Below are 56,741 nucleotides of genomic sequence, written 5' to 3' on the forward strand. Positions count from 1 at the left end.
TGGTGCATGCGCGCATACCAGAACCAGCGATCCTCGGCGATGCGCAGCATGGCGATGCGGACCAATCGGTCGCGCATCACGTCCAATGGCGCGGTGTACTCGGTGCGCATCCACGCGTGCGCGGCCGCTTCCGGATCCGGGTGCTCGCGCAGATCCAGTTCGACGATGTTGTCGTCGAGCGTCAGGTCGACGAGCTGATGGGGTCGGCCGTCGATATCGACCAGCCGCAGGTAGCCGGTGCCGAACTCGCGACCGGTTCGCCGGACCGCGTCGGTCAGCAGCGAGAGGTCGATCGCGCCGACCAGTTCGACGTACTGGGCGATGGAGACAGGAGTGTCGCCGGCGATGTGCTGGGCGAACCAGATACCACGCTGAGCGGCGGACAACGGAAAAGGGCCTTCGGGTGCGACGACAGTCGACACGTGCGAAGCGGGCTGGATCATGAGCGGTCCTGTGTTCTCATGTCTGGAGCTGGGCGTTCACCGTTTCTCCCCGACCATCGGGTAGCTACCTGGTGGGTAGTACCCGCCGTTGCGTACTGCGCTCTATGTTCATTCTGAACCTGTGCGGACCACATCGGAATGGGTTCAGGAGACTGCGCGCAGTTCGGTGCTCGCCAGCGGCGCGTCGGAACTGACCAGATAACGCTGCAGCGTCGAGCGGTCGTCGAGCACCAGCCAGTCGACGGTGTCGGTGAGCTCGGCCCGGCGGGCCTTGGTGGTGATCCCGAATCCGGTCGCGGCACCGTCGGCCGACGACACCGGGATCGCGCCGATCTTGCGCACCGCGGCCTCGGCGACGACCGCCTCGATCCGGGGATCGACCACGACGGCGATCCGGTCGCCCGCCTCGGCACCGCGACCGAGCAGCACGCGGGCCAGGCGGTTCGCCCAACGATCCAGATCGGCGTCGGCGAGCTGCCCCGCGGCGATCGGCGCGTCGGAACGGCGACGCATCTGGATGACATTGTCGGCGGGTGCGGTGACCACGGTGCTCATCGGATTCCCCTTGAAGGCTTGTCGGCGGGTGTTTCTGCTACACCTCTAATCTCGTCCTCGGGAGGGGGGTCCGACAGCAACCCCAGCGTTGGTGCACCGACTCCAAGGGGGATCGAATACCACCCCTAGGTGGGCGAACCTCGGCGGCGGGCGCGGTCAGCGGGCGTTTCCACCGATGCTGGAACGCGCGCCGGCCATCGGCTCGACGATCACCTTGCCGCCCCCGCCGCCCGCCGCGCCCGCCTCGGCCGTCGTCGCGAGGGGCGCGATGGAGACGCCGGCACGCTCGTGTGTCGGTATCGAACATGACGCGCCGACCGCCGAAAAGTCGTCGCCGACAACCGTTGCACCCACGCGACCTGCGGAGGAAGATCGGGAACGCGAACTACGGCGCGCCGAATACGACACAGAGTAGGACCCGCGCGGAATGCTGCGGCAGCACGGTTTACGATTCACTCCAACGCATGTCTGCTGCTGTCCGTCTTTCAGGCGCGGCCGACGCTGCGAGTGACGTACAGGCATCTTCAGGAGGATCAGTGACTGCGGTAGAGCCCAGGCCAGTCCCTCAGTTGGAAGCGACTCGACCGTATCCGGCCCGAACCGGGCCGAAGGGCTCGTTCCTCTACAAGGCGGTCACCACCACCGACCCCAAGGTGCTCGGCACCATGTACCTGGTGACGGCGATCAGCTTCTTCATGATCGGCGGCCTCATGGCGCTGCTCATGCGTGGCGAGCTCGCACGTCCGGGTCTGCAGTTCCTCTCGCCGGAACAGTTCAACCAGCTGTTCACCATGCACGGCACGATCATGCTGCTGTTCTACGCGACGGCGATCGTGTTCGGCTTCGCCAACATCGTCCTGCCGCTGCAGATCGGCGCGCCCGACGTCGCCTTCCCGCGACTGAACGCGTTCAGCTACTGGCTGTACCTGTTCGGCGCCTCCATGGCGACCGCGGGCTTCGTGACCCCCGGCGGCGCGGCGGACTTCGGCTGGACGGCGTACGTACCGCTCACCGACATCCTGCACTCGCCCGGTGTCGGCACCGACCTGTGGATCCTGGGTCTGGCCGTGTCGGGTCTGGGCACCATCCTCGGTGGCGTCAACATGCTCACCACCGTGGTCTGCCTGCGCGCTCCCGGTATGACCATGTTCCGCATGCCGATCTTCACCTGGAACATCGCGGTCACCTCGGTTCTGGTGCTGCTGGCGTTCCCGCTGCTCACCGCGGCGCTGTTCGGCCTGGCCTACGACCGCCACCTGGGTGGTCACATCTACGACCCGGCCACCGGCGGCATCCTGCTCTACCAGCACCTGTTCTGGTTCTTCGGCCACCCCGAGGTCTACATCATCGCGCTGCCGTTCTTCGGCATCGTGTCGGAGATCTTCCCGGTGTTCAGCCGTAAGCCGATCTTCGGTTACACCACCCTGGTCTACGCGACGCTGGGCATCGCGGCGCTGTCGATCGCGGTGTGGGCGCACCACATGTACGCCACCGGCGCGGTGCTGCTGCCGTACTTCTCGTTCATGACCTTCCTCATCGCGGTCCCGACCGGTGTGAAGTTCTTCAACTGGATCGGCACCATGTGGAAGGGGCAGTTGACCTTCGAGACACCGATGCTGTGGTCGATCGGCTTCTTGGTCACCTTCCTCTTCGGTGGTCTGTCGGGTGTCATCCTGGCCTCGCCGCCGCTGGACTTCCACGTCACCGACTCGTACTTCGTCGTCGCGCACTTCCACTACGTGCTCTTCGGCACCATCGTGTTCGCGACCTTCGCCGGCATCTACTTCTGGTTCCCGAAGATCACCGGTCGCATGATGGACGAGCGCCTGGGCAAGTGGCACTTCTGGACCACCTTCGTCGGCTTCCACACCACCTTCCTGGTGCAGCACTGGCTGGGCGCCGAGGGCATGCCGCGTCGCTACGCCGACTACCTGCCGTCGGACGGCTTCACCACGCTGAACACGATCTCCACGATCGGTGCGTTCATCCTCGGCTCGTCGATGCTGCCGTTCATCTGGAACGTCTTCAAGAGCTTCCGCTACGGCGAGGTCGTCACGGTCGACGACCCGTGGGGTTACGGCAACTCGCTGGAATGGGCCACCACCTGCCCGCCGCCGCGCCACAACTTCTACGAGCTGCCGCGGATCCGGTCCGAGCGCCCCGCGTTCGAGCTGCACTACCCGCACATGGTCGACCGCATGAAGGCCGAAGCGCACGTCGGCTGGGGTTCGGGCAAGCACAGCACGCACGTCTCCGAAGACGCGCTCGCGAAGAAGTAAGTAGGACACCACCGAACGACAGGGTGTGCACCTGCTGGGTGACCAGCAGGTGCACACTCTTTTTGTGGGTAATCGAACGGAGCAGATCGACTTGGCCGACACCACAGTTCTCGTGACCGTCACGGGCCCCGACCGACCCGGCGTCACCTCCGTGCTGCTGGCGGCACTCTCGCGGCACCAGGTGAGCCTGCTGGACGTGGAACAGGTCGTGATCAGGGGCAGGCTCACCCTCGGTGTGCTGGTGTCGTGCCCCAGCGACGCCGAGGCCCTGCAGGACGACCTCGAAGAGGCCATGAACACCGTCGGCATGCAGGTCGACGTGTCGGTCGACGCGCAGATCGGCAAGCCGCCGATGTCCACGCACGCCGTGGTGGTGCTCGGCGCCCCGGTCACCGCACGGGCGTTCAGCGCGATCTCGCGTGAGCTCGCCGCGGGCGGCGCCAATATCGACTCCATCCGCGGTATCGCCGACTACCCGGTGACCGGCATGGAACTGATGGTCACCGCGACCGACACCAGCGATGCGGGCGACGCGCGGTTGCGCACCGCGCTCGCCGAGGTGGCCGTCGCCGAACGGGTCGACATCGCGGTGGAACGCGCCGGGCTGGCACGCCGTGCCAAGCGGCTCATCGTGTTCGACGTCGACTCCACGCTGATCACGGGCGAAGTGATCGAGATGCTGGCCGCGCACGCCGGTGTCGAAGACCAGGTTCGCGAGGTCACCGAGGCGGCGATGCGCGGCGAGCTCGACTTCGCCGAATCGCTGCGTCAGCGGGTGGCCACCCTCGAAGGGCTCGACGAGTCGGTGATCGAGGAGGTCGCCGACCGGATCGAGCTGACCCCGGGCGCGCGCACCACGATTCGCACCCTGCGCAGGCTCGGTTTCCGCTGCGGTGTCGTCTCCGGAGGGTTCCGCCAGGTGATCGAGCCACTCGCACACGAACTGGAACTCGACTTCGTGCAGGCCAACACCCTCGAGATCGTCGACGGCAAGCTCACCGGCCGGGTCGTCGGCGAGATCGTCGACCGGGCCTTCAAGGCCACCGCGCTGCGCAAGTTCGCGGCCGAGGCGGGCGTGCCGATGGAGCAGACCGTCGCGGTCGGTGACGGCGCCAACGACATCGACATGCTCAACGCGGCCGGACTGGGTGTTGCGTTCAATGCCAAGCCCGCGCTGCGCGAGGTGGCCGACACGGCGCTGTCGCATCCCTACCTGGACGCGGTGCTGTTCATCCTCGGCGTCACCCGCGACGAGGTGGAAGCGGCCGACGCCCGCGACGGTGGCGTACGACGGGTTCCGCTACTCGGCCGGTAACGGACGAGGCCATCCACCCGAAATCTCGACCTCCACGACGTAGAGTGACCCACCGCGGCTCCAGCCGCGAACAACGGAGCACGTCGTCACCGCTCGTCACCGGGAGGTTGTTGTGCGCAGGTCCCTTCTCGTCCTGGTCGCCCTGGCGGGTCTCGGCGGGCTGACCGCCGGATGCGGCGACGACAAGGCCGAACCCTACGACGTGACCCTGCAACCCACCGCCGTGCCGACGGCCACGGTTGCCCCGTTGACGATCGAGCAGGCCGCCAACGGCACGACGGTCGAGGCGACGGTGGGCCAGCGCGTGCTGGTGCGGCTGACGCAGAACCCTGCGTCGACCGGCGAGTGGACGATGATCAACGACGACGAGGGCATCCTGATCGCCGACGGTGGCCCGACCAGCGAGGGCAACGCGACCGTGTGGGCGTTCCGTGCGACCGACCGCGGCGAGACCTCGCTCGAGTTCGTGCACGGGCCGTCCAGCGAACCTCCGATCGACCCCGAGCCGACCTTCATGGTGAATGTCCGGGTGAACTGAGCCCTGAATCTGCGCGAGTGCCGTGCGAGACCGTACACGCCAGACGATTGCCCGAAGGCCGAGCAGGGCCGCGCACGTGCGCCGTTAGGCTGGCGGACGGACCGGTGTCGATCGAATGGGTGTTGTGGGATGGGTAGTGAGGTGGAAACCGAGGCCTCCGCCTCGGCAGCGGTCGCTGACGAAGCGGCCGCATTCGCCGCTCGGCACGCGGAATTGGCGCGGGGTTACGGCGGCAACGGCGACCCCGACGACCCGGCGATGGTGCAGGCGATGCAGATGGTGCTGCACATCCCCAAGACGGATCCACCCGCCCGCAGCGCCGTGCTGGAAGCCGCGGCCGCCGCGGCGGTCGCGGTGTGCCTCGATCCGCGTTCCGGGCCGGGCGGGGAGTGGGAGCCCCGGTATCTCGCGTGGAAGCGGTCGCGGATCAGGAAGGTTGCCCGGCGCGCCCGTGGCGCGCAGTGGGTGGCCGCGGGCGACGTCGACGGGGTGACGGTCGACGTCGACGGCGCGCAGGCGCGTGCGTTCGTCCCCGGCCCGGTCGGGGAGATCGATCAGCGCGTACGCAAACTCCAGATCGGCGGTACCGATCTCGACCACGACGAGCCCGGCCCGGCGGATCCGACGCTGCCGATGCTGTGGGTGAACGCGGCGTTGGAGATGTCGGTGGGTAAAGCGGCCGCGCAGGTCGGGCATGCGAGCATGCTGCTGGCGGGCGCGCTGCCCGTGGACGCGGCGGCCGCCTGGGCAGATCGCGGGTTCCGGTGCGCGGTGCGCGACGCGGACGAACGGCAGTGGGCGGGCCTGGTGGCCGAGGTGACGGCAGGTCGTGCGGTGGCGGTGCGCGATGCCGGTTTCACCGAGGTGGCGCCGGGCTCGATGACGGTGATCGCGGTGCCGCCGCGGAGGTGAGCGCTTCGACACGGGCGCACAGGATTCGACTGTCGGGTTGCGGTTTTCGCGACTCGCCGCGTCGGCGCGGTGTGGCGCGGGTGTGGCGAGGGTATACGTAATCGACAGCCCAGCACATCGAGGTACAGGGAGGTTCCGCGATGATGACGACGATTGTGGTGATCCTGCTCGTCTGGATAGCGCTGGCGGTGCCCGTCTCCTTTGTCGCCGCGCGGATGTTGCGCAGCGAAGTTCGCAGTGCGGGTGACCCGTCCACGACCAGGACCGACGAATCCCACACGAGCCGGTCGTTCCACTGAGAGCCCGCGTGGGCCAAGATGGAGCGCGTGTCGCAACCCGATCCCGATCTGCTCATCGACTTCTCCGACGTGACCATCCGCCGCTCGGGCCGAACCCTGGTCGGCCCTGTCTCTTGGCAAGTAGAGCTCGACGAACGCTGGGTGGTGCTCGGCCCGAACGGCGCGGGCAAGACCTCGCTGTTGAGAATGGCCGCCGCCGAACTCCACCCGACCTCCGGTAACGCGAACCTGTTGGGGGAGACGCTCGGTCGCGTCGACGTCAGCGAACTACGACCACGCATCGGCTTGTCCTCGGCGGCGGTGGCCAGCCGGATCCCGGTGGACGAGAAGGTCAGCGACCTGGTGGTCTCGGCCGGCTACGCGGTACTGGGCCGCTGGCGCGAGCGCTACGAGGACATCGACACCGAACGCGCTGTCGATATGCTGGAAACCCTTGGCGCCGAACATCTCTCCGACCGCACCTACGGCACGCTGTCCGAAGGCGAGCGCAAACGAGTGTTGATCGCGCGTGCCCTGATGACCGATCCGGAACTGCTGCTGCTCGACGAACCGGCCGCGGGCCTCGACCTGGGTGGGCGCGAGGAACTCGTCGAGCGCCTTGGCGATCTCGCCGCCGACCCGGACGCGCCCGCGATGGTGCTGGTGACCCATCACGTGGAGGAGATCCCGCCCGGCTTCACCCACGCGATGCTGCTCAAAGAGGGTGCGGTGGTCAGCCAAGGGCTCTTGGGCGACGTGGTCACCGCCGAGAACCTGAGCAAGGCCTTCAGCCAGTCGATCGCGCTGGACAGGATCGACGGGCGCTGGTTCGCGCGCCGGGCTCGTCGTTCCGGCGGGCATCGCCGCCGGAACTGACACGCGGCCTCCGAGGATGCGGCTGCCCGACCCGGCAGCCGCCGATCCGCGCGGGGACCTCGGCTCACCGTCGACCAAGCGGGCGTTAGGGTGCTGAAAGGTCGGCTGCGTTCGCAGTCGGGTAGCCGGGTCCGAGCGGTAGGCCGGGTGCGGTGTCGGTCGCCGGACGGTCGGTTCGGTGGTGGAGAGGAACGATATGAGTGAGTCCGGGGTCCCCGCGCGGGATGCGTCGACGGTGATGCTGGTGCGCGACGGCGAAGCGGGTATCGAGGTGTTCCTGCAGCGCCGCGTCAGCGGAATGGCGTTCGCGGCGGGGATGACGGTGTTCCCCGGCGGTGGTGTCGACGCTGCCGACGGTACCGCCGACATCGCCTGGACAGGCCCCGAACCTGCCTGGTGGGCAGAGCGTTTCGCGACCGACGAGCAGACCGCGCAGGCGCTCGTCGCCGCCGCCGTGCGGGAAACCTTCGAGGAGTGCGGCGTGCTGCTGGCCGGACCGACGCCGGATTCGGTCGTCGACGACTCGGCGCGTTATCGCCAGGCGCGCGGCATGCTGGAGCGCCGCGAGTTGTCGCTGGCCGAGTTCCTCGCCGCCGAGGGCTTGGTGTTGCGCGCCGATCTGTTGCGTCCGTGGTCGAACTGGATCACCCCCGAGACCGAGCCCCGACGCTACGACACCCGATTCTTCGTCGCGGTGCTCCCGCGGGGCCAGAACGCCGACGGCGCCACCTCCGAGGCCGCCCAGGTGATCTGGCGGACACCACAGGACGCCCTGGCGAGCTGGCGCCGGGGCGAGCACGTGCTGATGCCACCGACATGGTCGCAGCTCGACGCGCTGTGCGGGTTCGCCGACACCATGGCTGTGCTCGCCGCCGACCGGGTCGTCGAGCCGATCATGCCGAAGTATTCGCCGGGCGCAGGCGGCCGGCCGCTGTCGGACTTCCCCGACAACCAACGGTATTTCGACGAGCTACCGCAATCGAGCGCACTCGGCGGCCGGTAGGTTTCTCCCATGGCCGAATTCGTGACCCTCGAGCTGCCCGCCGAGCCGACCACCCGTGGCGTCGCGCTGCTGCGCATCGATCGTCCGCCGCTGAACCTCGTCGACGCCCAGCTGGCCCGTGAGGTGGCGGCCGCGGCGGCCACGGTGGCCCAGCATCCCGGGGTCTCGGCCCTGATCGTCTACGGCGACGAGCGGGTGTTCAGCGCGGGCGACGAGATGTCGGAACTGGCCCGACTCGACGCGGGGCAGGCCGCCGCCATGGCCGTCGATCTGCAGGCCGCGCTCGGCTGCCTGACCCGGGTTCCGCAGCCGACGGTCGCCGCGATCACCGGCTACTGCCTCGGCGCGGGCCTCGAACTCGCCCTCGGCGCCGACCACCGGATCGTCGGCGACAACGTGAAACTCGGTCTGCCCCAGATCAAGGCCGGCCTGATCCCGCTCTCGGGCATTCGCCGGCTCTCCCTGTTGATCGGCGCGAGCCGAGCCAAGGACCTCGTCTACACCGGCCGTTTCGTCGGTGCCGAGGAAGCCGCGAAACTCGGCCTGGTCGACGAGGTGGTCGCCCCCGACGATGTGCTCACCGCCGCCCGCGCCTGGACCGCCCAGTTCGTCACCGCCGCGCCCCGTGCCCTCGCCGCCGCCAAGGCGGTTTTCGAAGCCGGCCCGCACGGCCACTCCACCGCCGTCACCGAATGGTCGGCCCTGTTCGACACCGACGACGCCCGCACCGGCACCCGCGCCTTCGCGGCAGAGGGCCCCAACGCCGCCACCTTCACCGGGCGATAGCTGAACCCCCTCGGCGCGTTCTCGGCCGTGGCCCTGGAGGGGGCGGTGGTGCACCGGGCATGCGGGTTCGCGTCCTACCCATGGAAGTGGCTGGGGAGTTACCCACGTCCGCGCGAGATCGGTGTGCGCGAAGTTAACAACCGTTCCAGGCGTACCCGGCTAGCCGGTCGCGCGTGATCGAACGGGCCATCGCTTGTCCCAGCAGAAGCGTGCCCGCGCGCACATATTAGGCTGGCCTGTATGACGGTCCATCCCGACGACCCGGCGCCGAACCCCCACGCCACCGAGGCCCAGGTCGAAGCAGCGCGCAAAGACACCAAACTCGCCCAGGTCCTGTACCACGACTGGGAAGCGGAGACCTACGACGACAAGTGGTCGATCTCCTACGACGAGCGCTGTATCGCCTATGCCCGCGGCCGGTTCGACCTCGCCGTCGGCCCTGCCCCGCTGCCGTACGAGCGTGCACTCGAGCTGGGCTGTGGCACGGGATTCTTCCTGCTGAACCTGATGCAGGGTGGGGTCGCCAAGTCCGGTTCGGTCACCGACCTCTCGCCCGGCATGGTGAAGGTCGCGCTGCGCAACGCCGAGCACCTCGGCCTGGATGTCGACGGTCGCGTCGCCGACGCCGAGACCATCCCGTACGACGACGACACCTTCGATCTGGTGTGCGGCCATGCCGTGCTGCACCACATCCCCGACGTGGAGCTGGCGCTCAAGGAGTGCCTGCGTGTGCTCAAGCCGGGTGGGCGCTTCGTGTTCGCCGGTGAGCCGACCACCATCGGCAACATCTACGCCCGCCGCCTCGGCCAGGCCACCTGGAAGGTGACCACCGAGATCACCAAGCTGCCGTTCCTGGCCGGCTGGCGTCGTCCGCAGACCGAGTTGGACGAGTCCTCCCGCGCCGCCGCCCTCGAGGCCGTCGTCGACCTGCACACCTTCGACCCGAGCGATCTCGAGAAGATGGCGAAGTCCGCCGGTGCCGTCGACGTGAAGGCCACCACCGAGGAACTCGCCGCCGCGCTGTGGGGCTGGCCGGTGCGCACCTTCGAGGCCGCCGTCCCCGACGAGAAGCTGACCATGCCGTACCGCTTGGCGCAGTACCGCGCGTGGCTGGGTCTGAGCTGGCTGGACGAGAACGTGTTGCGCAAGGTCGTGCCGCGCGAGTTCTTCTACAACGCCATGATCACCGGCGTGAAGCCGGGCACGGCGCAGAAGTAGGTGGGCTATCGCTTCAGCCGCGACGACGTCGCCTATCTGGGCAGCGCGGCAGGCTGTGCCGCGCTCGCCGAGGTCGACCGGCTGGAGCTGACCCCCGCGACGCACCTGCGCGATATCGAGCAGGTGCGTCGTGCGCACGGCGACCGCACCGCCGCGCTGATCGAGACCGTGCGGTTGCGTCGCAAGGCCGTGGTGAAACTGCCCGCGGCGCGACAGTGGTTGTTCACCGACGACGCGTTGCAGCAGGCGACGCCCGCGCTCGTCGCCCGGCACCGAGCCGCCCGGTTGGCCGGTCGCGCGGTGCATGATGTGACCTGTTCGATCGGTGCGGAGCTGTCCGAGTTGGCCGAGGTCTGTCCGGCGGTGATCGGTAGCGATCTCGACGATGTGCGCCTGGCGATGGCCGCCCACAACCTGGCGAGTCCGGACGAGCCGAACCGGGCTCGAGCCCCGCGCGGGCGAAACATCGTGTTGGCCAAGGCGGATGCGCTTACCTCGACAACGCGCGACACGGTGATCGTCGCCGATCCGGCACGCAGGGCCGACGGCAGGCGCACCTACGACCCCGCGAAACTCCAGCCCCCACTGCCCGACCTCCTCGCTGCCTACGCGGGCCGTGACATCGCCGTGAAATCCGCTCCCGGCCTGGATTTCGACCGCCTCGCCTGGGACGGCGAAGTGGAAATCGTCTCCCTCGACGGCGCCGTCCGCGAAGCGTGCCTGTGGTCGCCCGGTCTCACCGAACCCGGTGTCACCCGCCGCGCGACGGTTCTCGATTCCCGCGGCGATACAACGACTCTCACCGATGCCGCCCCTGACGACATCCCCGATCGCGCCCCTGGCGACTGGATCGTCGACCCCGACGGCGCCGTCGTTCGCGCGGGCCTGGTTCGCCACTACGCCGCGAAACACGGCCTGTGGCAGCTGGACCCGCAGATCGCCTACCTCACCGGCGACACGGTCCCCGCGGGCATGCGCGGCTTTCGCGTCGAGGACCGCTTCGAACTCCGCGAGAAGACCTTGCGCCGAGAGCTGTCCCGCCGCGACTGCGGCTCCCTGGAAATCCTCGTCCGCGGTGTCGACATCGACCCCGACGCGCTCCGCAAGAAACTCAAGCAGCGGGGCTCGACCCCGTACACCCTGGTGATCACCCGCGTCGGTCGGGCCGGGGTGGTCTTCCTCTGCCGAGCGGTCGCGCCCCACTGATCGAGCACTTGTCGGTGCGCGCGCCTAGGGTGGCCACACAGACCTGACCCGAGAGGTGCGCACGATGGCGGACGCGGCAGTCGACACGGAATACCCCCGAGGGATCGGCAAGGTGGCGACGCGCGCGCTCGCCGCTCACGGCTACACCACCTACGCCCAACTGACCGAAGTCAGCGCGAAAGAACTGCTCGCCATCCACGGCATCGGCGCCAAGTCGATCCGCATCCTCGGCGAGGAGTTGGCCACCCGGGGGCTGGCCTTCCCCGACTGAGGTCGCTCAGGCTTCCATCTTCTTCACCACGCGCTGCACCGTCAGCCACGTACGAGTGGTGATGTCCTTGCCGTAGGTCTTTTCCAGGCGGGCCATGAAGTCGGGCGTCTTGTTGGTGCTGTTGTCGACGACGGTGAGGAAGGCGCGGGAGTCGCGGTCGTAGCCGATGACGCGGGTGAGGGCGTCGTCGTCGAAGGCCTTGGTGTCGGCTTCGCGCATCGTCGATTTGAAGAAGGTGACGGTGAGGTAGGAGCCGCGTTCGTGGGGGAGACCTTCGAACGGGTCACGGTCGAGCAGCGCGCGCAGTTCGGGACCGGTGCGGATGATGGTGCCGCCGGGGATGCCGAGCTCGGCATTGAGCGCCCGCTGGATGCGGTCCTCCAGATCGGCGGGGTCGTCGGCGGTGCGGAAGACGACATTGCCGCTCGTGAGCACCGACGCGACCTTCTCGAACCCGAGCCCCTCGAAGACCCCGCGCAATTTCTCGTTGCGCATGTTCGGGTTGGTCGGCATGATCCCGCGCAGCAGCGCCGCATAGCTCTCCACGCCGCTGACCGTACCGACCGCCACCGACAGAAACCACCGCATCCGGCGGCCGTGTCAGCCCGACTCGGCCGTACCGGTCGGCCGAGTCGCGCGAACCGGCCGAATCGCATAGGAATCAGGCCTGAGCGGCGGCGTTCTTCTTACGCTCGATGTCGGCCAGCGCCGCCATGTACGCCTCGCGCTCTTCGGCACTGGCATCCCACGCGACCTTGCGGTTCTTCACGACCTTGGCGGGTGCGCCGACCGCGATGCTGTAATCGGGGACATCCCCGCGCACCACCGCGTGCGCGCCCAGCACACAACCACGGCCGACTCGGGTGTCGCGCAGGACGGTCACCTTCGCCGCGATCCACGTGTCGGGGCCGATCCGCACGGGACTCTTCACGATGCCCTGATCCTTGATGGGCATGTTGATGTCGTCCATGCGATGGTCGAAGTCGCAGATGTAGCACCAGTCGGCGACCAGCGTCGACTCACCGATCTCGATGTCGAGGTAGGTGTTGACCACGTTGTCCTTGCCGAACACGACCTTGTCGCCGATGCGCAGCGAACCCTCGTGGCAGCGCAGGGCGTTGCCGTCGCCGATGTGTACCCAGCGGCCGATCTCCATGCGCGCGAATTCCGGGGTCGCGTGGATCTCCACATTGCGGCCGAGGAACACCATTCCGCGCAGCACGATATGCGGGTTGGCCAGGCGGAACTTGGCGAGACGGTAGTAACGCACCAGGTACCAGGGCGTGTAGGCGCGGTTGGCGAGCACCCAGCGCAGCGAATCCCTGGTCAAGAATCGGGCCTGCTGCGGATCGCGGCGGCGTGATCCACGCCAGCGCGCGCTCAGCGGTGCGCCCCACATGCTCGTCACGAACTGGTCTCCCGTCATGATCCGCCGGGCCTGCCCCGGGGATTCGGTCATCGGGTACACAGAGTACTTTCGCAGGGCACACTTACCGTGCCATACCCCGATAACACAGGGAGATCAGCAGGTGCGAACTCGGACTCGCGTCGTTGCCTCGCTCGCTGCCGCCGGTGTGGTGGCGCTGGCCGGGTGCGGCACCGATGTGGACGACATCACGGTCGGCGCCGGAAAAGGTTGGCCCGCAACGCATCACGACAGCACCAACGCGAGCAGCAGCCCGGTCTCGGGTGCGGACTCGATGTCGCTGAGCTGGTCGCGTCCGGTGGGTGGCCCGATCGCCCAGCCGTTGACGATCGGTGCCGAAGGCCAGATGTTCGTCACCACGAGCACCGGCAACTGCGCGATCTTCTCCTTCCAGATGCGCACCGGTCGCAAACGCTTCTGCAACCCCCTCGGACCGTCGACGATCGAAGCGCCGACCGTGCTCGACGGGGTGAGCAATGTCTATGTCGGTGACGACGGCGCGGTGAACTCGTTCAACTACCTGGGTCAGCCGCGGTGGCGCACCCCGGTGGCGGGCGTGCCGGTGGCGATCCAGTTCACCGGCGACGGCAACGTGCTGACGGTGACCCAGTCCGGTCAGGTCGACGTGCTCAGCCGTCAGACCGGCGAGCGTGAGGTGCCCACGGTGCAGTTGCTCGGCGAACCCGACTTCCTGAAATACCCCGGTCTCACCCGTCCCGCCTCCGGCGACGGCCTCGACGACTGCCAGTCCGGTGGTCCGCGCTGCGCCGTCGCCAACACCACCGCCGTCGACCCGTCGACCGGCCGGTTCTTCGTCACGGTCTGGGAGCCGGGCAAGCCGGCCGCCGCCCTGCGCGCGATGCGCTACGCCGAGGGCACCGTGACGCAGGAGTGGAGCGCCGAGATCCTCACCGGGGGAAGCGCGACGAGCCCCACCCTCTCCGCTGACGGCGACACCGTCTACATCGGCGACAACAGCAAGCGCCTCATCGCCCTGAACGCCGACGACGGCGCCACCCGCTGGACCCAGCCTCTGCCCTGGGCGCCCCGCGGCGGCATCGCGGTCGCCGACGATCTGATCATCCCCGCGGGCGACGACGGCTACCTCACAGCCCTGCGTGACACCGACGACAGGGCCGAGATCGTCTGGGAGCGCAAGGACCTCACCCTGCGCGGCACCCCGGCCCACACCGCGGGCGGGATCGGCTACACCGTCGCCGCCATCGGCGCGGGCCTCAGCCTCATCACCTTCGACACCACCAACGGCAACACCATCGACTCCGATCCGCTCCCTTCCGCCACCGGCACCACCACGGGCACCTCGATCGGCCCCGAAGGGGAAGTCGTCGTCGCCACCCGTCTCGGTGAGATTTTCGCGTTCACCCCGGACGCCTGAGCGGCCACCGACTCAGTACGGGTTGGCCCGGTCCGCGAAGCGGTCGGCGAGCGCCGCCGTGAGATGCCGGGGGTAGGACACGCGCGCCGGGTCGCCGTCGGCGGTGTAGCGCTCGTCCGGGTGGGCGGCCAGCCAGTCCAGCCAATGGGCCGAGTCGAACGGGACCGCCCCCAGGCCCGACCGGATGCGCGGCACGCCGCCGGGATCCACCTCGCCGTGCGGTGAGGGGGCCGGGTTCGAGCCGACCAGCATCACGGCGTCGAACGCGTAGGTGGTGCCGTCCCAGCTGCCGGTGGCGGCCAGGGTGCGATCGCTGGGATAGATGCCGAGCGGCAGCGCCATGGTGCGCACGGTGGCCCCTGGCGCGGCCGCTGTCACCGCGCGCACGTTCTGCACCAGCTCACGCTGCACGCTGTCGGCGTCGAGGCCGGCGAGATTGGGGTGGCTCGCCGTGTGCGCGCCGATGTCGTGACCGTGGGCGGTCAGCCAGGGCAGGGCGCGGGGGTCGCCGTCGAAGGGCTCGTTGTTGACGTAGAACGTGGCCACGGGTCGGAAGTCCGGATAGCGGTCGCCGAACTCGGTGAGGATGGCGGCGGCAGTGTCCGCGGCCACGGCGCCGGTCTCGGTGAAGGCGAGCTGGCTCGATGTGGAGTCGTCGAAGGTGAGTACCACCGGATGGGTTCCCGCGGGCAGGTCGAGGTCGCCGGAGATGTACTCGGCGGCCGTGACCGGGCGATAGCCCTCGCGGTACAGGCGTTCGAGTTCGTCGCGGAATTCCGCCGGGGTCTGGTCGTATTCGCCGACGGGGTTCGGCGTGATCTGGTGATACATCAGCACCGGGACGAGGCCGAGTTCGTTGGCGGCGATCTCGGCCGGATTCGGCGGCGCCGGCGTCGCGGTCGTCACCTGCTCCGCCGGGGGACGCGCCGAAGCCGCCTCGTTGTCCACTGTGGCACAGGCCGTGAGCGCAGCCGCGAGAGCTGTCGCCGACGCGAGCCGAAACATTGTGTTCGAACCGCCCATCATCAATGCGATATTACGCGGCGGCGACGGATTACAGTCGATCTATCGATACCGGGTACGCCGTGTCGGAACTGCGAAATAGTTGGCGTGTCAATGGTTTTGGAAGGCGGTGTTGACGTTGGGATTACAGCTCCGATCGGCCGATCGACGGCGATGGACGACTCCTGTGATCGGTGCGGCCCTGGCGTCGCTGGTCGTCACGCTGGTGGCCGGATTCGCGCTGAGTAGATCCGGCGAGCAACCGTTGGCGGACACCGTGCCGCCGACCCTGCTGATGACGCAGACCGATCCGGTGAGTTCCTACCGCGCGCCGGTCGTGGTGCGCGGCACCGCCGTCGACGCGGTTCGCGTGTCCATCGGCCCGGATTCGGTGGAACCCGCCGCGGACGGGACGTTCGAGCTCTCGGTGCGATGGGCCCCCGCCTTCGAGGTCGTCGCGGTGGACGCGGCGGGCAATCAGGCCGCGGGCACCGTGATCACGGCGCCCACCCTGCCGCGAATGCGCGCGGTACACGTCACCGCACACGCCTGGTCGCATCAGGGACTGCGCGAAGCGGTCCTCGATCTCGCTCGCGAAGGCCGTATCGACACCGTGCAGCTCGATATCAAGGACGAGGACGGGGTGGTCGGCTACGACTCCCAGGTGCCGCTGGCCCGCGAATCCGGTGCTACCGAGGCGATCTACGATGCTCCGGCCGCCCTGCGGCAACTGCACGACATGGGCCTGCAGGTGGTCGGCCGTATCGTCGCGTTCCGCGATCCGACACTCGCGGACTGGGCCTGGCACAACGGCCGACCCGACTGGGTGGTCCAGAATCCGTCCGGGCAGCCCTATTCCAGCCACTACGGCCCGATCGCGTTCACCAACTTCGCCAACACCGACGTACGCCGGTACAACATCGCGCTGGCGGTCGAAGCCGCCGAGCTCGGTTTCGACGGCATCATGTACGACTACGTCCGTCGCCCGGACGGCAGCCTGACCAGCATGAATTTCGCCGGACTCACCAGCACCCCCGCCATCGCGGTCGCGGACTTCCTCGGCGAGAGTCGCTATCCGGTGCACCTGGCCGGCGCGCACCTGAGCGCCGCGGTGTACGGAATCGCGTCCACCCGCCCCGACGAGATCGCCCAGGACATTCCGCTCATTTCCCGCAATGTCGACTTCGTCGCGCCCATGATCTACCCGTCGCACTGGGGTCCCGGCGAATACGGCGTCGCGCACCCCAACGCCCAGCCCTACGACATCGTCTTCCGCTCACTGCAGGACTTCAAGGCGGCCACCGCGGGCACCGGTGCGAAACTGGCACCGTGGCTGCAGGACTTCAGTCTCGGTGTGAGCTACGGCGACGCCGAACTTCGCGCCCAGATCGACGCCACCCGAGACGCGGGCATCGACAGCTTCTTCCTGTGGAACGCCGCCACCCGCTACCACGGCGGCGGCATCCACCCGGCCTGACCCGAACTACTAGACCGGCTCCACGGTGACGTCGGCCTGTCTCGGGGCCGCGGGCACCCACTCGCGCAGCGGTTGCACCACCGCGCCGTAGAACGCGTCGGTGGCGGCGGTGACACTGGCGATGAAGCTGGCCGCGGTGCCGGAACGCTTGTTGCCCATCGGGAAAGTCTGTTCGAGGGTGAACGAGACGATCGGGCTGGTACGGCCGTCGATGAGCGACTTGGGAGTGGCGCGGACGGTGTCGAGGAACTCGCAGGTCTCGTTGCCACGCTCGGCGAACACGGCCTCGACCTGAACCCGCCCGGGCGCATCGGTGAGCTGCTTGGTCAACCAGGACACCCGGCGGGTCTGGGTGCCCTCGTCGGGCGCGGCGATGGTGGTGCGACAGCGCACCTTGTTGGTGCGCACATCGGCGACGACGGTGAGGTCGCCCGCGGTGTCGGGGATGCGCAGAACGGCTTCGAACGAGCCGTCGGTGGCCAACCGCTCGGCGACCGCGGCGGCGCGCACCGCCGGATCGGCCTGGAACTTGCGGGCGAGGACGTGTTTGACCTCGACGCCGAGTTCGGCGGTGAGCCGCAGCGCGAGATGTCTGCCCAGTGACACCCACGTGTCGGCGACGGTCAGAGCTTTCGCGTCGCCCGCCCGCAGCGTCCCTTGTGTGACGGCATCACGCACGGTCACCCAGTGCCTGCCCATGTCGACGAATTCGGCCGCGCCCGAGCGGGGATGGTCGAGGAAGCGCAGGAACTCCGCGAGAATCCAGGCCTGCAGTGCGTCGTCGATACCGCCGTGGGTGGCGAGCATGCGCGCCTCGTGGGCCACTTCGGCCCACGACAGATGGCGCAGGGCGACCTTGGTCAGCTTGCGGCGGTCCACCTGGACGGGCAACTCGCCCGGCCCGGCGGGGATGTCGTTGGACAGGCTGACGACTGCGTCGTACTTCTTGCGCCGCGCGACGTCGAGGTAGCTCTCCAATTGGTCCCGCCGGAGCTTGCCGTTGCCGGTCTTCACCTCCAACAGGCCGGTCCACTGCTTGGCACCGCGACTCACCTTCAACACCGCGTCCGGGATGACCTTGGTGTCGCCGGATTCGTACTGCACCTCGAAGTAGCCCTCGAAAGCCCCCGCGGGCGCGCCCATCCTGGCGCAGATGGCGCGGGCGAAGGGGCGCACGGCCTGCATGGTGGCGATGAGCGCGGAGGTGGTGCGTCGTTCCTGTTCCTCGCCCGCACCCACTCCGACGACCGAGAACAAGCGTGCGGGTTGCCAGGCGTCGGATTCGGCCTGCCGGAATTCGATCGGTTTGGTTTTGCGCACCACGCGTCGGGTGGTCGCCACGCCACGAGTCGGCGCCTGCGCCGGTGGAGCTTCGGAGACAACGACCTCCGGCTCCACTGTCTCGACGGCCGCGGGTTCGGAGTTCTCGACCGCGACACCGAAATCGGTCGCGAGCCCGCACAATCCCGAGTCCCATCCCTGCCCGACGGCCCGCACTTTCCAGGTGCCGTCACGTCGGTACACCTCGCCGAACACGAACGCCGACTCCGTGTCCGCGTCGGCGGTGAGATATTCGGCCAGCGAGTGCCCGGCGGGATCGATCACGTGGAAGGCGAGTTTGCCCAGCGCTGCGAAGGTGCCCTCGCCGACGCTGCCCGCCAGCGCGATGGTGTGCACGTGTGCGGGAACGGCTGACAGGTCGATCGAGATCCTGGCCTGCTTGCCTTCCTCGGTGGCGCTCGTTCCGAGGAATCGCACCGAGCCGTCGGCTGATTCGGTCTGGTTGTAGAAGACGAAATCGGCATCGGAACCGACCCGGCGGTCGGCACCGAGGAGCAGTGCGGAGGCGTCGACCTCGAGGTCGGGTTCCGGCCAGCCGATCACGATGTCGACGCGGTCGACATCCTCGGGAAGCGGAATGTTCTGGCCCTTGGACAGCAGTGGAGACGACACAGTGGCGATTCACCCTTCGAAGGTCGGCGATCAGTCGCAAGGCCGATGCAGCCGACCCACTCGCTGACCCCCCTTGCCGCACACCGCGATTGCGTGACGGTGCCGAGGGGTGTCGATGGTGGGGTCCACTCTGTTACACAGATCACGTTCGAGCGGGAGGGCGAATGGTAAAGAAACCTACTTCGGATCGCGTTCCGGCAGAGGTCTTTCCACGATGTCCGGGCGGCCGAGGGAGGTGCGGACTCGGCGTTTGGCGGCGGAGTAGACCTGGGCGGTCTCGGCGGCCACCACGTCCCAGGCGAAGTCGGCGGTGAGGCGTTCTCGGGCGGTGTGGGCACGCGCCTGGGCGGTGGCGGGGTCGTCGAGGACCGCGCGGGTGGCGTCCACCAGGCCGTCGATGTCGGCGGGGTCGAAGGAGGCGCCGGTGACGCCGTCGATCACGGCCTCGCCCAAACCGCCTGCGGTGGAGGCGATCAGGGGCACGCCCGCGGCGGCGGCTTCGAGGGCGACGATGCCGAAGGGTTCGTAGCGGCTGGGCAGGACGATGGCGTCGGCGCCGTGCAGCCAGCCGAGGAGTTCGGCGTGGGCGAGGCTGCCGACGAAGTGGACGGCGCGGGCGACGCGGTGCACGCGGGCGCGCTCGCGCAACCACTCGAACTGAGTGCCGACACCGGCGATGGTCAGGGTGGTGCCGGGGTGGGCTCGGCGAATGCGGGGCAGGGCGGCGATCGCGTCCTGCACGCCCTTCTCGTATTCGAGGCGGCCGACGTAGAGCAGTCGCGGCGGGCCGGAGCGGGGCGCACGGGGCCGGAAGGCCCACGAGCCGACGTCGATGCCGTTGCGGATCACGGTGATCGGGGCCAGCTCGGGGCCGTAGAGCCGCTCGACCTCGTCCTGCATGGACGTCGAGCAGGTGATCAGCTGATCGGATTCGTTGGTCAGCCACCACTCCACCGAGTGGACCTGCTTGTTGACCCGGCCCGATACCCAGCCGCTGTGGCGACCGGCCTCGGTGGCGTGGATCGTCGACACGAGCGGCACGTCGTAGAACTCCGCCAGTGCGATCGAGGGATGGGCGACCAGCCAGTCGTGGGCGTGCACCACATCGGGCGTCCAACCCTCGCCGACGCCGGGCTTGCCGAGCGCCACCCCGGCCCGGACCATCGCATGGCCCATGGCCAGCGTCCAGGCCAGCATGTCCTCACCGAAGTCGAAGCACGGCGGGTCCTCGGCCACCGCGACGACGAGCACGCCGTCGGCGATGGAGGAGTGCGTGGGGTGGGTGAGCGAATCGGTGCCCGTCGGACGGCGCGCCAGGACGACGACCTCGTGCCCGGCCGCGGCCAACTCGACGGCCAGGTGATGCACATGTCGACCGAGCCCGCCGACCACAACCGGCGGGTACTCCCACGACACCATCAAAATCTTCATGCGGATCCTTCAACGGCGGCCGACGGGACAGCGCTCGGCAACCGCCGCGCGTCCAGACCAGGGAAGAATCCGTCGGCCATGGCCCATCCTGCCGCGAGACGGGTCGCTTTGGCGAACTGACCGGCCCCGATCGCCTCGGCGAGCTCACGCACGGCGTGGGCGTGTTCGTGGGCGCGGTCGCGGGCGTACCCGGCGGCGGAGTCCTTGCTGACCATGAACGCCCAGTCGCTGGACACGGTGAGGATCGCCTCACGGAGCAACTGATCGGCGACCGGGTCGCGCAGGGATCCGTCGCGACGCACCTTGTCGAGGGTGTCCAGCGCGAGGCCAACGATGTCGGCGTTGAGCTCGACGAGGTCGGCGACCTGGTCGCCCGCCCACACCCGCCAGTCCTTGCCCGAACCCCACGACGAGTCGTTGAGCTGCACGGGTTCGCCGACGAACCCCTTGTCGCGGGCGTCGGCGAGGGTGCCGATGTTCACGCCCGCTTCGGGCAGCGCGCGCAGTACCTGTTCGAGCCACTGCGGCCCTTCGTGCCACCAGTGCCCGAACAGTTCGGTGTCGAACGCGGCGACTACGAGGGCGGGCCTGCCGATGCGCGCCGACTCCTCGATCAGCCGGGCGCGGACGGTCTCGACGAAGTCGGCGACGTCGCGGGTGACCGCTTCGGCCGCCAGCGCGGGATCGTAAGGGGCCTTGTCAGGACCGTCGACGGTCTTGCCGGTGACGCGGGAGGGCTTGAGGCCGGTCGCGTGGTCGTAGTGGTGGAAATCACGATAGGCGCTCTGGCCGGGGTAGCCCTGCTTCGGCGACCAGACCCGGTAACTCACGGCCAGGTCGCGGCCGAAGGCGAGGACCTCGGACTCGCGCACCGGCCTGCCGAGCGAAGTGTCGCCGCGCAGCGAGGGGCCGTCGACCATGAAGTGGGTAATGCCCGCGGCGTCGTAACCGCGTTCCATGCCGGGTGTGTAGCCGCATTCGGGGGCCCAGATACCTGTCGGCGTGGTGCCCCAGCGTTGGCGCGCGTCGGCCAGGCCCTCGGTGAGCTGGAACTGGCGCAGGCGCGGGTCGAGCAGCGGCTGGAACGGGTGCGCGAGGGGTCCGCCCAGCAGCTCGATCGCGTCGGCGTCGAGCAGCGCACGCCACACCGGCGAACCGCCGTGCTGCCAGTTCTGCTCGAAATCGGCCAGAGCTGTTGCGGCGAGCCGATGTTCGTGACGGCCCAGCGCCACGTTGCCCGACATCGATGCCTCGTCGGCGCGCAACTGCCAGTTGCCCAGCCAGTGATGCATGCCCGCGAGGCAGTGCGGATCGTCGAGCTGCGCGGCGAGCACGGGCGTGATGCCGAGGCTGAGCAGATGTGAACGCCCTTCGGCGGCAAGATTTTTCAGCACCCGAACCAGCGGAAGGTACGACGCCGCCCAGGACTGGTAGAGCCATTCCTCGCCGACCGGCCAGCGCCCGTGATGGGCGAGCCAGGGCAGGTGGGAGTGCAGGACCAGCGTGAACTGGCCCGGCACGGCGGAGCGGGTATCGGTCAATTTCTTGCCTTCTCGGCATCTGCCTTTGCGGCGATCGCGACGAGGTCGAGGCTCGCATCGATATCGCCCTCGCGCAGGTCGAAATCGTCGATGGTGACGGCGGCGACGTCGGCGGTGAGGTCGGCGGGCCACGGCTCACCGGCGAGCGCGCGCTCGATCTGGGCGTCGATGAACGATCCACCGTGCTTGGCGTCCAACGCTTTCAAGCTCGCGCCGTGGTGCACGCCCAGCATCTGCGAGACGGTGAACCCGGCATCGACGAGCAGTTCGGTCAGCTCGGCCGCGTTGAGTTCGCGGGTGTGGAACGGATTGAGGGGGGTGTCGCGACCGGGGGAGAAGGTGATCCGGTTCGGGGTGCTGATCAGCAGCACGCCGCCCGGGCGAAGCACCCGCAGGCATTCGCGCAGGAACTGCCCTTGGTCCCACAGGTGTTCGATGACTTGGAAATTCACCACGACATCGACGGATTCGTCGTCGAGGGGCAGTGCGGCCAGGTTGCCCTGGATCATCTGCACGCGGGGATAGCGCGCGCGGACGTGCGCGACAGCGCTCTCGTCGTAGTCCAGGCCGGTGACGCGCTCGGCCACGCCGGCGATCATGTCGGCGCCGTAGCCCTCACCCGAGCCCGCCTCGAGCACGATCTTGTCGGTGCAGCGGTCGAGCAGGCGGGCATAGGCGATCTCGTGCCGACGGAACCAATAATTCTCTTCGGCGATGCCGGGCACCGTCCGCTCGCCGGTCAACGGCAGTGGTTCATGTGTGGCGGCCGCGGGTGCGGCAGGGATCACAGCCTCGCTCATTGGTCCGAGGTTACTGGTACCGCCGGTTCACGCAGGAGTCAGGGACCTCTTGCGCGGATAGGTTACCCACGGGTAACTTAGCGTAGGGTAGTGTTCCGATCTGAGCTAGATATCTCACACGGACGTACGGCTGAGCCCGTGCGGCCCCACCACTCACGTGTCCCCAGAAGGAGGTCGACGAAGACCGATGCCGAACATCGTCGTACTCATCAAGCAGGTCCCCGACACCTGGTCCGAGCGCAAGCTGACCGATGGTGACTACACCCTCGATCGCGAGGCCGCCGACGCGGTGCTCGACGAGATCAACGAGCGCGCCGTCGAGGAAGCGCTGCTGATCAAGGAGGCCCAGGGCGGTGAGGTCACCGTGCTGGCCGCCGGTCCCGACCGCGCCAACGAGGCCATCCGCAAGGCGCTGTCCATGGGCGCCGACAAGGCCATCCACATCAACGACCCGGCGATCCACGGCTCCGACGCCGTGCAGACCGCCTACGTGCTGGCCGCCGCTCTCGGCCAGGTCGAGGGTGTCGAGCTGGTCATCGCCGGTAACGAGGCCACCGACGGCCGCGCAGGTGCTGTGCCCGCGATCATCGCGGAGTACATCGGCATCCCGCAGCTGACGCACCTGCGCAAGCTCACCGTCGACGGCGACAAGATCACCGGCGAGCGAGAGACCGACGAGGGTGTCTTCAAGCTCGAGGCGTCCCTGCCCGCGATCGTCTCGGTCACCGAGAAGATCAACGAGCCCCGCTTCCCCTCCTTCAAGGGCATCATGGCCGCGAAGAAGAAGGAAGTTCTGGTCTTCACCCTGGCCGACCTGGGCGTCGACCCGGAGACCGTCGGTGTCGCCAACGCGGGCACCAAGGTCACCGGTGCCACCCCGAAGCCGGCTCGCACCGCGGGCGAGAAGATCGCGGACGAGGGCGAGGGCGGCAACCAGATCGCGTCCTACCTCATCGGTCAGAAGATCATCTGATCCGGCCCGAGACTGCCACGATTTTCTAGGAGAAAGAACCAATGGCTGAAGTACTTGTGCTCATCGAGCACGCCGACGGTGCCGTGAAGAAGATCAGCACCGAACTGCTCACCGCCGCCCGTGCGCTGGGCGAGCCGTCCGCCGTCGTGACCGGCCCCGCCGGTACCGCCGACAAGCTGGCCGCCGCGCTGGCCGCCGGTGGCGCCGAGAAGATCTATGTCGCCGAGTCCGACGACATCGAGGGCTTCCTGGTCACCCCGAAGGTCGACGTCCTGGCCGGCCTGGTCGATTCGGCCGCGCCCGCCGCCGTGCTGGTCGCCGCCTCCGCCGAGGGCAAGGAGGTGTCGGGCCGCCTTGCCGCGCGCATCGGCTCCGGTCTGCTCGTCGACGTCATCGGCGTCAACACCGACGGCACGGCCGTGCACTCGATCTTCGGTGGCGCGTTCACCGTCGAGGCCAAGGCCACCGGCGACGTGCCGGTGATCTCGATCCGTCCGGGCGCCATCGAGTCCGCTCCGCAGGCCGGCGCGGGCGAGCAGGTCGTGGTCGAGGTTCCCGCGCAGGAAGACGGCGTCGTGAAGGTCGTCTCGCGCGACCCGATCGTCGGTGGCGACCGCCCCGATCTCGCCGAGGCGAGCATCGTTGTCTCCGGTGGCCGCGGCGTCGGTTCCGCCGAGAACTTCTCCGTCGTCGAGGCGCTGGCCGACTCGCTGGGTGCCGCTGTCGGCGCCTCGCGTGCGGCCGTCGACTCGGGCTACTACCCGGGCCAGTTCCAGGTGGGTCAGACCGGCAAGACGGTCTCCCCCCAGCTCTACATCGCCCTCGGCATCTCCGGCGCCATCCAGCACCGCGCCGGCATGCAGACCTCGAAGACCATCGTCGCTGTCAACAAGGACGAGGAAGCACCCATCTTCGAGATCGCCGACTACGGCATCGTGGGCGACCTGTTCAACGTCTCCCCGCAGCTGACCGAGGCCGTGAAGTCCCACAAGGGCTGATCACCTTCCGGTCGATTCGACCTCGGCCCGCGAAACCTGTTGCCGCATACGCGACAGGCTTCGCGGGCCGTTGTCGTTCGCGGCCGACTCGCCGGCCCCTGGATCTCGGGTCGGGCAATCCGCAATATCTGGAACATATGTATTTTAGATTCTTCTGGTCGGCACCTGCCGCAAGCCGTTCGGAGGAGAATCAATGAAGCGTTCGATGATCGTGGGTGCGCTGGTCGCTGTGTCGTTGACGGGTGCCGGGGCGGCCTCGGCTCAACCGGCTGCGGCACGGGACGTGTGGGGCCCGTTGGCCAGTGGATCTGCCGCGATGGGGAGTGGTCATCCGATCGACAATTCCGACGGCTTCCTCGGGTCGGTCGACACGATGGATGACTTCCTCGGATTTGTTTTCGGGTGCACGCTGCTGTTCACCACGTTCAGTGCTGGTAGTGCACCATGCGGGGAGTAGTCCTGCTGCGCTTGGTGAAATGAGAGATCCGGTCGCACCGGTCCGTCGGCGACGGCACTCGGCGCCGACGTCGGCAGCGCACAATGCGGACCGTGCTGAGCGCATTGCGGGCGGATCGCCGGCGACGGCGGCGATCTGCATGTCAGTGCGGTCGGATTGACCTGCGCAAACGATGTCGGCAGGCTGGGCTGATGTCGTTCGGACGTGTGGTGTTGCCGGTCGAGGTCGAGGAGACGGTCCGGGCGGTGTTCGGTCGGGCCGGTTCGCAGTGGATCGATGAATTGCCCAGTGTGGTTGCGGATGTGGCGGCGCGCTGGGGGTTGACGGGGTTGTCCGCGCCGTTTCGGGGCGGGACGCATGCGTATGTGGCGACCGCGCAACGTGCGGATCAGTCGCGGGTGGTGTTGAAAGTGCCGATGGTGGACGAGGAGAACGTTGCCGAGGCGACGGCGCTGCACGTCTACGCAGGTGACGGTGCTGTTCGGCTACTCGACTTCGATCCCGGCAGCGGCGCGCTGTTGCTCGAATGGGCGCGTCCTGGAACGGAATTGCTGAATCAGCCGGGTTTTCCGAGTCTCGAGGGGCGACCGGAGAACGCGGAGAAGGTCGCGTTCGCGTGTGGGCTGTATCGCCGACTGCGGCGGCCCGTCGGCACGGTCCCCGCAGGCTTTCCGCCGTTTCCCTTCGCCACCGAGGTCGTCGACGGTCTTCGCGGGCGGCTCGAGGCGGCGAATTCACAACTGGCCGAGCTGCTTCCGGATCAGCTGCGTGAGAAAGCCGACTACTGGTGTGGCGCGCTGGCCGCACCAGACGGTCCGCTGTTTATCGTCAACCGTGACACCCACCTCGGCAATATCGTTGCCGCCGAACGTGAACCGTGGCTGCTGATCGACCCCAAACCCTGCCTCGGCGAGGCGGCCTTCGATGCGGGCTTCCTGCTGATGATCCAGATCCAGTCGAATCCGACCCGAGAACACGCGGATACCGTCATCGCGGCCACCGCCACGGCTCTGGACGTCGACCCCGAGCGGGCCCGAGGCTGGGCCCTCGTCCGAGCGGTGGAGGAGATGGCGTGGGCGATCGATGACGAGGACCACAACATGCTCACGCTGCATACCGCGGTGGCGTACGCGCTGGCCGAAAGCTGTGCGTACGGGTAGCGTGCGAGGCTGCGAGCGGGGACGGTGAGGAGTGGTTGTGCTGCAGGTGGGGGCTGATTTCGCTGGGTACCGCGGGTCACCTGTCACAGCCGGTGCCCCGACTCACCTCTGCCAGAACGGATCTGCCACCCGCGGTGGACAGCGTCGTCGCGCGGGCGATGGCCAAGCGACGTGACGAGAGATTCGTCAGCGCAACGGAATTCACCGATGCCGTCCGCGATGCGCTCGAGGGTAGGCACGTTGCCGCGCCGACCGTGTTTCAGCCGTGGACCGATCCTGCCCACCACCGACCGGGCTCTGGTGAGCATGTGCAGCGGCCTTGGGCCGATCCGGCGGGGCGAGGGCCCGGATCCGGCGAGCACGCGCAGTCATGGGCCGGTCCCGTGCAGCAGTGGCACGGTTCCGATGGGCAGATTCGGCAACCTTGGGCCGAGTCCGCGCAACAGACACCCGCTGTCGGCGGGTACGCGCGGCAACCGGGGTGGGGGGAGCCGGAATACGGTGCGGCGGTCGGCAATCCACGGCTGCCGCACATGGCAGCCGGGAACCCGTGGAACCAGGGAGCGGCGCGTGGTGGCGAGCCGTCGAAGGGTGCCGCGATGTTCGCGGGCATCGTGACGGTGCTCGTCAGCCTCGCGATCCTGGCCTTCCTGATCTACGGAATCACCGAGACGATCAAAGAGCTCGATGCGGGTAAGGACACCAGCGGATCGGCCGTCGTGATCGCGATCCTCACCTGCATCGTCGCCTTCACCGGCGGCGGAGGTGTGCTGTTGCTCTGTGCGCGCACCGCCGGGCGCGTGATGGTGATCATTACCGGCGTGTTCGTTGTGGCCGTCATGCTCGCCGCGATCGCCGGCGCGTTGGCGTCGGAGGGCACCGCTGTCGCCCTCGCGATCTGCCTCCCGATCATCGCCCTCGCGGTGGCACTGATCGCCTGCGCGGCCGCCGGCTCGACCGGGCGCTGGATCCGGTATCGCAAGGCATCGCGAACGAATCGCTGGTGATGGCCGGCGGGTCAGAGGTCGGCGGGCAGGATCCGGAAGGAGCGCATGCCGGGTGTCAACGGCTCGATCGCCCGAAAGTCTCGCTGGTGGAGGGTGAAAATGCTGTTGGTGCGGTACTTGTCCGCGAGTGCGACGCCGACCGCATCGGCTAAATCGAGCCGCAGAGTTTCGTACTTCGCGCGAACCGACTGCGCCGCATCGAGATCGACGTGCTTGAGTTCGGCCAGCTTGTACCGGCCATCGATGAGTCGCCTCATCAAGGCGTCAGTGACCTGCATCGCGGCGTCGAAGCCGAGGTCGCGATGCACCAGATGATCGAGTTCGGTGAGTACGAGCGGCGAAATCAGCAGCGTTTCGGACTCCATCACCTGGAGTGACTGCGCGTGCTCGGCCTGGCCTTTATCGAAGGCCGCGAACAAGGCAGACGTATCAGCGACGACGATCATCGCCGGGACGACCGGGACTTGATGTGGTCGTAGACGGCGTCGTTCATTTCCTCGGCACTGCGCGATCGCCCACTGTCGAACACCGGGAGCGGGCCATCGAGCTTCGGCCTCTCGGACGCGTCGAGCAGCATGGCGATCCCCCGTCGAATGAGTTCCGCCTTGCTCACCCCGGTTGCGGCTGCTTCGGCGTCGAGCCGGACCTCGATTTCCTCAGGGAGGTACACGGTCGTCTTGATCACACCACATAGGGTACCACCCATTAGTGGTGGTGCAGGGCGTCCAGCAGGGTCTGCACGATCGGGTTCTCACGGGCGTCCTCGCGCAGGACCGCTGACACGGGGATGCGTAGGCGGTGGTCGGTGAGATCGAGGGTGAGTAGGCCCTTGGTGGGGCCCTCGTAGAGGATCGTCCAGGATTCGGGGCGGTTGAGGAGTTCCATCGTGGCGGTGTGGTCGGGGGGGATCGGGGGTCCGAAGGTGGGGCCGGTGGGGAGGTCGGCGAAGGCTGAGCGGATCAGTGTGTGCAACAACACCTGCTCTTGTTCGGGCGGGAGCAGCAGGGGGTAGGGGCTCAGGTCGGCGAGGGTGACCTCGCCGCGTTCGGCCAGCGGGTGGTTGCTGGAGATCGCGATCACCAGGTCCTCGACCCAGAGCTGTTCCACCGCGAGGCCGGGCTGTTCGACACTGCCGCGGATCAGCGCCAGATCGCAGTCGCCGTCGGCCACCGCCGTGATCCGCTGACGGAACGGTTTGATCACGTACTCGATCTCGGCGTCGGGGTGGGCGGCTCGTGCGGTGGCGATCGCCGACAGCGACGGCGCGGCGAACGACATGTTGGCGGCCAGGCGAATGCGCGGCCCGGTGGTGCGCACCGCGGCGCGGATCGCCGACTCCAGGCTCAGCATCTGCTTGGCCAGCGGCAGTAGCCGCAGGGTCGCGTCGGTGGGGACGACGGCACGGGTGGTGCGCTCGAACAGTTGTGACCCGAGGTCACGTTCGAGTCTCGCGATCTGATGGCTGATCGCGGATTGGGAGATGAAGCAGCGGTTGGCCGCGCGACTGAAACTGAGCTCCTCGCAGACGGCGACGAAGTAGGCCAACTGTCGAAGTTCCACCAGGTACCTCCCATTGATTAGTTATACAGATAAGAGTCATCTTCATTATGCGCCCAGGCAGTGGAAACATCTACGTTCCGCATCGCGTTTACTCATAGGAAAGGGTTAATTACCGATCTAGAACGCGATCTTGGAGCGAGCGATCATGGAACACACGGATGTCGTCATCGTCGGCTCGGGCTTTGGAGGCCTGGCCGCCGCCAAGCAACTGGCCAAGTCACGAGTCGGTGTCGTGCTGATCTCGAGCACGCCCGAACACCTGTTCCAGCCGCTGCTGTACCAGGTGGCGACCGGTGTGCTGGCGCCCGAGGAGATCGCGCCGCCGATCAAGAACGTACTGCGCCGCCACCCCGAGATCGATGTCCGCCTCGGCAAGGTCACCGGTATCGACGCGGCCAACGCCGTGCTCACCTACGAGACCGCCGACGGCCCCCGCCAGATCGCCTACGCCTCGCTGATCGCCGCCACCGGCGCCAGCCAGAGCTACTTCGGCCGCGACGACTTCGCGGAGAAGACTTTCTCGCTCAAGACCATCGACGACGCCCAGCGCCTGCGCGACCAGATCGCCCACGTGTTCGCCCTGGCCGAGAACGCCGACGAGGTGACCAGGCACCGCCTGCTCAGCTTCGTGGTGGTCGGCGCGGGCGCCACCGGCGTCGAGGTGGCGGGCCAGATCAAGGAACTCGCGAAAAGGCACTTCCACCAGCAGGTTTCGGTGACCCTGGTCGAGGGTGCCGGCGAGGTGTTGCCGCCCTTCGGCGGCGGGCTCTCGGAATACGCGAAGCGCTCGCTCACCGACAGCGGCGTCGAGGTGCTGCTCGGCACCTTCGTCACCGATATCGACGAGGGCAAGGTGACGGTCAAGGACAAGGAAGGCATGGAGCGCCGGATCGCCGCCGAGACGGTGGTGTGGTCGGCGGGCGTGCAGGTCGGCGGCTTCGCGACCCTGCTCGCCGAGGCCACCGGCGCCGAGACCGACCGCGCGGGCCGCATCCTGATCAACCCCGACCTGACCGTCGGCGGCCATGCCGACATCTACGCCATCGGCGACATGACCTCGCTCAACGGCTACCCCGGCCAGTCGCCGGTCGCCATGCAGGAGGGCCGCCACGCCGCCGACATCATCCGTCGCAAGAAGGACGCGGGCACGCCGTTCGTCTACTGGGACAAGGGCAGCATGGCCGTGATCAGCCGCTTCAGCGCCGTGGTGAAGCTCAACGAGCGCATCACCTTCAAGGGCACCATCGCCTGGGCGATGTGGCTGGCCGTGCACCTGATGTACCTGGTCGGCTTCCGCAATCGCTTCGCGGCGGTGGCGGGCTGGCTGGTCGCGTTCATCGGGACCGCCCGGCCGGGCTTCGACGAGGCCACCGAGGTTCAGGCCGCTGCCACCGGGGCTGATGTCCCGGTCCGGAACGAGGCCGCTGCTGACGTCGTGGCCGAGACCGACTCGCGCGAGCGCGTCACCGTCTGACCCGAAACGACAACGACCCGTCACCATCGTGGCGGGTCGTTGTCGCTGCGGTAGCCCGGGGAAAGACTCAGGCGGGTGAGTTCGTCGCGAACGTGGGCACGCTGGCGAGCAATTTCTGGGTATAGGCCTGGGTCGGGTTCCCGTAGATCTGTGCGCAGGAGCCGGATTCGACGAGCTCGCCGTGGCGCAGCACCGCCACCGCATCACTGACATGACGCACCACCGCCAGGTCGTGGGAGATGAACAGCATCGTCAGTCCGAGACGTTCCCGCAGATCGAGCAGCAGATTGAGGACCTCGGCTTGGACCGAGCAATCCAGTGCGGAGGTGATCTCGTCGGCGATGATCACCTCCGGCTCCACCGCCAGGGCACGCGCCACCGCGATCCGCTGACGCTGGCCACCGGAGAACTCGTGCGGATAGCGCTGGGCGACAGCGGGATCGAGCGACACCGTTTCCAGCCAGCGCCCGATCGCCTCGGTGTGCCTGCGCGGGTTGGCGCGGGCCGGGTCGATGGCTTCGGCGATGGCGGCACCGATGGTCATGCGCGGGTTCAGCGAGGCGTAGGGATCCTGGGAAACCAACTGCACACGTCGCCGTAGCTCACGCGAGGACTTCCCTGTCAGTGCCTGCCCATCGAGGGTGATCTGTCCGGCACTCGGTGCCAGCAGTCCGACCACGGCCTTGGCGATGGTCGACTTGCCCGATCCCGATTCGCCCACCAAGCCCAGGGTTTCGCCGGTCGGCACCCGAAGGGTCACGTCGTCGACCACGGTGACCGCGCGGCGGCCGGAGCCGTACGAGACGGAGAGTCCGAGGATTTCGAGTCCACTGCTCATCGCGCCGGAACCTCCTGTGCGAGTGGGGCATTGACGACATGGCAGGCGACCCCGCCGATCTGGGGCGGGAGCTCGGCCTCACACTGGGGCACCGCGAGCGGGCACCGTGGCGCGAACGCGCATCCCGCGGGCCTGTCCGCGGGGGCGGGCGGGCGCCCCGGAATGGTCGCCAACCTGCCGCTGGAGGTGCTGCCGTCGAGGGTGGGGCTGGCCGCCAGCAAGGCCTGGGTGTACGGATGCCGAGCTCGTCCGGCTCGCAGCTCCTCGGCGGTCAACTCCTCGACGACGCGGCCCGCGTACATCACGACCACGCGATGGCACAGCGTGCCGACCACGCCGATGTCGTGGGAGATGAACAGCATGCCGGTGCCACGGTCGTTGATCTCGCGCAACAGCTCGAGAACTTCCGCCTGCACTGTCACATCCAGCGCCGTGGTCGCCTCGTCGGCGATGATCAGCCGCGGATCGGGCAGCACAGCCGCGGCGATCATCGCCCGCTGACGCATTCCACCGGAGAGCTGATGGGGGTACTGGCCGAGCACGGTCTCGGGTTCGCGCACATGCACTCGCCGCAACGCCTCGGCCGCCGCCGCCATGGCATCGCGCCGGCTCGTCTTGCGGTGTACGCGAAGCACTTCGGTGAGCTGGCTACCGATGCGCTGCGCCGGATTGAACGACGCCGACGGGTCCTGGTAGACGATGCCGATCGCCGTCGCCAACCGCACCGGATCGCTGTCGGCGGCGGTCAGGTCGAGCCCGTCGAGATCCAGACAGGCCGCCCGGATACTCAGTTCGTCGGGCAGCAGGCGCGCCACCGCCATCGCCGTGAGGGATTTGCCCGAGCCGGATTCGCCGACGAGACCGACGATTTCACCCGGCGCCACCTGCAGCGAGACCGAATCGACCAGGCGCACACCGCTGTCCAGTTCGATGCTGAGGTCGGTCACCGTCAACAACGCGTCGGGCGAGGGAGCCTGGGGGGTGATCGGTTTCGGCACCGCCGTCACGCGCCGCTGCTTGGTGCGCTCGCGCGGGTCGAGGGTGGCGGCCAGACCGTCACCGATCAGCGAGGCGAACACGCCCGTCACCGTGATGGCGACGGCGGGCCCGAGCGCCTCCGACGGGGTGGTGTAGAGCGAACGCAGGCCGCCGTTGAGCATCGAGCCCCAGTCGTATTGGGGATTCTGCACACCGAGACCGAGGAACGACAGCCCCGAGAGGGCGACCAGTACCTGCGCGTACGCGGAGGACAGCAGCACCAGCAGCGGCCCGGCGATGTTCGGCAGCAGGTGCCTGCTCATCACCCTCGCCGGTGAGACGCCGAGCAGCTTGGCGGCGGAGACGAAGTCGCGGCCTGCGACCGAACCGGCGAGGTTGGCGGTGAGTCGCGCGAACGACGGCGAACCACCGAGCACGATGGCGATCACCGACGCTGTCGGTCCGGCGCCGAGAATGGTCGCCACCACGAGCGCCATGATCAACGTCGGCGCGGTGACCATGATGTCGATGATCCGCAGCCCGACTTCGCGGACTCGCGGCCCGGACACCCAGACCGCGGTGCCGATCGCGATACCGAGTGCCGCTGCCAGCGCCGTCGCGACGGTGGTCAAGACCAGGGTGAGCCGGGCCGCGACCAGGGTGCGTGCCCAGACATCACGCCCGAGCGAGTCGGTGCCGAGCCAGTGCTCGGCGCTGATCCCCGCCCGCACGGTCGAGGACATGGCGGCGGCGGTGTCGCCGAGCAGCGGCGGGGCGATCAGGGCGACGAGTGCGACGGCGGTGAAACCGATCGCACCGACCACCAGGGAGGGATGGGGGCGAGTCTTCATCGGTTACCTCCGGCCAGCGACGAGCGCGGATCGAGGATCGCCAGCGCGATATCGACCAGCAGGTTGAGAACGGCGGCCAGCAGACCCAGGACCAACACGCAGCCCTGGATCACCGGATAGTCGCGCACCAGCAGCGCGTCGACCACCCGCTGCCCGATCCCCGGCCACGCGAACACCGTTTCCACGATCACCGTGCCACCCAGCATCGAGGCCAGCACCAGACCGCTCAGGGTCATGACGGCGGTGAGCAGATTGGGGAGCACGTGGCGGGTGTACAGCCGCAGCGGGGGCAGCCGCCTGCCGCGCGCGGTGCGGATGTAGTCCTGCGACAGCACTGTTCCGGCTTCGCGCCGCACCACCCGCGCCATCACACACATGCTGGGCAGGCTGATGGCCAGCACGGGCAGGATCAGCGATTGGGTGGTCTGCGCCCCACCCGCGGGCAGCACCCCCAGGGTGATCGCGAAGACCACCACCAGTGCGGTGCCGACCACGTATTCCGGTACGGCACCGAGCAATCCGGTGGACAGGGTGAACGCGCCGTCGGTGCGTCGGCTGTGCCGGGCGGCGACCGCGATGCCCAGTGGCAGCGCGATCGCCAGGACCAGGATCAGCGAGAACACGGCCAGCTGCGCGGTGAACGGCAGGCGCGCCGCGATCACGTCCGAGACGGCCTCCCTGGTCTGGAACGAACGACCGAGGTCACCCTGCAGCAGGCCCGACACATAGTCGAAGAAGCGGGTGAGCATCGGGCGGTCGAGCCCGAGTTCGGCCCGGAGCCGGGCGATGTCGGCCTGGGTCGCGTTCTGGCCGGCCAGTGATTCGGCCGGGTCACCGGGGATGAGCTGGATCATGCCGAAAGTGACCACGACGAGCACCACCGCCACCGCCAGGAGTCCGGCCGCGCGGCGCAGCGCGAAGCCGAGCCACCCTGTCACGAGCCGATCCGTAGGGTGCTGAGGTCGATCTGACCGTTGGGGATATGGGCCCGCACACCCTCGCTGAACACGTAGCGCACGTTCAGCGTCGACAACGGCACGATGTCGACGGCGTTGAGCAGACCCGCCTGTCCCTGCTGCCAGGCGGCGCATTTGGCCGTCTGGTCGGTGGTGACGACGGCCGCGCGCAGACCCTGGTCGAAGGCGTCGTTGTGGGTCGCGCCGTAGTTGCGGCCCTGAGGCGGTTCGGCGCCGGTGAGCAGGTTCGACGCGGTGAGCAGTGTGGTCGACAGCGACGCCATCACATTGATGTCCCAGTCGCCGCCGGGCAACACCGACGATACCCAGGTGTTGTTGTCGACATTGACCAGCTCCACGTCGGCGCCCGCCGCGCGCAGTGCCTCGGCGACATAGGTGTTGCCCGCGCCGTCGGCGATCGCGTTGGTGCCCGTCACGGTGATCTTCTTGCCCGTGAGGACTCGGGTGGCCGAGGCGAGGTCGTGCTGGGCCAGCAGGGCATCGTCGGTGTTGGCGCAGACGTTGGCGGTGCTGTCGACATAGCTCTTCAGCAGGGTTCCCGAGCCGCCGAGAACCTTGTCGAAGGCCTTGGCGTCCACGGCCTGCGCGACGGCTTTGCGGAACTCCGCGTCGGCACCGGGTTTGCCCGCACGCTGGTTGAAGAACAGGAAGTTACGGATCATCGGCGCGGTCGCGGTGTCGAATCCCTGCTCCAGCCGGGTGCCGTCGGGGCCGGTGAAACCGGCGAAGTCGAGCTGACCGGTCTGCAGGAGATTGGCCGCGGCCGATTCGCTCTTGACGATGCTGAGCTCGATCGTGGCGGGCGAGCGACCGGTCTGGTCGGCGGCGAAGGCGGGAAACGCGTCGAATCCCTCGCGCAGGGACGCGGTGTAGCGGGAGCCGCGCTCGCTCGCGGTGATGACGTAGGGACCGGTACCCGCGCCCGCCACCGAGCCGGTGGCCAGGCCGGTGGGGTCGTCCAGGCCCGGCTTGCAGATGATGCCCGCGTTGACCAGGCCCAGCGAGGGGAGCAGTTCCGCCCACGGGTTGGCCATGCGCACCGAGACGGTGCCCGCGGCGTCGTCGCTGGTGATGGTGGTCTTGTCGCCGGCGTTGGCCGCGCCGAACGTGTACGCCGCGCCCGGTGCGGTCTTGCGGAAGTACTCCAGCGAGGCAGCGACCTGGCTCGCGGTGAGCGGGGCGCCGTCGGAGCAGGTCAGGCCCTTGTTCAGGGTGAAGGTCGCCTGCGTTGCGGTGACGTCCCAGCTGGCGGCCAGCCGGGGGACGACGACGTTCTTGTCGTCGAGACCGACCAGCGTCGAGTAGAGCAGCCGATCGAAGGCGTAGTCGGACGAGCCGGCCGCCCGCGCGGGATCGAAGCTGCCCAGATCGGAGGTCAGTGCCAGGCGCACGGTCGCGTCGGACGCGCCCGAGCCCGGACCGCCGGTCTGTGATGTCGTGCACGCGGCGAGCGTCGCGACCGCCGCGACACACGCTGCGGCGAAGAGGGGGCGTTTCATGCGAACTCCTTGATGCGTGAGGTGACATCAAGGAATCAGTGCCGCTGCCAGGCACCGACTTTTCGCAACTATCAGCCGTGGGAGCGCTGCGCTGTGCCGAAAACGGGTATCCCGAGCCCACACCCTGCGGATATCCGCCACCGCGCGGATTCGGGCCACCCCTGCCCGGTGGCTGATGCGCCGGTACGCCGAATTCTATTGTGCGACAGCTACGCCGGGCGAATCGGGGCGACCACGCAGAATCTCGACGAGGGCGTCCTCGGCGGTCGAGGCCACACCGTCTTCCCAGCGCCCGATCGGGATGTGGCGCAGGTAGCGTCCGTGCGGGTCGAGCAAGGTGGCGCCGATCTTCAGCGGCCACAGCGCCATCGAGCGGTCGGCGATGGTCAGTTCCGGCATGGCCTCGGTCAGTCGCGCCTCGAACGCGGGCATATCGGCCATGGTGCGCAGCCAGACGTTGAAGATCAGGTTGCGCGGGCCGGTCAGCGAGTAGCACATGCGGGTCTCGCGCATCGCCGCGATCGCGTTGCCGATCTCCGGGACGCGCGACAGTGGCGCCGCGGCCCAGAAGGTGACGCTGAGCGGCCAACCGGAGATGGAGCGGGCCACCTCGCAGCGATAGGCGATGGCGTTGTCCTGCTCGAGGCGGGCCAGCCGCCTGCGCACGGTGGTGGGGCTCATCTCGGTGCGTTCGGCCAGCGTGGTGACCGATTGGCGGCAGTCGCGACTGAGTTCGGTGACCAGCGGGATGTCGTCGGCGTGGATCGAGCCGTAGCCGGGGGAGCGCCGGCGCGCGGGGGCCACCAGCGCGGTGTGGGCCATCCGGGCGCGATCGAGTCGCCAGCGGCTGCCCTCGGTGAACGAGGTGGTCACCACTTGGGAGCGGGTGGTCACCACGCCGTCGAGCGTGCCGAGCCGGAAGGTGATGTAGCGGGCCAAGGACGCGTGGTCGAAGAACACCGCGGTGACCATCAGGTCGCGCGCGCCCGTGGTGAGTTCGACGGTCACCAGGTTCACATCGAGCGCGAGTTCGGCCGAGACCTCGTGCAGGCGTCCGGGCGCGCAGTCGATTTCGATGATGGCCAGCAGCGGTGATACGCCGTCGATGCTGACCGGATAGCAGGTGAGCCAGGCCAGCCCCGCGTTCTGCAGGCGCGTCCAGCGGCGGGCGGCGGTGGATCCGTCGATGCCGAGCGCGCGCCCGATCTGCTGCCACTGCGCCCGCGGCGCCACCTGCAACGCGGCCACCAATTGGTAGTCCAGTTCGTCCAGGGTGGCGAAATTCTGCATGGTTGTGCCTTTCGGTGGCGAGATCCGGCGAATTGTATCGGCCCGGCGACTCGGTCGGCACGGTGATGTGGCCCGCCGCTTCCCGGACCCGAAGGACTTCGCAGTGATGAACGAAATCAGCGCGCCGCCACAATCCCTGCTCGCCGGTCTCGGCCGCGCGGTCGTCGCGGCGCCCGCCGAGGACCGGTGGCAGCAGGTGTACCGGCAGCTACACGCGCATCCGGAACTGTCGGGCGTGGAGTTCGCGACCGCGAGCCTGGTGGCCGAACAGCTGCGTGCGCTGCCCGGCTGGGAGGTCACCGAACGAGTCGGCGGCACCGGCGTGGTCGGGGTGTTGCGAGGCGGGCCGGGCCCTGTCGTCTGGATGCGCGCGGATATGGACGCCCTGCCGGTGCAGGAGGACACCGGCCTCGACTACGCCTCGACCGTCTCGGGTGTCATGCATGCCTGCGGACACGATGTGCACGTCGCCGCTCTGCTCGGCGTCTGCGCGGAGCTGTGCGCCGACGACACCCTCACCGGTACCGTCGTCGCGATCTTCCAGCCCGCGGAGGAGACCGGCGCCGGTGCGGCCGGGATGCTGAACGACGGTCTGCTGGAACGCTTCCCGCGTCCGGACATCTGCCTCGGTCAGCACGTGGGGCCCACGCCCGCCGGACTCGTCGTGACCCGTGGCGACATCGTGATGGCGGCCTCGGATTCGGTCCGGGTGCGGTTGGCGGGCGTCGGCGGACACGGTTCGACCCCGCACCTGGCCGTGAACCCGTTGACCATGGCGGCCTCGCTGGTCCTTCGCCTGGAGGGCCTGGTCGCACGGCAGGCGGCGGTGGGATCGTCGCCGGTGCTCACCGCAGGGGCCTTGCACGTCGGTACGAGGCCGAACATCATCGCCGAGACCGCGGAACTGCTGCTCACCCTGCGCACCTTCTCCGATCGATCGCGCGAGCAGATGATGGACGCGATCAGGCGGGTGGTCGCGGCCGAGGCCGCCGCCGCGGGTGCGCTCGTCGAGCCGGAGGTGGAGTTCTTCCACCCGTTCCCGATGACGGTGAACACACCGGGCGACACCGAGCGGGTGATGGCCGAACTCGGCGCGTCCGGGCTGGCCGTGCTGCCGCTGCGCAACCCCCTCAGCGGCAGTGAGGATTTCGGATTGCTGGGGACCGCGGCGGGCTGCCCGTCGGTGTTCTGGAACGTCGGTGGCTTCGGCGCCGACCAATTCGGGGAAACCGAAGCCGCGTACATGCTGGCAGAAGGCACGCTGCCGCCCTATCTGCCCGCCAATCACTCGCCGCGATTCGCGCCCGATCCCGCGGTGACACTGCCCGCGGCGATCACCGCGATGGGCGCTGCGGTACGGGTGGAACTGGGTGTCGGCGAACGTTGTGCGGCGATGAAATGAACGCCCGGTGTGACCGCCATCTCGTTCACCGAGCTGGCATCGACACGACACTGAAGCGTCGCTCCGATGCCAGCTCGGGCTGGCTTCATCGAAAGCATGACAATTTCGTCCGTGTTGACCGCCCCGGCGCCGGACTCCGGGGTGGGGAAATCTCGGTACTCCTTGGTCGTCGCGTCTGATGCCGAGCACCGCGAGGCCGCGCAGCGACTGCGTTACCAGGTGTTCGCCTCCGAACCCGGTTTCCAGATGCCGGAGAACAGCACCGGCCTCGATGCCGACAAGTTCGACGAGCACTGCGACCATCTGCTGGTTCGGGACGAGTTCTCCGAACAGTTCGTCGGCTGCTACCGCATGCTGCCGCCGGACAGGGTCGACGCGGCGGGCGGGTACTACACCGCCACCGAGTTCGATCTGACCCAGCTCGATCCCACCGGCAACCGAATCGTCGAGATGGGCCGGGCCTGCGTGGTGCCCGATCACCGCAACGGCTCGGTGCTCACCCTCATGTGGGCGGGCATCCTGCACTACATCCAGCTCACCGGCTACGACTGGGTGATGGGTTGTGTGTCGGTGCCGATGCGGGATTCGCCCGAGGACCCGGCCGGAGTGAACGTGCGCGGTGTGCGCGACCAGCTGCTCGGCCGCCACGCCTGCGACCCCGAGCGTCGCGTACACCCGTACAACCCCGTGGTCGTCGACGGACTCTCCCTCGACCAGATGGCCCCGCCGAGCCGTCCCAAGATGCCGCCGCTGCTGCGCGGCTACCTGCGCCTGGGCGCCGAGATCTGCGGCGAACCGGCACACGACCCCGACTTCGCCGTCGCCGACTTCGTCGCGCTGCTCGGCATGGAAACCATCAACACCCGGTATCTGGAGCGGCTGCAGAGCGCGGCCGCCAATTTCGACGGGAAGTAAACCCATGGTGTTCGACGCGCCGCTCGCAACTCACTCTCATTCGTGGATGCCGTCGAGCCCCTGTGGGTCCGGCTGCATCGAGCCGATCGACGAGGTCGGCACCGCCAGGATGCTCGCTCGACTGGCCGGTATCGCCGGGCTGGTGCTCAGCTTCCCGGTATCGACCATGGCCACTCCGAAGTCGCGCCGCGAACAGGTGCAGCGCCGCTACGCCAGGGCGGCACTGAGCTGTCTCGGGATGCGGTTGCGCATCATCGACAACCGCTCGCCCGAGCAGGCTTCGCCCGAGGGCTTCGCCGACACCGGCACCGCGGTGATGATCGTGGCCGGGCACATCGGCTGGGCGGATGTGGTGACGCTGGCCGCGGTGCAGCCGGTCAGCTTCGTCGCCCGTGCCGACATGGTCGAATGGCCGCTGCTGGGAAAGCTCGCCCAGCTCACCCGGGTCATCCCGATCGAGCGGGCGCGTCTGCGCGAACTGCCCGGCGTGGTTCGGCAGGTGGCCGATCGGCTGTCCGCCGGTAACCGCATCGTCGTCTTCCCCGAGGGCACTACGTGGTGTGGTCGGGCCTATGGTTCGATGCGGCCCGCCATGTTCCAGGCCGCCGTCGATACCACCACCCCGGTCCAGCCGGTCCGTCTGCGCTACTTGGACAGCGACGGAAAGCCGTGCACCGTACCGGGGTTCGTCGGCACCGACACCTTCGCCGACTCCGCGAAGCGGGTGCTGCGCAGCAAGGGCATGATCGCCGAGATCGTGCTGGAGCCGCTCGAGCATCCCGGACTGGATCGCCGGGATCTGGCGCGGCGCTGCGAGAGCGCGGTGCGCGGCACCGACCGTTCCCGTCACGGTGTGGCCGACACCCAGTGGATCGAAGCGGGTAACACCCGCGTGCAGGACCCCTCGATGGGGGATCAGGAGCAGGTTCGCCGACCGGCGAGGGCTACTGTCTGGTAACTGTTCGTTCGCATGCTCGTTGACAACCGGAGGCCGCGTTCGCGGTCTCCGGTTGTTTCGTCTGTGTGGGGTTATTCGCCGCGGGTGTGCTGATCGGCGCCGGAAAGTTCATTTTCGGAGGAATGTGAAAATCTCATGTCCGCTCGCTGGTCGTTCGTCCTGCGTATGACCTGCTGCTGAGCTGTGTAACAAACTGGCCGGTCTTTGGTACCCATCGAGGCGCCAGTTCAAACGATCGAATTGCCACGGTTCCGAAATTGGTGAGATATTTGCGGTACCGTCACGCAGGATTTTTGCGATACCCCCGTGTAACCGAGAGTCCAGGCGACGTTCGAGATGGGCGATCGTACGCGTGATCCACGGTGAAGGGAATCCATTCCGGTGACTGAGCAAGCTTCTGGCGTCCGCCGACGCACCGCGCCCCGAATCCGCCGCGTGCCTGCGTCGTCCACGCTGGCGCGGCTGCTGTCGGCCGCCGTCGAGCGCGCCCCCGAAGCGCCCGCGCTGCGATTCGACGGGCAGACCCTCACCTACACCGAACTCGACCAGTGGTCCTCGCGCCTGGCCAGGGTGCTGATCGCGCGCGGGCTCGGCCCCGGTGACCGCTTCGTCCTCGCGCTGACCCGGTCGATCGAGTCCGTGGTCGCGGTCTGGGCGGCGGCCAAGACCGGCGCCACCTTCGTGCCCGTCGATCCGCGCTACCCGGCCGAACGGGTCGCGCACATGCTCGCCGATTCCGGTGCCGGATTCGGCCTGGCCAAGGCGGCGGACGCGGCACGACTCGGCGCTGGAATCCAGTGGTTGGCGATCGACTCCGACGAGTTCCGTCAGGAGTCGGCCGCGATGTCGGAGGAGCCCGTGAGCGCGGGCGAGCGGGTGCGCAGGCTCTCTCCGGACGACCTCGCCTACATCATCTACACCTCCGGTTCGACCGGCGTGCCCAAAGGCGTCGCGGTCACCCACGCCGGGCTGGCCGGGCTGTGCGCCGAGCAGGTCCGTCGCTTCGGCATCACCGGCGACTCCCGCACCCTGCACTTCGCCTCGCCGAGCTTCGACGCCAGCATGCTGGAGATGCTGCTGGCCGTCGGGGCGAGCGCGACGATGGTCATCGCACCCCCCGATGTCTACGGCGGCGACGAGCTGACCGAACTGTTGCGCGCCGAAGGCGTGACCCATGCCTTCATCACGCCCGCGGCGCTCGCCGGCCTCGACGCGGCGGCGCTGCCGGAACTGACCGCCCTCGCAGTCGGTGGTGAGGCCTATCCGCCCGGGGTGATCGCGCGGTGGGCGCCGGGGCGCGCGTTCTTCAATGTGTACGGCCCGACCGAGACCACCATCGTCTGCGCGATGAGCGATCGACTGACCGCCGACGACGTGATCACCATGGGCGAGACGATCCCCGGGATGACGGCACTGGTCCTCGACGCGCGGCTGCGCCCGGTGCCGGACCGGGTGCCGGGTGAGCTCTATCTCGCGGGCGACGGTCTGGCCCGCGGTTACCACGACCGGGCCGGGCTCACCGCGAGCCGGTTCGTGGCCGACCCGCTGGGTCGCGGCAGGCTCTATCGCACCGGTGACCTGGTGCAGTGGGTCCCGGTGCACGGCGGGGTCGGGCTGAGATTCCTCGGCCGCACCGACGCACAGGTGAAACTGCGTGGTTTCCGCATCGAACTCGGCGAGATCGACGCGCTGTTCGCGGCCGACGACACGGTCGGCTTCTGCGCGACCCTCATCCGGACGCTGCCCAGCGGCGAGAGCGCCCTCGTCTCCTATGTCGTCGCGGCCGCGGGCGCCACGATCGACACGGCGGCGCTGACCCGGCTGGCCGAGCAGCGCCTGCCCCAGCACGCGGTGCCCGCCGCGATCGTGGTGCTCGACGAGGTGCCGTTGACGCCGGTCGGCAAGCTCGATCATCGTGGGCTTCCTGCTCCCGAGATGGCCGTGCGCGCGTTCGAGGAGCCGCGCACCGGCACCGAACGGACCGTCGCGGCTGTTTTCGCGGAGTTGCTCGGTGCCGACCCGGTCGGGCGCGGCGACGACTTCTTCGCCCTCGGCGGCAACTCGCTGCTCGCCACCCAGCTGGCGGGCCGCCTCGGCGCCTCGGTGGGCGCGCGCGTGCCCGCCCGCACCGTTTTCGAGTACGGCACGGTGGCCGAACTGGCGACCGCGCTCGATGTGCTGGTCGGTGACGCGTCGGTGCGGGTGCCACTGACGCGGCGCGACCGTGGTGCGCACGTGCCGCTCTCACTCGCCCAGCAGCGCATGTGGTTCATGGCGCGACTGGATCCCGAGTCCAGCGCCTACAACATTCCGGTCGCGCTGCGACTGACCGGCCCGCTCGACACCTCCGCGCTCACCGCGGCTCTCGACGACGTGCTCGAACGGCACGAGGTGCTGCGCACGGTGTACCCCGAGCACGACGGTGCGGGCTTCCAACAGGTGCTGCCCGTTGCCCAGGCCGGACTCGACCTGGTGGTCGACCAGATCGACGAACCCGATCTGCCGGGCGAACTGGCTCGGCTCACCTTCGGCGGGTTCGATGTGTGCCGGCGAGTTCCCGTGCGCGCGGCCCTGTTCCAGCTCGGCGCGACCGACCACGTGCTGGCGGTGGTCGTGCACCACATCGCCACCGATGGGTTCTCGCTCGGCCCGCTGACTCGCGACCTGATGACCGCCTATGTCGCCCGTGCCGCCGGTGCGGCGCCGGACTGGGCACCGTTGCCGGTGCAATACGCGGACTACACGCTCTGGCAGCAGGAAATGCTCGGTGCGGCAGACGATTCCGGCTCGCTACTGGCCGAACAGCTCGGCTTCTGGCGCACCGCTCTGGCCGGTGCCCCGGCCCTGCTCGAGCTGCCCACCGACCGCCCGCGTCCACCGGTCGCGGGCACCCGTGGCGCCGCTGAGCACTTCGTCGTCTCCGCTGCGGTGCATTCCGCGCTGGAAACCCTTGCGCGCGAGCACAATGCCTCGCTGTTCATGGTGGTGCGTGCCGCGCTGTCGGTGTTGCTGGCCCGGGTCGCAGGCACCGACGACGTCACCATCGGCGCGCCCGTCGCCGGCCGTGGCGAACCCGAGCTCGACGATCTCGTCGGCATGTTCGTCAACACCATCGTCCTGCGCACCCGCGTCGATGCCGGCGAGTCCTTCGCGGCCCTGTTGGAGCGGGTGCGCGACATCGATCTGGCCGCTTTCGCTCACGCCGACGTGCCGTTCGAACGTCTGGTCGCCGAACTGGATCCGCCGCGAACCCAGGCCCACCACCCGCTCTACCAGGTTGCCCTGTCGTTCCAGAACTTCGGCGCCGCGCACCTGGAACTTCCGGAGCTGACGGTGTCGGCGATCGACCTGGGCGAGGAATCCGCGCCGGTCGACCTGCAGCTCACGGTGGTTCCGCTCGAGGACAGCGCCGGGCCCGCCGGTCTGCGCTGCTCCTGGCGCTATGCCACCGATCTGTTCGACGCATCGACGATGGAAACCCTCGGCGCCCGCCTGGCCGGACTGCTGGCCGCCGCCGTCGCCGCACCCCGGCGCCCCGTCGGCGACCTGCCGTTGCTGACGCCGGCCGAACTGTCCGAGCCCGCGGGCGAGCTCCGTCTCGTCTCGGACCCGACCCTGCTCGACGAATTCCAGGCCCGTGCACAGCATCGCCCGGACGCGCCCGCGGTCACCTTCGGCGAGGTGACGCTGAGCTACGGCGCGTTGGCTCGCCGCGTCAACCAGTTGGCCCGGCTGCTCGTCGCCGAGGGAGTCGGCCCAGGAAGCACTGTGGGCGTGGCGATTCGGCCGTCGATCGACCTCGTCGTCGCGATGTACGCGGTCTTCGCGGCCGGTGGCGCCTACGTGCCGCTCGATCCCGATTCACCCGCCGAGCGCCGCGCCGACATCCTCGCCGTCGCGCAGCCGGTCTGCCTGCTCACCACCAGCGACGATGCGATCGCGGCCGACGGCTTGCCCGTCCTCGCGGTGGACCGGGCGGCGCCGACGGGATTCTCCGACGCCTGGCTGACCGACGCCGACCGGCTCCGTCCGCTGCGCGCCCTCGACCTGGCGTATGTGATCTTCACGTCCGGCTCGACGGGCAAGCCGAAGGGCGTCGGCGTACCGCACTCGGCGATCGTCAACCAGGCCGCGTTCATGGTCGGCGAGTACGGGGTGGGGGAGTCCGACACTGTCCTGCAGTCGATCCCGTTCACCTTCGACGCCTCGATGATCGGTTTCGCCACCCCCTTGCGTGCCGGCGCGCACATGATCGTGGCCGCCTCGCAGGGGCTCACCGATCCCGCGTACCTGGCGGAACTCATCGCGCGCCACCGTGTCACCGGGACCACCATCGTGCCCTCGGTACTCCAGATGCTCCTCGACGCCGCACCCACCGGCGCCCTGCGATCGCTGCGCGCGGTCTGGGTGGGCGGTGAGGCACTGCCGAACGCCACCATCGAACGCTTCACCACCGTCACCGCGGGCCGCCTGTACAACCTGTACGGCCCCACCGAGGCCACGGTGTCGATCACCGGCGCCGATGTGACCGAGGTGGGCGACGGTATCGTCCCGATCGGGTCGCCGCACTGGAACTCTCGCGCCTACGTTCTCGACGCGCGCCTGCGGCCGGTGCCCGTGGGCACGCCCGGCGAGCTGTACCTGGCCGGTGCGCAACTGGCCCGCGGCTACCTCGGCAGCACCGACAAGACGATGGAGCGATTCGTCGCCGACCCGTCCGGGCCCGTCGGCGAGCGCATGTACCGCACCGGCGATCTCGTGCGCAGGCTCCCGTCCGGTGACCTGACCTATCTGGGCCGCACCGACGTCCAGCTCAAACTGCACGGCCTGCGGATCGAACCCGGCGAGATCGAGGCGGCGCTGCGGACGCATCCGGCGGTCGCCGGCGCGGCGGTCGCGGTGCATCACGAACAGCTCGTCGGCTACGTGACGCCCCTGGGCGCGGGCGTGGACACCGGCGAGGTGCTGGCGACCATCCGAACCCTGTTGCCCCCGTACATGATCCCGCACCGCCTGCTGGTGCTCGACGAGTTCCCGCTCGGTGCGACCGGCAAGCTCGATCGCAAGGCACTGCCAGCGCCCGCCGTGGAGATCCGCGAATACCAGGCGCCCACCACCCCGGACGAGCAGATCGTCGCCACGGCGATCGCCGGGGCGCTCGACCTCGAACGAGTCGGCCGCGACGACGACTTCTTCGTGCTCGGCGGCACCTCACTCACGGCGATCCGGGTGCGCGCCACCCTCGCCGAGCAGTTGGGCATCGAGGTGCCGCTGCGCCTGCTGTTCAGCTATCCGCTGGTCAGCGACCTGGCACTGGCCGTGCGCGACGAGTCGTCGGCTTCGGCGGCCGGGCCCGATCCCGCCGTCGACGCGATCCTCGACCCGTCGATCGACCTCACCGGTTGCGCGCCACAGCGAACCGGCGAACCGGCCACGCTGCTGCTCACCGGCGCCACCGGGTTCCTTGGCAGCTTCCTGCTGCGCGAACTCCTGGAGCAGACGTCGGCGACCATCTACTGCCTTGTCCGGGCCACCGACGACGCGAGTGCGGTGGATCGCGTCGTCTCGACCGCCGCGAAGTACCGCATCGACGTGCGGCCTCACCTCGACCGGATCATCGGTGTGCCAGGCGATCTCGCGCAACCGAACCTCGGCATGGACCCGCTGCGCTTCGCCGAACTGGCTGCCAGGACCGATGCGATCTACCACAACGGCGCGCTGGTGAACCATCTCGAACCGTATGCGCGAATGCGGGCGGCCAATGTGGGCGGCACGACCGAGGTGCTGCGCCTGGCCACCACCACGCGGGTCAAGCCGATCCACTATGTGTCGACCCTGTCGGTGCTGGCGGGGATCGCGCAGGACAACGGGGTGCCCGCCGGTCTGCCCGGTTACGCGATGACCAAGTGGGTCGCCGAGCAGCTCGTGCACGCCGCGATCGAGCGGGGCGTCCCCATCGCGGTCTACCGTCCCGGCCTGATCACCGGCGATTCGGGCACGGGCGTCGCTCCGGCAGAGGACGCCTGGTGGACCATGTTGCGCGCCATGCTGGTGCTCGGCGTGGCTGTCGATGTGCGGGCGATCGGCATCGAGATGGCACCCGTGGACCATGTCGCGGCGGGAATCGTCGGCCGATCGCGTGACAGCGCGGCCATCGGCAACATCTTCCGGGCCGCAGGCGCACAGGTGCCGCTACAGGTCGTGTACGAGGAAATCCGCAGCCGCGGTTACCGTTTCGATTTCATCGACCCGATGGAGTTCGGCCTGCAGCTGTCCACCGTCGCCGAAAGCCCCGACGCCGACCCACTGCTGGCCCGCGCGTCCGCGCTGAGCGGCAACTACGCGGCCGCCATCGCCCAGGCGAACCCGGTGGCGGTGCTCAGTGGCGTGGAAGCGGCTCCGGTCGAACCGTTCCGTGGCCTGCCGATCGAGTTCCCCCCGGTCGACGCCACGGTCATCGCTCGCTACTTCGACCACTACATCGATATCGGCTTCTTCCCGAAGCCCGAAGCGCAGAGCCTGGCGCCCGCGTGAGTTGACGCGGGCCGAGCGTCCCGCAGGAGCACGGAGCTCCTGCGGGAATCGGCGTCACTTCGCGTAGTCGTAGAACCCGCGCCCGGTCTTGCGGCCCAGTCGTCCCGCGTCGACCATCCGGCGCAGCAGCGCGGGCGGGGCGAGGTGCGGCTCGGCGAACTCGGCGTACAGCGACTCCGACGCTGCCAAGGCGATGTCGAGGCCGACGGTGTCGAGCAGGGTGAGCGGGCCCATCGGGTAGCCGCAGCCGCCCTTCATGGCCGCGTCGATGTCCTCGGCGGTGGCGTAGCCCGACTCGAGCATCCGGATCGCCGAGCAGAGGTAGGGGATGAGCAGCGCGTTCACGATGAAACCGGAACGGTCACCGGCCTGCACGGTCATCTTGCCCAGGGTGTTGGCGGCGTAGTCGGTGACGGCCGCGGCCGCTTCCGGCGCGGTCACCAGCGTCGAGATGATCTCGACCAGCGGCATCACCGGCACGGGGTTGAAGAAGTGCACGCCGACGACCCGCTCGGGCCGCTCGGTCGCGCCCGCCACCTTGATCACGGGGATCGAGGAGGTGTTGGTGGCGAGGATGCCCTCGGGCTTGACGATCTTGTCCAGCTTGCCGAAGATCTCGTACTTCAGCGCCTCGATCTCGGGCGCCGCCTCGATCACCAGGTCGCGATCGGCGAACTCGTCCATGTCCAGGGTGACGCGCACCCGCGCGAGCACGGCGTCGGCCTCGTCCTGGGTGATCTTGCCCTTGGCGACGCCACGGGCGATCGAGGTGGCGATCCGGTTCTGCGCCGCCTCGGCGAACTCCGGCTTGGTCTCGAGCACGAGCACCGAGCTGCCCGCCTTGGCGCACACCTCCGCGATACCCGCGCCCATCGTGCCGCCGCCGATTACACCGATCAACTCCATTGCCGTACTCCCAACATCGCCTTGCCCTGGTTGTCCCGGCGATTATTTCACCCCGGGTGGCACTCAGTGCCACAGGCTGCCGGAACGAGGGGTCACGGCACCGGTCGACCTAGGCGGCGCAGCCGATTGCCCGGCCCGCGTCGGCGGGAACGCGTGCAGGCCGACGCGGGTGGTTCACAGGGCGATGCACGCCGAACCCGCGTTGATGCCCGTGCCGACACTGACGGTCTGGCGGACCTGATGCGTCGCGCCCGGCTGGAAGGCGTAGATGTAGGTGATGCCCGTCCTGGACGGGGTCCAGTTCGCTTTGGCGGTGCCATTGGGGTCGGGCATCACCTCGGCGAAGCCGCTCGGGCCCTGGCCTTCCTCGTAGAAGAACACCGGCTGGGTGATGTCGTCGACGGTCACGTGTGCCACGTAGGTGCAGGTCGTTCCGTACGGGTGGGTGCCGAGGGTGAACGAGGGCATGGTGGCGATGCTCGTGACGGTCGCCGAGGCCTGCGGTGCTGCCAGGGTCGCCATGCTCGCGACGATGCCGACGGTGGCAGCGCCGAGGGCGAATCGAAGGGAATCGGAGGGCATGAGCGTTCGGATCATGGCGGAATCTCTTTCGGTTCGGTTCGTCAGAATGTGCAGTCGCCGGGACGGCCCGCCCGGCCCTTCAGGAAGCGAGAGGCGCGCAGCGGATGTCGTTCGAGGTGCGGCCGTCGACCGGCGCCGCGGCGGTCAGGCGCACCAGTCGGGACCCTGGTTCATGTGCACCAGTCGCAGAAGAGCGCAGGTGAACTGCGAGCCGCTACCGGTCGAGCCGCTGTCGTCGACGGCGGTCAACGGTGGAACAGGCTGCGCCCCAGCGGTTTGCGCGTTCACCACCGGTGACAGAACGACACCGGCCGACAGTGCGACGATGGTGAGACGGCGGATCAGAGACATCGCGAATTGCCTTTTCTTGTCCGGGAATTCGGCCCGTAGCCACGGGCCGATCGACCAATACCTCAACAAGGGTGTGGCTTGGGGCCGCTTCGACCAAGGCCACAGAATTGGCTATCCAATAATTGGTCAGTCAGCCCGTTCGCCGCACCGCATGGCCTCGCAGGGCGGATTCCGTCGGTGAACCCGGCGCGACGACGAAGGCCACGAAGGTCTGGTCGCGGCTTTCGCCGGGGTGCATCACTTCGACCGCGAGCTCGAGCTGCCCCAGTTCGGGGTGATCGAGTCGTACCCGGTGCGGCGGCCAGGCGCCGACCTGGTGCGCCTCCCACAGTGCGCAGAATTCCTCGCTGTGCTCGCGTAGCGAGGCCAGATGGGTGGCCAGCGCCGGGTCCCCGGGGTGGCGGCTCCAGGCCAGGCGGGTGAAGGCCACCTGATAGCGCGCGATCTCGTCCCAGTCGGCGGGGCAGAACATGGCGCGAAAGTCCGAATCGAGGAAGAGCGGATGCGTCCAGGTGCGCAGGACCGGCGCAACGGCGGTGAAGTCGTACAGCACGGTCGTCGTCATCGGATTCCACGTGAGGACATTGCCGTATCGGCCGGTGATGTAGGCAGGCGCCTGGGTGATGGAATTCACCAGGTGCACCAGGTCGGTACGGACCTCCGTCGGCCCCGACGACGGCTCGCTCTGCGGTGGATGAACCAGATTTCCCAGATACTCGCGTTCATCGTCGGTGAGTCCGAGCGCGGCGGCGACCGCGTCCAGCACCTCGGCGGAGATATTTCGACTCTGTCCTTGCTCGAGCCGAACATAGTGCGTGACACTCACTCCGGCCAGTTGCGCGAGCTCTTCGCGGCGCAGGCCGGGCACCCGCCGCCGATCCCCATAGGTTGTCAGTCCCACCTGATCGGGCTGCAACCGTGCCCGGCGTGACATGAGGAAGCTGGTCAACTCCGAGCGTCCATCCATGCCGCGATCCTAGACAGCGGATTCGCCGGGCAAATCGTGACTTTCGTGACGGCTCACTGTCCACAGCCGAGCGGTCGGCGCTCTGCGTGCATGATTTCCGGAACGCTCGGCCGTAGGCGAAGTACACGAGGACCCCGAGAGCCGGCCTGATCACGAAGCGCAGCCGGCTCTCGAACTCGACGCTGGTCACGCATTCGACTGGTAGTCGGTCGTCACCTTCGCACTGTCGGCATACGCGGTGCAGCAAGCGCAAATAGGGAACAACCGTCCGCATTTGCGCGTCCTAGACTGACCCCGGCAAGGTTGGCACCGCACCGTAGGGCGGACGAAATAGGAGTTGCGTGGTGATCCGGGCTGTTGTGTTCGATGTCGGCGAGACCCTTGTGGACGAGACTCGGGAGTACGGCACCTGGGCGGACTGGTTGGGCGTACCTCGCCATACCTTCGTCTCGGTGTTCGGCGCTGTGATCGCCCAAGGTCTGGACTACCGAGAGACGTTCCAGGTGTTCAAGCCCGGATTCGATCTCGATCAACAGCGCCAAGCCCGCGCAGATGCAGGCAAGCCGGAGTGGTTCGGCGAGGAAGACCTCTATCCGGATGTCCGTCCAGCTCTGTCGGCGCTGCGCGAGTTGGGTATCTGGGTGGGCATCGTCGGGAACCAGACGGTACGCGCGGGCGGCCTGCTGCGTGGTCTCGATCTGCCGACCGACTTCATCGCGACCTCCGATGATTGGGGGGTAGCAAAGCCTGACGTCGCGTTCTTCGACAAGGTTGTTGAGGTCGCCGGATGCCCGGCAGAACAGATCATCTACGTCGGTGACCGCATCGACAACGACATCACCCCGGCCACCAAGGTCGGGATGCGAACCGCCTACATCCAGCGCGGACCATGGGGATGGATCCACAAAGACCGGCAGGACGTCAAGGAGCTCTCGGACTGGCGAATCCTCAGCCTGTCCGAACTCCCCGACATCGTGAACGCTGAGCGCTAGCCAGAGAGCGAGTTGACGGTTGTATGCCAGTCGTACAACCGCTCATCCAACGCCCGCACCTCGGGTAGCGAGTCCCACTTGCGCAGGTCCTGCCGAACCACCTTGATCCGATCCAAAGTCGTTGCGTACCAGTGCTCGCCGATTCCATCCAGCGCATCCTCGAGGAAGCCACACGCTTGCTCTGGCAGCTTCTCCAACACACACGCAGCCGCAGCATCGGCAAGGTAAACCGACCGCTGTTTCACCGACTCCGCGGGAAGGTCGTCGAGGACTTGCCGCAGGCTCGCCAGGGCCTCCCGGCCGTCTCCCGCGGAAATCAAGGTGTTGGCTTTGAAGCCCGCGAGCCGCGTCGGGGAGAACCAATCCAGCCACTGGGGCGACGGCTGTTCCTGCGGATCATGCAGGGCGTAGGACTGTTCGGCGTGCCGGATGAGGCTCAGTGCCTGTCGGGTATTGCCGAACCGCGTCTCGACTTCGGCCTCGACAGCATCGAGCCATGCCGTCAGTTCGTGGTTTCCGTTGCCCCGCCGCGCGAATGCTCGGGCCGCTCGAACTCGCTCTTTCGCTTCCTCGGCCCTTTTCGCTTGGCCGGAGAATGCGGGAATGAAGGCCATGTGGGCGAGGACGGCGCAGCCGAGCAGGGCGTCAGCTGCTTCGTGTGCCGCCTGTAGCGCGAGGACGAAACTTGTCTGGGCTTCGTCGGGCTGCTGAAGATCAAAGAACTCGAGACGGCCCGCCAGCAGCGCCGATTCAGAGACTGCCCTTGCCAAGGGAACGGTGGCCCGAACGTCGATCTGCGGGATGAGGTCGGACCCCATCCGGGCGTGATAAGAGACGGATCGGTGGAGTTGCTTTGCTGGCAGTGACCAGTACATCCCGCGATGAGCGACCGTGATCGCCACAAAGTTCTTCGCGACCGTCGCGGGCAGTTCCGTTCCACCCATGACGCGCCGATACCGACCTGTTTTCTGAATCCCGTTGGTGCCCAATACTTCTCTGGAACCTCGCCCTTCTGGGCCGTTCGGCCAGGGAGGTGTGAAGCCGAGTTCGGTAATGGGGCGTTTGAACAGCGCTTCCAGGGCTGCGGCATGTTCTGGATGCGGCCAAGGCGGATCGGTCGACTCCCAGCGCCGTACGGTGCGGGCGGCTACTTCGATGCGGAGTCCGATCGCGCGCGCGGCGTCAGTCAACGCGTCGGCCAAAGCCGCTTGGGATCGATATCCCAGAGCCTGGCGGGCCGCGCGAAGAGCCGCATTCCCATTGTTTGCCATGCGGGCGAGCGTAGTCCGCTATCGGGACATTTGACGAGGGAGCATGTCGCATGTGGCCGCCTTATGTCCTCTTATTTGTCCTTCTATCGACCTTTGCATTGAGTCACTGTTGATCTCGTAGGGCTACTCGACTTGTGGTAGTACCCGTCTCGCCACACGAAACGGACATCCTGCGATGGATGACACGGAGGAACGATGAACGAGCCCGACCCGTCAAGAGGTCAGACAAGAGTGGTCATGGTTGGGCGGCCTCCTTCATCGGTGGCCCGATGACATCCATCCTGGAAGCCGATGTTCTCGCCGTCCTCACACCCGGCGGGAAGCTCACTACCGACACCATCGCCCGCAACTTGAACGCACCGAAATGGCGCGTGGTGCGCGCCCTGCACTCGCTGCGCCGCAACGGCGACGCCTTCCGGAATCAGCAGGCGGAATGGCAGATCACGGCCGGACAGCGCCGCCCGCCAAGGCAGGCCGCGCGATGACACACCTCGATCCCATCACCCTCGAACACACACTTGCCGACCTCACCCGAGCGCTCGACGCCATGCGCGAAGCCGGTTTCATCACCACCACGCCCGCGACACCCACGTTCGACGCGCCCGAGTCGTCCGACCCCGCTACCGGGTCGCTCGAGGAGTTCTCATGACCCAGGCAAGCCCACCCGCCACCGCCTACACCGAAACCCCCCGATCGCGGTGCGAGTTCTACCGCCGCACCTGCTCGCTGCCCACGGTGATCGACCCGGTAACCGGGCGGATCACCATGAAGGCAGGGATGGTCGGGGCGGTGATGATGCCCACCGACCTCGCCCGACGCGTCAAAACCGATCTCGACGTTCGAGGGGTCACGCCGTTGCCGATCATCGGCCACCCCCGATCCAACATGTGGACCTTCTTGGTTCGCTCCGATATCAAGCCGATCGGTGAGCCCGAAAACGTGGCCCGGTTATGGGAAGCGCGAGTGGTGGTGATCCGTGAAGGCGATATCGCGTTGCCGTCCCCGTCCCCGGACCCACTGATGGTCCGCACATGGGTATCTCCGGCGATCAGCGCGTTCCGGCCATCAGGGTCGGTAGTCGTCCATTGCGCCCTGGGGCTCTTGCCGGGGCGGCACCTGCGATGAACCACGGTGGTCGCTCACCCTGTCCCGACGAACCCGACGTCCACCTCACAATCCAATTCACCAGTGTCCGAATGAATTTCGTCGCCTGCTTGACGGCCGCACTCGTATTCGTTTGCGAGGTGACCGCCCGCCGACCCGGCACCGTCACCGTCGATCCCAGCTATTGCGCGGGACTGTCGAGGCTCCCCAACGAACGGCTTTACCTCCAACCCTGACCGTGTGAACAACCTCGATGCCGGATACGAACTCCTAGGCCACTAATCCCGTTGCGCCACAATGTGTTACGCCATTCGCTACGAGCGCGGTCGCGACGCGACAAGACCACCTGAATACCTCGAACACCGGCGACCCCCGAGCCGCGCTGGTTCGAGGGTGGGGAACGCTCCCGGAGGCCGCCCAACCGGCCTCCGGGGGCACCCACACCACGCACATGACTGGTAACACTGGAAGGCCCCGACCAACGCCCACACCGTGCGCCCCTCGCCACGGGCCCTGGAGTTGGTCGGGGGCTTTCCGTCGCAGATGCGGCAGGAGCCCCGACTATGACCACCCGCTCACGGAACCTGATCGACCCTTACCAGCCCACCCCCGCACGCCTGCACAGCGTGTTCCTCGGCGGGAAAGACCACTACGAACCCGACGAGGCGCTAGCCGAGGCACTGTCGAGCAGCACGATCAGGCCCGCGATCACCGAATCCCGCCGCTTCACCCGACGCGCGGTCGAATACCTATCCGACCATTACGGGGTGTCCCAGTTCGTCGAACTCGGGTGCGGCCTGCCTCACGTCCCGAACATCCACGACATCGCCGAAAACCTCGCGGCACGGTGGGACGCGCTGGAGTGGCCGAGCCCGTGGTGTGTCATCCACGGCGACCCTTCCCCGGCCAACACCATGGCCGCACCTACCGGGGGACACGTCGTGGACCTGGAACGCTGCTGCATCGGACCCCCACAGTGGGACAAGCCACTGTCGCCTTCCAGTCCGACACACTCTCGGACCCACCAGCCCGATGGAAACAGTTCGCCGACGCCTACGGCTCCGATGTCACCGGATGGGACGGCTACCCGGTGATCCGCGACGTCCGATCCTTCGAGCTGTGTCTGTTCGCGCTACGTCACGCCGCTGTCTCCGACCACGCCCGCCACCAGGCCGACTACCGGCTGGCCTGCCTACGTGGGGATGAGGGCTTGCGGCCATGGAAGTGGGTTGCGCCCTGAAGGAGCGCCGAAACTCGTACCTCACCTGCGCAAACGTGATTGCCAGCGAATATCCGATAATGCCGATTTGCGCTCGATCAGGCGTTCGGCGAGGCCTCGCCTACCCCTTCCGTCTATGCTGGTGCCTTCGCCGCGTACAGGGTTGCTACTGCGCGACGTGATGATCGAGCGCACGAGTCAAAGGACATTCGGCGGACCGGCGGTATTTCTGAGCTGTCTTTGGGGGAGGCATGATCTACGAATCTGCCCAACGGGTCGAGACCTGCGACCGGTGTGGTGCAGAGACTTTGAGCGTTGTCAGTGAGGCTGTTGTCGGTGGAACGCTCGGGTGGGCCGTCGAAGGCTCTTGCCGCGGGTGCGACCATATTTGGCATGCCAGTGGCGACGGTGTCTCGCCGGAGGTCCGCGCGGCGATCATCGCCGACAACGGTCCGAGCGGACTGCGGATTTCGGACCCGAGTCCCTCGGTGGGTGCGATTATGCGGGTGATCCGCAGCCGGGAATCGTTGCCGCGCAGCGAACTGAGAGCCGCGGCTGGGGATCTGGTGTCAGATGGGTGTGTGGGGACCCTCGCGGAAATGTCGCTGCTACGGCAGGGACTCGAAGAGCTCGGGGTCAGGGCCGGGATCGTCTTCGCGACGCCGCGACCATCCGGACGCCAGATCAGCCTTACCAAGCGCGTCGTGCACATCAGTCCGCCCAAACGGCTCATCGACCCGGATGTCCGGGTGGCTCTAGTGCCCTACTGTCTACCCGAGTCAGAGGCCGAGCTCCTGGCCGGCTATCTGGAGTCGGCGACAGCGTTGGCTTCAGCCCCTGGAGTCGTTCCGGATCGATTGACCGGGCGCCTGTTGTTCCGGCTGGGTGTCATGACCGACGGGGAGTGGGTGTGGGGTCTGGACTGGGCGGACTATGTCCGGGCCTACCGAGTAGACCTACCCCAGGAATTCCGTGATTACGCCCAACGTCGCAACTACGATCCGGTCGAGCTCGGTGAGGACCGCGTCCAGGAGATCGCTCACACCCTCGGTATGCCGGGGTAACGCCGGCACTGTCGTTAGAGTGTGCGGCTTGTCGTGTCGGCTGGCCGAAAGACACACTGTATTGCCGACGACAGGGTCATCAGGTCCGTGGAGCCGTGAGGGCATGTCCTTGCCAGTCTGTGGGCTCCGGGAGTGGTCCAGGATCGGTGCACCACGCGATGAATTCGGCCACGTGTGATGGGCGGATCTCGTCAGGAAGGCCGAACATCGGGCAGCGAAAGCGGAGAGCTGGGCCGTGCTGGGTCACTCCGCGAAACTCGGGACCCAGCACGGTGACATGCCGGGCTTGCTCGTCTTGGTTCAGGACGTAATTGAGCAGAATCCGTCGATCGTCAGTCGCAACCATAAGGCTGGCTGCGCCGGGTGCATGATAGTTTTCCCAGTCTTCGCGGACCCACCATAGGAATTCGCGATGGCCCACCACGATCCTGCGCCGACCCCTTTTTAGCGATTGCCATGCGCCAACGCTAGAACGCTGGTGCAGTGAGCGCACGTAATTTTCGTCGGTCGGCATAAAAATGCCCGATCACGGTATGCGCAATCCCTTGTACCGGCGAAAAGCAGACACCGTGATCTTCGTTGCAATGCCAGGATGCGTGTGCTTTATCTCGGCGGCACGCGGAAGAAGAACCATCAGATTCCTGGATCTACTGGATCCGCAAGCAGCACCACGTGGTCGGCTGCCGGGTCGAACCCGAGCAGTGGGTAACCATATTGGCCCTCGGCGCTCATAAGCACGGGCTTTCCCAGTCGACGGCCGAACGCGCATACGAAGTCGCACAGGATGTCCACCCCGGCCTGACCTTGCAGCTCGCGAAGGTCCAGGTCGAAATCGATCTCCGTGGCGGACATCGCACGGAAGATCATCGGCACCCCTGGGACGGGCCGAACATACAGCGAGACACCCTCCTCCGCATCTGCGGGGCGTGGCAGTACCTCCGCAGCAAGAGGCAGCGGTCGAATGGTGTCGGCTTCCCTGTAGCCCCATTGCCACCCGCTGGACTGGACTAGATCGAATACCGCCTGCCAGTCCTCGACTGAGGCGTCCGGCACCCACACATCCGGCAGGGCACCCATCAGGTTGGGGTCGAAGAAGTTCTTGACGTCGTCCCACAGCAGATCTGGCATCCGGCCATGCTGCCAGGGCGCGCTCTCGGACCGCACCCTGATTTCATCACACCAAGGAAGGCGCGGCCACAGCTCGGCCAAGTGGTGACATCAAACTTTTCACCGTCGCGAGCCACCGATCGACCTAGCCGTCAACACCGAAATCAATCGACCAGCGACGCCAGGACTCACCGATACGGCCATGACTCAGTAGCGAGCGGCGACGCCCGACTGGCCGGACCAACCTAGACTCCTTCTGGAGTTCCTTGGCGCCCAGCGCTTCCGGAAGATGCAACGTCGGCAGGCTCGCCGGGCGCGGACTCAAAAGCTACGAACTAAGCGTCGCCTCCATCGCCGCCCTGCGGGGAACAGCAGCAGCGGAAGCGTCAAGCCATACACGGCAATGACTGCGCCGATCGCGGTAGCTTCACCTACAGCCTCCACGACGAAAAGAACCAACAACGGCACACAGAGAGCGACCACCACGCTCAGCAGAGCCATGGATAACCACTGTTCGCGCTCCCATGCCTGAAACATCCCCACCACCGACAAGAACCCGACGAATAACGCAGCCAGAATCGTGTAATGCCCCAAGGTGCTG

General features: G+C 67.9%; 55 protein-coding genes (2 of these 55 only partly in view). 30 read left to right on the forward strand and 25 right to left on the reverse strand.

The features are described 5' to 3' along the window. The 3 genes from ACFWUR_RS01255 to ACFWUR_RS01265 all read right to left on the reverse strand — a co-directional run. Nucleotides 1-443: the beginning of an amino acid adenylation domain-containing protein gene (locus ACFWUR_RS01255; RefSeq protein ID WP_378900007.1), read on the reverse strand. 13,162 nt of this gene lie to the left of the window's left edge; the window shows 443 of its 13,605 coding nt (coding positions 1-443); it begins with the start codon at nucleotides 441-443; its stop codon lies off the left edge, out of view. A gap of 144 nt (nucleotides 444-587) precedes the next feature. After that, nucleotides 588-998, reverse strand: a complete 411-nt coding sequence (locus ACFWUR_RS01260; protein WP_378900010.1) for an AMP-binding protein — start codon at nucleotides 996-998, stop codon at nucleotides 588-590. 156 nt (nucleotides 999-1,154) lie between these two features. Further along, nucleotides 1,155-1,352, reverse strand: a complete 198-nt coding sequence (locus ACFWUR_RS01265) for a hypothetical protein (protein WP_378900012.1) — start codon at nucleotides 1,350-1,352, stop codon at nucleotides 1,155-1,157. 182 nt (nucleotides 1,353-1,534) lie between these two features. On the opposite strand from ACFWUR_RS01265, the gene ctaD reads away from it, so the two are divergent. The 11 genes from ctaD to ACFWUR_RS01320 all read left to right on the forward strand — a co-directional run bounded on the left by ctaD (nucleotide 1,535) and on the right by ACFWUR_RS01320 (nucleotide 11,680). Continuing rightward, nucleotides 1,535-3,277, forward strand: a complete 1,743-nt coding sequence (gene ctaD / locus ACFWUR_RS01270; protein ID WP_378900014.1) for a cytochrome c oxidase subunit I — start codon at nucleotides 1,535-1,537, stop codon at nucleotides 3,275-3,277. An 85-nt stretch (nucleotides 3,278-3,362) separates the two neighbouring features. Next, a complete protein-coding gene (serB, locus tag ACFWUR_RS01275) occupies nucleotides 3,363-4,592 on the forward strand; it encodes a phosphoserine phosphatase SerB (RefSeq protein ID WP_378900541.1) in 1,230 nt (409 codons plus the stop codon). Between the two features lie 112 nt (nucleotides 4,593-4,704). Further along, a complete protein-coding gene (locus ACFWUR_RS01280; RefSeq protein ID WP_378900017.1) occupies nucleotides 4,705-5,130 on the forward strand; it encodes a hypothetical protein in 426 nt (141 codons plus the stop codon). 129 nt (nucleotides 5,131-5,259) lie between these two features. Then, on the forward strand, nucleotides 5,260-6,042 hold the full coding sequence (locus ACFWUR_RS01285) for an aminoacyl-tRNA hydrolase (protein ID WP_378900020.1): 783 nt from the start codon (nucleotides 5,260-5,262) through the stop codon (nucleotides 6,040-6,042). A 140-nt stretch (nucleotides 6,043-6,182) separates the two neighbouring features. Beyond that, nucleotides 6,183-6,341, forward strand: a complete 159-nt coding sequence (locus tag ACFWUR_RS01290; protein ID WP_378900023.1) for a hypothetical protein — start codon at nucleotides 6,183-6,185, stop codon at nucleotides 6,339-6,341. A gap of 18 nt (nucleotides 6,342-6,359) precedes the next feature. Next, on the forward strand, nucleotides 6,360-7,196 hold the full coding sequence (locus ACFWUR_RS01295) for an ABC transporter ATP-binding protein (protein ID WP_378900026.1): 837 nt from the start codon (nucleotides 6,360-6,362) through the stop codon (nucleotides 7,194-7,196). 196 nt (nucleotides 7,197-7,392) lie between these two features. Then, nucleotides 7,393-8,199, forward strand: coding sequence for an NUDIX hydrolase (locus ACFWUR_RS01300; RefSeq protein WP_378900029.1), 807 nt, complete (start codon nucleotides 7,393-7,395; stop codon nucleotides 8,197-8,199). A 9-nt stretch (nucleotides 8,200-8,208) separates the two neighbouring features. Continuing rightward, nucleotides 8,209-8,985, forward strand: a complete 777-nt coding sequence (locus ACFWUR_RS01305; RefSeq protein WP_378900032.1) for an enoyl-CoA hydratase-related protein — start codon at nucleotides 8,209-8,211, stop codon at nucleotides 8,983-8,985. Nucleotides 8,986-9,225: 240 nt separating this feature from the next. Continuing rightward, on the forward strand, nucleotides 9,226-10,203 hold the full coding sequence (locus ACFWUR_RS01310; protein ID WP_378900035.1) for a class I SAM-dependent methyltransferase: 978 nt from the start codon (nucleotides 9,226-9,228) through the stop codon (nucleotides 10,201-10,203). Beyond that, nucleotides 10,204-11,409, forward strand: a complete 1,206-nt coding sequence (locus tag ACFWUR_RS01315) for a class I SAM-dependent methyltransferase (RefSeq protein ID WP_378900038.1) — start codon at nucleotides 10,204-10,206, stop codon at nucleotides 11,407-11,409. A 64-nt stretch (nucleotides 11,410-11,473) separates the two neighbouring features. Further along, entirely contained in the window at nucleotides 11,474-11,680 is a 207-nt protein-coding gene (locus tag ACFWUR_RS01320; protein WP_378900041.1) for a helix-hairpin-helix domain-containing protein, read from the forward strand. A 6-nt stretch (nucleotides 11,681-11,686) separates the two neighbouring features. Here ACFWUR_RS01320 and ACFWUR_RS01325 read toward each other — a convergent pair whose 3' ends face one another. Both ACFWUR_RS01325 and ACFWUR_RS01330 read right to left on the reverse strand, forming a co-directional pair. Next, entirely contained in the window at nucleotides 11,687-12,226 is a 540-nt protein-coding gene (locus ACFWUR_RS01325) for a DUF1697 domain-containing protein (RefSeq protein ID WP_378900044.1), read from the reverse strand. A gap of 115 nt (nucleotides 12,227-12,341) precedes the next feature. After that, nucleotides 12,342-13,088, reverse strand: coding sequence for an acyltransferase (locus ACFWUR_RS01330; protein ID WP_378900544.1), 747 nt, complete (start codon nucleotides 13,086-13,088; stop codon nucleotides 12,342-12,344). A 121-nt stretch (nucleotides 13,089-13,209) separates the two neighbouring features. On the opposite strand from ACFWUR_RS01330, the gene ACFWUR_RS01335 reads away from it, so the two are divergent. Next, nucleotides 13,210-14,502: a PQQ-binding-like beta-propeller repeat protein gene (locus ACFWUR_RS01335; protein WP_378900047.1), complete on the forward strand. Its 1,293-nt coding sequence runs from the start codon at nucleotides 13,210-13,212 to the stop codon at nucleotides 14,500-14,502. 12 nt (nucleotides 14,503-14,514) lie between these two features. Here ACFWUR_RS01335 and ACFWUR_RS01340 read toward each other — a convergent pair whose 3' ends face one another. Then, the gene (locus tag ACFWUR_RS01340; RefSeq protein WP_378900050.1) at nucleotides 14,515-15,408 is read right to left on the reverse strand and encodes a polysaccharide deacetylase family protein; all 894 of its coding nucleotides are present in this window, start codon (nucleotides 15,406-15,408) and stop codon (nucleotides 14,515-14,517) included. Nucleotides 15,409-15,691: 283 nt separating this feature from the next. Between ACFWUR_RS01340 and ACFWUR_RS01345 the strand changes: the two genes are divergently transcribed. Further along, nucleotides 15,692-16,981 (forward strand): putative glycoside hydrolase, encoded by a 1,290-nt coding sequence (locus tag ACFWUR_RS01345; RefSeq protein WP_378900053.1) that lies wholly within the window; start codon nucleotides 15,692-15,694, stop codon nucleotides 16,979-16,981. A gap of 9 nt (nucleotides 16,982-16,990) precedes the next feature. On the opposite strand, the gene ACFWUR_RS01350 is transcribed toward ACFWUR_RS01345, so the two are convergent. The 4 genes from ACFWUR_RS01350 to ACFWUR_RS01365 all read right to left on the reverse strand — a co-directional run bounded on the left by ACFWUR_RS01350 (nucleotide 16,991) and on the right by ACFWUR_RS01365 (nucleotide 22,706). Further along, nucleotides 16,991-18,934 carry a TerD family protein gene (locus ACFWUR_RS01350; RefSeq protein WP_378900056.1) on the reverse strand — a complete coding sequence of 648 codons (1,944 nt, stop codon included), beginning with the start codon at nucleotides 18,932-18,934 and terminating at the stop codon, nucleotides 16,991-16,993. Nucleotides 18,935-19,111: 177 nt separating this feature from the next. Beyond that, the gene (locus ACFWUR_RS01355; RefSeq protein WP_378900059.1) at nucleotides 19,112-20,365 is read right to left on the reverse strand and encodes a glycosyltransferase family 4 protein; all 1,254 of its coding nucleotides are present in this window, start codon (nucleotides 20,363-20,365) and stop codon (nucleotides 19,112-19,114) included. Further along, entirely contained in the window at nucleotides 20,362-21,906 is a 1,545-nt protein-coding gene (locus ACFWUR_RS01360; protein ID WP_378900062.1) for a 1,4-alpha-glucan branching protein domain-containing protein, read from the reverse strand. The genes ACFWUR_RS01355 and ACFWUR_RS01360 overlap by 4 nt, the downstream gene beginning before the upstream one ends. Beyond that, on the reverse strand, nucleotides 21,903-22,706 hold the full coding sequence (locus tag ACFWUR_RS01365) for a class I SAM-dependent methyltransferase (protein ID WP_378900065.1): 804 nt from the start codon (nucleotides 22,704-22,706) through the stop codon (nucleotides 21,903-21,905). The genes ACFWUR_RS01360 and ACFWUR_RS01365 overlap by 4 nt, the downstream gene beginning before the upstream one ends. Before the next feature lie 187 nt (nucleotides 22,707-22,893). Between ACFWUR_RS01365 and ACFWUR_RS01370 the strand changes: the two genes are divergently transcribed. From ACFWUR_RS01370 to ACFWUR_RS01390, 5 genes are all read left to right on the forward strand, one after another. Continuing rightward, nucleotides 22,894-23,679 carry an electron transfer flavoprotein subunit beta/FixA family protein gene (locus ACFWUR_RS01370; protein WP_328656308.1) on the forward strand — a complete coding sequence of 262 codons (786 nt, stop codon included), beginning with the start codon at nucleotides 22,894-22,896 and terminating at the stop codon, nucleotides 23,677-23,679. 41 nt (nucleotides 23,680-23,720) lie between these two features. Further along, a complete protein-coding gene (locus ACFWUR_RS01375; protein WP_378900068.1) occupies nucleotides 23,721-24,677 on the forward strand; it encodes an electron transfer flavoprotein subunit alpha/FixB family protein in 957 nt (318 codons plus the stop codon). Nucleotides 24,678-24,870: 193 nt separating this feature from the next. Then, complete coding sequence (locus ACFWUR_RS01380) at nucleotides 24,871-25,134, forward strand: hypothetical protein (protein ID WP_378900071.1); 264 nt, start codon at nucleotides 24,871-24,873, stop codon at nucleotides 25,132-25,134. A gap of 191 nt (nucleotides 25,135-25,325) precedes the next feature. Next, the gene (locus ACFWUR_RS01385) at nucleotides 25,326-26,294 is read left to right on the forward strand and encodes an aminoglycoside phosphotransferase family protein (protein ID WP_378900074.1); all 969 of its coding nucleotides are present in this window, start codon (nucleotides 25,326-25,328) and stop codon (nucleotides 26,292-26,294) included. A gap of 134 nt (nucleotides 26,295-26,428) precedes the next feature. Continuing rightward, nucleotides 26,429-27,301, forward strand: a complete 873-nt coding sequence (locus ACFWUR_RS01390; protein WP_378900077.1) for a hypothetical protein — start codon at nucleotides 26,429-26,431, stop codon at nucleotides 27,299-27,301. An 11-nt stretch (nucleotides 27,302-27,312) separates the two neighbouring features. Here ACFWUR_RS01390 and ACFWUR_RS01395 read toward each other — a convergent pair whose 3' ends face one another. From ACFWUR_RS01395 to ACFWUR_RS01405, 3 genes are read right to left on the reverse strand one after another with little or no spacing between them, the layout of a single operon-like run. Then, a complete protein-coding gene (locus tag ACFWUR_RS01395; protein WP_378900080.1) occupies nucleotides 27,313-27,747 on the reverse strand; it encodes a PIN domain-containing protein in 435 nt (144 codons plus the stop codon). Continuing rightward, entirely contained in the window at nucleotides 27,744-27,986 is a 243-nt protein-coding gene (locus tag ACFWUR_RS01400) for a ribbon-helix-helix domain-containing protein (RefSeq protein WP_378900083.1), read from the reverse strand. The genes ACFWUR_RS01395 and ACFWUR_RS01400 overlap by 4 nt, the downstream gene beginning before the upstream one ends. Nucleotides 27,987-28,006: 20 nt before the next feature. Continuing rightward, nucleotides 28,007-28,861, reverse strand: a complete 855-nt coding sequence (locus tag ACFWUR_RS01405) for a LysR family transcriptional regulator (protein WP_378900086.1) — start codon at nucleotides 28,859-28,861, stop codon at nucleotides 28,007-28,009. 145 nt (nucleotides 28,862-29,006) lie between these two features. Between ACFWUR_RS01405 and ACFWUR_RS01410 the strand changes: the two genes are divergently transcribed. Beyond that, nucleotides 29,007-30,335 carry an NAD(P)/FAD-dependent oxidoreductase gene (locus tag ACFWUR_RS01410; RefSeq protein ID WP_378900089.1) on the forward strand — a complete coding sequence of 443 codons (1,329 nt, stop codon included), beginning with the start codon at nucleotides 29,007-29,009 and terminating at the stop codon, nucleotides 30,333-30,335. Nucleotides 30,336-30,402: 67 nt separating this feature from the next. Here the strand turns inward: ACFWUR_RS01410 and ACFWUR_RS01415 are convergent, their stop codons facing one another. The 5 genes from ACFWUR_RS01415 to ACFWUR_RS01435 all read right to left on the reverse strand — a co-directional run bounded on the left by ACFWUR_RS01415 (nucleotide 30,403) and on the right by ACFWUR_RS01435 (nucleotide 36,768). Further along, on the reverse strand, nucleotides 30,403-31,173 hold the full coding sequence (locus tag ACFWUR_RS01415; protein ID WP_378900092.1) for an ATP-binding cassette domain-containing protein: 771 nt from the start codon (nucleotides 31,171-31,173) through the stop codon (nucleotides 30,403-30,405). Next, entirely contained in the window at nucleotides 31,170-33,002 is a 1,833-nt protein-coding gene (locus tag ACFWUR_RS01420; protein WP_378900095.1) for a dipeptide/oligopeptide/nickel ABC transporter permease/ATP-binding protein, read from the reverse strand. Before ACFWUR_RS01420 ends, ACFWUR_RS01415 begins: the two co-directional genes overlap by 4 nt. Next, on the reverse strand, nucleotides 32,999-33,940 hold the full coding sequence (locus tag ACFWUR_RS01425; protein WP_378900098.1) for an ABC transporter permease: 942 nt from the start codon (nucleotides 33,938-33,940) through the stop codon (nucleotides 32,999-33,001). The genes ACFWUR_RS01420 and ACFWUR_RS01425 overlap by 4 nt, the downstream gene beginning before the upstream one ends. Beyond that, entirely contained in the window at nucleotides 33,937-35,478 is a 1,542-nt protein-coding gene (locus ACFWUR_RS01430) for an ABC transporter substrate-binding protein (protein WP_378900101.1), read from the reverse strand. Before ACFWUR_RS01430 ends, ACFWUR_RS01425 begins: the two co-directional genes overlap by 4 nt. A gap of 195 nt (nucleotides 35,479-35,673) precedes the next feature. Next, nucleotides 35,674-36,768: an Lrp/AsnC family transcriptional regulator gene (locus ACFWUR_RS01435; protein ID WP_378900104.1), complete on the reverse strand. Its 1,095-nt coding sequence runs from the start codon at nucleotides 36,766-36,768 to the stop codon at nucleotides 35,674-35,676. 106 nt (nucleotides 36,769-36,874) lie between these two features. Between ACFWUR_RS01435 and ACFWUR_RS01440 the strand changes: the two genes are divergently transcribed. From ACFWUR_RS01440 to ACFWUR_RS01455, 4 genes are all read left to right on the forward strand, one after another. Then, nucleotides 36,875-38,170 (forward strand): amidohydrolase, encoded by a 1,296-nt coding sequence (locus ACFWUR_RS01440; protein ID WP_378900107.1) that lies wholly within the window; start codon nucleotides 36,875-36,877, stop codon nucleotides 38,168-38,170. A gap of 96 nt (nucleotides 38,171-38,266) precedes the next feature. Continuing rightward, complete coding sequence (locus ACFWUR_RS01445) at nucleotides 38,267-39,085, forward strand: GNAT family N-acetyltransferase (protein ID WP_378900110.1); 819 nt, start codon at nucleotides 38,267-38,269, stop codon at nucleotides 39,083-39,085. A 46-nt stretch (nucleotides 39,086-39,131) separates the two neighbouring features. Continuing rightward, nucleotides 39,132-40,043 (forward strand): lysophospholipid acyltransferase family protein, encoded by a 912-nt coding sequence (locus tag ACFWUR_RS01450; RefSeq protein WP_378900113.1) that lies wholly within the window; start codon nucleotides 39,132-39,134, stop codon nucleotides 40,041-40,043. A gap of 435 nt (nucleotides 40,044-40,478) precedes the next feature. Next, the gene (locus ACFWUR_RS01455) at nucleotides 40,479-46,577 is read left to right on the forward strand and encodes an amino acid adenylation domain-containing protein (protein WP_378900116.1); all 6,099 of its coding nucleotides are present in this window, start codon (nucleotides 40,479-40,481) and stop codon (nucleotides 46,575-46,577) included. A 54-nt stretch (nucleotides 46,578-46,631) separates the two neighbouring features. Here the strand turns inward: ACFWUR_RS01455 and ACFWUR_RS01460 are convergent, their stop codons facing one another. The 4 genes from ACFWUR_RS01460 to ACFWUR_RS01475 all read right to left on the reverse strand — a co-directional run bounded on the left by ACFWUR_RS01460 (nucleotide 46,632) and on the right by ACFWUR_RS01475 (nucleotide 49,383). Next, nucleotides 46,632-47,483, reverse strand: coding sequence for a 3-hydroxybutyryl-CoA dehydrogenase (locus tag ACFWUR_RS01460; RefSeq protein WP_378900119.1), 852 nt, complete (start codon nucleotides 47,481-47,483; stop codon nucleotides 46,632-46,634). A gap of 174 nt (nucleotides 47,484-47,657) precedes the next feature. Beyond that, complete coding sequence (locus tag ACFWUR_RS01465) at nucleotides 47,658-48,080, reverse strand: hypothetical protein (RefSeq protein WP_378900122.1); 423 nt, start codon at nucleotides 48,078-48,080, stop codon at nucleotides 47,658-47,660. Between the two features lie 129 nt (nucleotides 48,081-48,209). After that, nucleotides 48,210-48,416, reverse strand: coding sequence for a hypothetical protein (locus tag ACFWUR_RS01470; RefSeq protein ID WP_378900125.1), 207 nt, complete (start codon nucleotides 48,414-48,416; stop codon nucleotides 48,210-48,212). 130 nt (nucleotides 48,417-48,546) lie between these two features. Then, nucleotides 48,547-49,383 (reverse strand): helix-turn-helix domain-containing protein, encoded by an 837-nt coding sequence (locus ACFWUR_RS01475; protein WP_378900128.1) that lies wholly within the window; start codon nucleotides 49,381-49,383, stop codon nucleotides 48,547-48,549. A gap of 344 nt (nucleotides 49,384-49,727) precedes the next feature. Here ACFWUR_RS01475 and ACFWUR_RS01480 point away from each other — a divergent pair, with 344 nt between their 5' ends. After that, nucleotides 49,728-50,375 (forward strand): HAD family hydrolase, encoded by a 648-nt coding sequence (locus ACFWUR_RS01480; RefSeq protein ID WP_378900546.1) that lies wholly within the window; start codon nucleotides 49,728-49,730, stop codon nucleotides 50,373-50,375. On the opposite strand, the gene ACFWUR_RS01485 is transcribed toward ACFWUR_RS01480, so the two are convergent. Next, nucleotides 50,372-51,646, reverse strand: coding sequence for an XRE family transcriptional regulator (locus ACFWUR_RS01485; RefSeq protein ID WP_378900131.1), 1,275 nt, complete (start codon nucleotides 51,644-51,646; stop codon nucleotides 50,372-50,374). The two genes, ACFWUR_RS01480 and ACFWUR_RS01485, sit on opposite strands and share 4 nt — an antisense overlap. Nucleotides 51,647-51,915: 269 nt before the next feature. Here ACFWUR_RS01485 and ACFWUR_RS01490 point away from each other — a divergent pair, with 269 nt between their 5' ends. From ACFWUR_RS01490 to ACFWUR_RS01515, 6 genes are all read left to right on the forward strand, one after another. Then, entirely contained in the window at nucleotides 51,916-52,131 is a 216-nt protein-coding gene (locus ACFWUR_RS01490) for a hypothetical protein (RefSeq protein ID WP_071929618.1), read from the forward strand. After that, nucleotides 52,128-52,295, forward strand: coding sequence for a hypothetical protein (locus tag ACFWUR_RS01495; protein WP_378900134.1), 168 nt, complete (start codon nucleotides 52,128-52,130; stop codon nucleotides 52,293-52,295). Before ACFWUR_RS01490 ends, ACFWUR_RS01495 begins: the two co-directional genes overlap by 4 nt. Continuing rightward, nucleotides 52,292-52,771 (forward strand): DNA-directed RNA polymerase subunit beta, encoded by a 480-nt coding sequence (locus ACFWUR_RS01500; RefSeq protein WP_378900137.1) that lies wholly within the window; start codon nucleotides 52,292-52,294, stop codon nucleotides 52,769-52,771. Before ACFWUR_RS01495 ends, ACFWUR_RS01500 begins: the two co-directional genes overlap by 4 nt. Nucleotides 52,772-53,313: 542 nt before the next feature. Beyond that, nucleotides 53,314-53,844 carry an SAM-dependent methyltransferase gene (locus tag ACFWUR_RS01505; RefSeq protein ID WP_378900140.1) on the forward strand — a complete coding sequence of 177 codons (531 nt, stop codon included), beginning with the start codon at nucleotides 53,314-53,316 and terminating at the stop codon, nucleotides 53,842-53,844. Further along, nucleotides 53,727-53,990, forward strand: a complete 264-nt coding sequence (locus ACFWUR_RS01510) for a hypothetical protein (RefSeq protein WP_378900575.1) — start codon at nucleotides 53,727-53,729, stop codon at nucleotides 53,988-53,990. The genes ACFWUR_RS01505 and ACFWUR_RS01510 overlap by 118 nt, the downstream gene beginning before the upstream one ends. Before the next feature lie 578 nt (nucleotides 53,991-54,568). Then, nucleotides 54,569-55,033: a hypothetical protein gene (locus tag ACFWUR_RS01515; protein WP_378841228.1), complete on the forward strand. Its 465-nt coding sequence runs from the start codon at nucleotides 54,569-54,571 to the stop codon at nucleotides 55,031-55,033. 633 nt (nucleotides 55,034-55,666) lie between these two features. On the opposite strand, the gene ACFWUR_RS01520 is transcribed toward ACFWUR_RS01515, so the two are convergent. Next, nucleotides 55,667-56,161, reverse strand: coding sequence for a hypothetical protein (locus ACFWUR_RS01520; RefSeq protein WP_378900143.1), 495 nt, complete (start codon nucleotides 56,159-56,161; stop codon nucleotides 55,667-55,669). Between the two features lie 300 nt (nucleotides 56,162-56,461). Next, nucleotides 56,462-56,741: the 3' portion of a hypothetical protein gene (locus tag ACFWUR_RS01525; protein ID WP_378900146.1), read on the reverse strand. The gene runs 29 nt beyond the window's last position; only the last 280 of its 309 coding nucleotides appear in the window; the start codon falls outside the window, past its right edge — the gene reads right to left on this strand; it ends in the stop codon at nucleotides 56,462-56,464.

The organism is Nocardia sp. NPDC058633 (genome assembly GCF_042717045.1).
In the GTDB taxonomy this organism is placed as follows: Bacteria; Actinomycetota; Actinomycetes; order Mycobacteriales; family Mycobacteriaceae; genus Nocardia.

Coding starts and splice junctions, on each gene's coding strand:
- ACFWUR_RS01260 (WP_378900010.1), bottom strand. CDS start 998: ATGAGCACCGTGGTCACCGCACCCGCCGACAATGTCATCCAGATGCGT.
- ACFWUR_RS01285 (WP_378900020.1), top strand. CDS start 5,260: ATGGGTAGTGAGGTGGAAACCGAGGCCTCCGCCTCGGCAGCGGTCGCT.
- ACFWUR_RS01290 (WP_378900023.1), top strand. CDS start 6,183: ATGATGACGACGATTGTGGTGATCCTGCTCGTCTGGATAGCGCTGGCG.
- ACFWUR_RS01295 (WP_378900026.1), top strand. CDS start 6,360: ATGGAGCGCGTGTCGCAACCCGATCCCGATCTGCTCATCGACTTCTCC.
- ACFWUR_RS01300 (WP_378900029.1), top strand. CDS start 7,393: ATGAGTGAGTCCGGGGTCCCCGCGCGGGATGCGTCGACGGTGATGCTG.
- ACFWUR_RS01305 (WP_378900032.1), top strand. CDS start 8,209: ATGGCCGAATTCGTGACCCTCGAGCTGCCCGCCGAGCCGACCACCCGT.
- ACFWUR_RS01310 (WP_378900035.1), top strand. CDS start 9,226: ATGACGGTCCATCCCGACGACCCGGCGCCGAACCCCCACGCCACCGAG.
- ACFWUR_RS01320 (WP_378900041.1), top strand. CDS start 11,474: ATGGCGGACGCGGCAGTCGACACGGAATACCCCCGAGGGATCGGCAAG.
- ACFWUR_RS01355 (WP_378900059.1), bottom strand. CDS start 20,365: ATGAAGATTTTGATGGTGTCGTGGGAGTACCCGCCGGTTGTGGTCGGC.
- ACFWUR_RS01365 (WP_378900065.1), bottom strand. CDS start 22,706: ATGAGCGAGGCTGTGATCCCTGCCGCACCCGCGGCCGCCACACATGAA.
- ACFWUR_RS01370 (WP_328656308.1), top strand. CDS start 22,894: ATGCCGAACATCGTCGTACTCATCAAGCAGGTCCCCGACACCTGGTCC.
- ACFWUR_RS01375 (WP_378900068.1), top strand. CDS start 23,721: ATGGCTGAAGTACTTGTGCTCATCGAGCACGCCGACGGTGCCGTGAAG.
- ACFWUR_RS01380 (WP_378900071.1), top strand. CDS start 24,871: ATGAAGCGTTCGATGATCGTGGGTGCGCTGGTCGCTGTGTCGTTGACG.
- ACFWUR_RS01385 (WP_378900074.1), top strand. CDS start 25,326: ATGTCGTTCGGACGTGTGGTGTTGCCGGTCGAGGTCGAGGAGACGGTC.
- ACFWUR_RS01395 (WP_378900080.1), bottom strand. CDS start 27,747: ATGATCGTCGTCGCTGATACGTCTGCCTTGTTCGCGGCCTTCGATAAA.
- ACFWUR_RS01410 (WP_378900089.1), top strand. CDS start 29,007: ATGGAACACACGGATGTCGTCATCGTCGGCTCGGGCTTTGGAGGCCTG.
- ACFWUR_RS01415 (WP_378900092.1), bottom strand. CDS start 31,173: ATGAGCAGTGGACTCGAAATCCTCGGACTCTCCGTCTCGTACGGCTCC.
- ACFWUR_RS01420 (WP_378900095.1), bottom strand. CDS start 33,002: ATGAAGACTCGCCCCCATCCCTCCCTGGTGGTCGGTGCGATCGGTTTC.
- ACFWUR_RS01430 (WP_378900101.1), bottom strand. CDS start 35,478: ATGAAACGCCCCCTCTTCGCCGCAGCGTGTGTCGCGGCGGTCGCGACG.
- ACFWUR_RS01435 (WP_378900104.1), bottom strand. CDS start 36,768: ATGCAGAATTTCGCCACCCTGGACGAACTGGACTACCAATTGGTGGCC.
- ACFWUR_RS01440 (WP_378900107.1), top strand. CDS start 36,875: ATGAACGAAATCAGCGCGCCGCCACAATCCCTGCTCGCCGGTCTCGGC.
- ACFWUR_RS01445 (WP_378900110.1), top strand. CDS start 38,267: ATGACAATTTCGTCCGTGTTGACCGCCCCGGCGCCGGACTCCGGGGTG.
- ACFWUR_RS01450 (WP_378900113.1), top strand. CDS start 39,132: ATGCCGTCGAGCCCCTGTGGGTCCGGCTGCATCGAGCCGATCGACGAG.
- ACFWUR_RS01460 (WP_378900119.1), bottom strand. CDS start 47,483: ATGGAGTTGATCGGTGTAATCGGCGGCGGCACGATGGGCGCGGGTATC.
- ACFWUR_RS01465 (WP_378900122.1), bottom strand. CDS start 48,080: ATGATCCGAACGCTCATGCCCTCCGATTCCCTTCGATTCGCCCTCGGC.
- ACFWUR_RS01470 (WP_378900125.1), bottom strand. CDS start 48,416: ATGTCTCTGATCCGCCGTCTCACCATCGTCGCACTGTCGGCCGGTGTC.
- ACFWUR_RS01475 (WP_378900128.1), bottom strand. CDS start 49,383: ATGGATGGACGCTCGGAGTTGACCAGCTTCCTCATGTCACGCCGGGCA.
- ACFWUR_RS01485 (WP_378900131.1), bottom strand. CDS start 51,646: ATGGCAAACAATGGGAATGCGGCTCTTCGCGCGGCCCGCCAGGCTCTG.
- ACFWUR_RS01490 (WP_071929618.1), top strand. CDS start 51,916: ATGACATCCATCCTGGAAGCCGATGTTCTCGCCGTCCTCACACCCGGC.
- ACFWUR_RS01495 (WP_378900134.1), top strand. CDS start 52,128: ATGACACACCTCGATCCCATCACCCTCGAACACACACTTGCCGACCTC.
- ACFWUR_RS01500 (WP_378900137.1), top strand. CDS start 52,292: ATGACCCAGGCAAGCCCACCCGCCACCGCCTACACCGAAACCCCCCGA.
- ACFWUR_RS01505 (WP_378900140.1), top strand. CDS start 53,314: ATGACCACCCGCTCACGGAACCTGATCGACCCTTACCAGCCCACCCCC.
- ACFWUR_RS01515 (WP_378841228.1), top strand. CDS start 54,569: ATGTCGCTGCTACGGCAGGGACTCGAAGAGCTCGGGGTCAGGGCCGGG.
- ACFWUR_RS01520 (WP_378900143.1), bottom strand. CDS start 56,161: ATGCCAGATCTGCTGTGGGACGACGTCAAGAACTTCTTCGACCCCAAC.